The organism is Streptomyces sp. NPDC002701 (genome assembly GCF_042889045.1).
Lineage (GTDB): Bacteria > Actinomycetota > Actinomycetes > Streptomycetales > Streptomycetaceae > Streptomyces.
Window position 1 is genome coordinate 77,967 of sequence record NZ_JBIAQL010000015.1, and the last position, 56,377, is coordinate 134,343.

A 56,377-nucleotide genomic window follows, 5' to 3' on the forward strand; every position below is an offset into this window, starting at 1 on the left:
GGGCGGGGGGGGGGGGGGGGGGTGGCGGCCCCCCCCCCCCCCCCGGGGTGGGGGGGGGGGGGCCCCCCCCGCGGCCAGCCGGAGCGCACCCGCACACGACGACGGCCCCACACCCGCCCGGGGCGTGGGGCCGTCGTCGGCGCGGCGACCGGCAGGGTTACTGCACGTCCACGAAGTCACCCGCGGCCTTGACCGCCGGAGTGGTGCTCGTGCCGGCGAAGTCGTAGCGGAAGTACCCGTCCGTCGCGGCCTTCACCGTGGTCTTCAGGGCGCCGGCGGAACCGGACTTGACCGTCTTGACGTCCGCGTACGTGGACGCGCCCTTCTTCTTGAACTGCAGCTTCACGGACTGCTGGGTGTAGCCCGCGTACTTGTTCGTCTCCCAGTTGGCACGCGTCAGGGACCCGGTGACCGTGATGGTCTTGCCCTTCTTCACCGGCTCGGGGGAGGCGTTGACGGTGAGCCGGGAGTTGCGCTGGACCTTGGTGGTGGCGAGGTCGCCCTGGTCGGCGTAGGAGCCGGTGACGTAGTCGAGCAGCAGCGCGCCACCCTTCCAGCTGCCGGCGTCGCTGTTGAGCAGCTCTCCCTCGCCCGGGAGGATGTCGACGTAGCCGGTGCAGTTGGCGACGGTCGTCGAGGCTTCGATGCAGGTCGCCGCCTCGAAGCCGAAGATGACGTTGTCCGGGGTGGCGAACGAGCCCTTGTAGATGTACGGGCCGGTGGCGAGGTCCAGGGAGCCGAGGTCCACGTCGGCGCCGTGGGTCAGCTTGTAGGTCACCTTGGTGGAGACCTGGTTGGTGGTGCCGACCTTGAGCACCGAGGCGATCTTGAAGTTGGAGAAGGAGGCGTTCAGGTCGCCGTCGACGGGCGTGGCGGCCGCGCTGCGCTGCGCCTTGGCCGCGCCGCTGTGGGCGGCCTCGAAGGCGGCGGCGGCGGTCTCGCGGTACGAGGGGTCGTCGGCCTGCGCGGCCGGGACGGCGAACGCGGAAAGGGCCAGGGCGCCGGTGACGGCGGCCACGGTGGCACGTATGCGCATGTGTTTCCCCTGATGGAGAAAGGGGCCCGACGGTCGTCTTCACGTGGGCCCGAGTGATCTTGGAGCCTGTTGACTCGCATGATCAGATACGCGGCGCAGACCGATGGTTGTACGGCGGGTGAATTTTTTGTGAGCGTGTAACGCAGATCACTTTCCGGCCCGCCGGGGCGCACGGCGTACGGCCGCGCCCCGGCGGGCCGGGCTCAGTCGAACCACCGGTCCCGTGCCAGCTCCTCCGTCCTGGACGGGTCCTCCAGGAGCGCGGCCACCTCGAAGCGGCGGGGCCACTGCCCGGCCGCCCACGCGAGGCCCGCGGCGACGCCCTCCAGCGTGCTGGCGTGCAGCACCCCGTCGCGGGTGCGGCGCCAGTCGAGTTCGGTGCCGTCGACGACGAGTTCCTCGTGCTCGACGTAGGTCGCGGGGGTCGAAGGGCCCAGCAGGACCCGTACGGACTCCGGTACGTCGTGTTCGGCGCCCTCGCTGGTCACCTCACCCGTGACGGACTCGCTCAGCCGCCGGACCTGGAACAGCTCGGCGAGGTCGGCGGCGCGCGAGGGCCGTACCGGGAGCAGGGGCGTGCCGGCGGTGAAGGGCAGCAGGTCGGGCGAGTCCACCACCACGGCGTCGGCCGCGTCCACGACCCGCACCTGCCCGTCGACCACGGCACGCAGTTCGTCCGGCAGGGTCACCTGGTCGGGGTCGAGGTCCGCCAGCGCGCCGTACAGGGCGTGCAGTTGGGAGGGCGACACCTCGCGGTCGGGGTCGGCGAGCCGGTCCAACAGCTCGGCGCCGCCCCCCGGTTCGGCGAGCAGCGCGGCCACGGACGTCCGGACGCCGAGCGCGCGCAGCACCTGCTCGTCGTCGAAGCCGGCCGCGTCGGCGGCGTCGTACAGGCCGTGCAGGAGCGGGTCGCCGCCCTCGGCGCGCAGGCCGGCCGGGCGGCGGCCGTCGAGGACCGGGTGCCCGCGCAGCCACCAGGCGGTGTACGAGCGGATGATCTCGTGCGTGCCGTCCGGCAGCAGAACGCGGACCGGCTGCGTGAGGGCGTCCCGCAGCGGCGGCCGGGAGAGCAGGGCGAGGGCCTCGGGCCAGCGGTCGTCGTCCACGAGGTCGAGGTCGCGCACGGCGACGATCTCCGTGGCGACGGGCGGCACCGGTGACTCCGGCAGCCCGTCCAGGGCGTCCTCGCACCACACGTCGACGGCGTCGAGCAGCCCCGCGTCGTCGGGTTCGGCGAAGTCGCCGTCCCGCGGCTCCAGTTCGTCGGGGTCGAGGACGACGTCCGTGGCGCGTACGAGCTGGAAGTTCGCCAGTACGCCACAGGCTGCGAGCGGCTGCTCGCCCCAGCGGTCGGCCAGTTCGGCGTCCACGGAGGCGAGTTCGTCCTCCCGCATCACCCGCGCGAAAGGGCTGCCGGGCAGGACGAGTTCGCCGGCCGGGACGAGTTCGCCCTCGTCGTCGGGGAGGGCGAGGGCGCCGAGCCAGGGTTCGTCGCCGGGTTCGAGGCCGGCGTCCCGGACGAGCGCGAGGACGGTGTCGGCCAGTTCCTCGGCGTCCGGAGCCGTGTCGTCGTCCCAGGCGCCGCGGTCGTCGTCGAGGGAGCCGGCCACGGCCGCGCGGACCTGCGGGGTGGTCAGCACGGCCCGCGCGGTGGCGGGCAGGGCGCCCAGCTTCTCCAGGAGCGGATGGACGGCGTCCGGATGGGCGACCTTGAGGCCGAGCCGGGCCAGGGCGTCGGGCGCCACCTGGGCGCCGTCCGTGGTGGGCAGCAGGACCTGCCGTGGCCCGATCGTCGTCCGAGCTCCCCCAGAGCCAGAAGCCTGGGAGGTGCCCCCGGCGAGCGGCACGGGCAGCCCGGTCAGCCGGTCCGGGTCGACCCCGGCGAGGCTGTCGTACAGGCGCCGCCACCACTCGGGGTCCTTCTCCAGGCCGGCGAGCCGGTCGACCGCCTCGGTCAGCGGCACGCGCGCGACGCCCAGGGTGCGCAGCTCCGCGCGCCGTTCGAGCCCGGCGGGGAGCAGGCTGGGCAGTACTTCCGCGAGGACCCGTACGGTCTCGGCACCCGCGCCCTCCACCACCTCGGCGTCGCGGGGGCGCAGGGCCTCGGGGAGGTCGGGATCGTCGCCCGGTTCGACCGCGGGCGGCAGGAACGCCGTCCTCGGGAGCAGTTCCAGGATCGCCTGCCGCAGGGTCCCGTCCAGCTCGCCCTTGCCGAGCGGCCCCGGCACCAGTCCGATGATCTCGCTGGTCACGGGCCGCCAGGCGGCGAGCAGTTCGACGTACGCGTCGGCCGCGCGCCGCACCAGGAAGTCGGTGAGGGGGCCGGGGGCGGCGTGGCGGCGGGTGGTGTCGAGCGGGAGCGAGGCGATCAGCAGCGCGGGCACGCCGAGGGGTTCGTCGCTGGGGGTGGGCGCGTGCACGACGGGGCCGGTACGGGGGCGGCCCGGGGTGCCGTCCGCGTCGACCGGGACCGCCCAGGTGACCGACCAGTGGGGGCGCAGCCGCTCCTCGACGGGCCGGTCGGCGAGCAGCGCCGGCTCCAGGACCCCGTGCGCGGAGACGGTGCGCCAGCGGGTCGTGCCGTCGCGGCAGTCCTCGACGACCACGCAGCCGTCGTCGTCGCTGCGCCGCCGCAGGGTCCGTACGCCCCCTTCCCCGTCCCCGGTCTCGACGACCACTTCCTCCAGCCCGGGCAGGGCGAGGAGCAGGGCGTCGTCGATCCCGCCGAGCAGCCGCTCCGCGAGGGCCTCCGCGGCCGGGTCCCGCAGCGGCAGGATCACGACGCTGTCGTACGGGTCCGGGGCGGAGCCCTCGGCCGGGAACGGCAGCCGCAGCAGCGGTACGTGTCCGTCGCGGCGGCGCAGTTCGTCGCCGAGGCCGGGGCTGTGGCGGGCGGTGTCGAACGCGAGGTCGCGGGCCTCGGCGAGGGACCAGCGGACGCCGCCGTGCCGGCCCAGCAGGGCCGGTTCGTCGGTGACGGCGAGGACGGCCGCGAAGCCGACGCCGAAGCGGCCGACGGCGCTGTCGTGGTCGTCCCGCTTCGCGGAGGCGCGCAGGGTGGAGAGGGATTCGACACCGGTGGCGTCCAGGGGGGCGCCGGTGTTCGCGGCGACGAGGACGCCGTCACGGAGGGTGAGCCGCAGGCGTCCGGGGACGCCTGCGCGGGAGGCTGCGTCGGCGGCGTTCTGTGCGAGCTCGACGACGAGGCGGTCCCGGTAGCCGCCGAGGACGAGGTCCTCCTCGGAGTTGGCGTCCTCGCGGAAGCGGGCCGGGCTCGTCGCCCAGGCGTCCAGCACCCCGCGCCGCAGGCGGGCCGTGCCGAACGGATCCGTGCCCTCGGTGGCCGCCCGCACGAAGTTGCTCACGCTGTGTTCTCCCTCTCGTCGTACGCCGGCACGCGCCGCCATCCGCCGCAGAAAGGTACCGCGCGACCGCGCGGTACCCCGCGCCCACTCAAGGGGCGCGGGGAACTGCGCGATCAGTCACACACAACCCGCACATCACAGCCGGCCGGTCACGGCCTAGCTGTGGCCCAGCTCCGCCGAGGACTCGTCCGGTCCCATCGGTACGGACCCCGAGTCCGCCGAGGGCCGGAGCGGAAACGGATCCACCCGCGTCTCGTCGATCACCGGCGGCGCAGGCCGCGGCGGCGCAGGCATGACCGCCGCCTCCGAATGCCCCCCACACCCGTACGACAGCGACACCACCCGACCGTCCGCGGGCGAGAACTCGTTCGCGCACACCCCGAACGCCTGTCCGAGCGACCCACCGACAGGATTCAGGAACCCGCAGCTGACGCACGTCGCCGGCGCTGCCTGCGCCATCGCCGTCTTCGCCCCGTACGACTCCTCCCACCGGTCGGCCGCCACATGCAGCCCGTACCGCGAGAGGACCCGCGCCCGCCGCATGCCGAGCTCCTCGGCCACGGAGGCGATCGACCCGCGGGACGGCACGAGCGGCAGCGTGGCCGGCGTCCCGGCCACCACCTCGGCGTCCTCCGCCTCGGCCAGCTCGGCCATCTCCTCGGAGATCAGCGCGTTCGGAGCGGGCTCGTCCTCCCCCGAGTACCCGGGCTCCAGACGCAGGTCCTCCGCGTCCGTGGGCAGCAGGTCGCCCGGCCCCATGTCCCCGGGCCGCAGCCGCTCGCTCCACGGCACCCACTCGGGCGCGAGCAGGGCGTCGGGCCCGGGCAGCAGCACGGTCTCGTCGAGGGTGACGACCTTCGCCCGCGAGGCCCGGGCCACGGTCACGGCCCACCGCCACCCGCGGTAGCCCATCTCCTTGCACTCGAAGAAGTGCGTGACGACGCGGTCCCCTTCGCTGACCATCCCCGCGTGTTCCCCGACGACGCCGGGAGCGGCGGCCTCCTCGGCGGCTGCCCGGGCGAGGTCCACGGCCTCGGCACACAGACGGTCGGGGGTTCGGCTTCGCGTTGTCGCGCTCACTGGTATCGCTTCTCTCCTACGCCGTCTCACGAGTGCGCCATCCCTCGACGGGGGTGCGGACGGAGCGGACCGGAGGGCCGCGTCGACGTCCGCGCCCGATCGCACTCGGGCGCACCTACGTCATCCATTCTGCGGGATGACCGAGAGGCGCGCGGCCGAGAACAACCGCCGCGGGCGCGCTACGCACGCTACCGTCTCGTCGGCGCTGGGCCTACACCGGCGTTCCTTTCACCGCTCACGGCGTTTCCCCCGCATACCGCTCAGGGCGTTTGCGCGGCTCACAGCCCACGGCGTTTCGCCCGCCGGACGCCGCGGGTGCCCGCCGGGCGTGCCCGGCGACCGATCCGCGGAACCCACTCAGTCGCTATACGGGCGGTAACCGCACTACATCCGCAATATCCGGGGCACTATTGCGGAGTGGCAGCCGCAAGGTCGCCCCAGAGCACCACGCGGGTCGGTGGGGCCGGGGCAGAAGGCAAGAGCGGAGCGGGCCCGGTGCGCGGGGCCGTCCGCTCCGTCGGGCATGCCCTGCACCTGCCGTTCACCGGCACCGCGAGAGGCATCAGAAAGGCGACACACGCGCACGGCGCGGGCGAGTCGGGCCTCGGCAAGCTGATCGAACTGCACGGGGTGAACGGCGCCGGCGACATGATGATCACCGTGGCGCTCGCCTCCACGGTGTTCTTCTCGGTCCCGACGGACGAGGCACGCGGCCGGGTGGCGCTCTACCTGGCGATCACCATGGCCCCGTTCACGCTCCTCGCCCCGGTCATCGGCCCCCTCCTGGACCGCCTCCCGCACGGCCGGCGCGCCGCGATGGCGGGCGCGTTCATGGCCCGCGCGTTCATGGCCCTGCTGCTGTCGGGCGCGGTCGTGACGGGGAGCATCGAGCTGTATCCGGCGGCCCTCGGCGTGCTGGTGGCGTCGAAGGCGTACGGCGTGGTCAGAAGCGCCGTGGTGCCCCGGCTGCTGCCACCCTCGTTCTCCCTGGTGAAGGCGAACTCCCGGGTCACCCTCGGCGGTCTGCTGGCGACCGGCGTGGCGGCCCCGATCGGAGCGGGGCTCCAGGCCCTCGGCCCCCGCTACCCCCTCTACGGCGCCTTCGTGATCTTCGTGGCGGGTACGTTCCTGTCGTTCTCGCTGCCCCACAAGGTCGACTCCGCGAAGGGCGAGGACAAGGCCCTGCTCGCCGCGGACGAGCAGCACCTGCGCGGGCCGCACCGGAAACAGCCCAAGCGCCCGGGCCTGCGTACGGTCGGCACGGGGGTCACGCACGCGCTCGCCGCGAACGCCGCGCTGCGCGGACTCTCCGGATTCCTGATCTTCTTCCTGGCGTTCCTGCTGCGCGAGCACCCCCTCGCGGGCGTCAGCGCGGCGGTCTCGCTGGGCATCGTCGGCGTGTCGGCCGGCGTGGGCAACGCGCTGGGCACGGCGGTCGGGGCGGCGCTGAGATCCCGGGCGCCGGAGCTGATCATCGTCACGGTCGTCGCGGTGGTGCTGGGCGTGGCGATCACGGCGGCGGTGTTCTTCGGGGTGCTCCTGGTGGCCGTGCTCGCCGCGTTCGCCGGGTTCGCGCAGGCGCTGTCCAAGCTGTCGCTGGACGCGCTGATCCAGCGGGACGTGCCGGAGCTGGTGCGGACCTCGGCGTTCGCCCGCTCGGAGACGCTGCTGCAGATGGCCTGGGTGGTCGGCGGCGCGATCGGCATCGCCCTGCCGCTCAACGGCACGCTCGGCATGGCGGTGGCCGCCACGATCATCGCGGCGGGCTGGCTCACCACGGTCCGCGGGCTGCTGGGCGCGGCCCGGCACGGCAGCCGCCAGCACGCGCGCGTGGCGTGACGGCCTCCGGCGCCGGGCCGGGCCAGGACTCGGACCGGGCCCTGACCCGACCCGGCACCCGACCCGATCAGGCCCGCGGCACGCCGCGTAGGCCACCCACATGGCCGGAGCGCCCGACCCGCCCGATAACCTTCGCCCATGAGCTCCCAGCGTCCCCTTGCGCGCCGCCGCCGCGCCGTCGCCGCCGCCGGCGCCGTTTCCGCCGGACTTCTCGTCCTGTCCGCCTGCGACAAGCCGACGCCGATGGCCACCGTCACGGTCGGCAAGAACTCGATCAGCGCCGAGGCCGAGTGCTACGAGGACGGCAAGGACATCGGCAAGGAGGAAGCGACCAAGTGCGCCCTCAAGAAGGCTTCCGACACGATCAGCGTCTCCCAGGGCGAGACCCTGCGGATCGGTGTCGACCCGGAGATCGCCGACGAGGGCTGGGCCCTGTATCTCAACGGGCAGCAGGTCACCGCCCCGTACAAGAAGACGTACTACGCCTTCGAGGGCGTCGACCTCTTCGCCGCGCAGGAGGGCCAGGAGCCCCCGAAGACGATCTACATCAGCGTCGTCAAGCAGAACGAGTCCGGTACGCAGTTCAAGGGCGTCTGGAACTTCAAGCTCAAGAACGCGGACGCCTGAGCCGTGCGCCCGGCATGACCCGCACGGCCCGCACGGCCCGCGTGAACCACGCGGCCCGCACCGTCCGCCGCTCATGCGTGTTCTCGTAACCACCGCGGTCCCCGTCGAACGGGACGCGGTGGCCGCGGCGTACACGGCCCCCGCGCGCGAGCACCCGGTTCCGGGAGCGGCCCTGAGCAGGGTGACCCCGACCGGCCTCTCGGCCGTCTGCGACCTCCTCGCCGGTGGCGTGGGCCCGGCGGCCGCCGCCGCGTCGACCGCCGCCGCACTCACCGCCGCCGCGCTGGCCGGTGCGCCGTACGACCTGGTCGTCTCCACCGGCATCGGCGGCGGGTTCCAGCCCGGCGCGCCCGTCGGCTCCCTCGTCCTGGCGGACGAGATCACCGTCGCGGACCTGGGCGCCGAGACCCCCGACGGATTCACCCCGGTCACCGGACTGGGGTTCGGAGTCGTCACGCACCGGCCACCGGAATCACTCGTACGAGAGATCGCGGACGTCACCGGAGCACGCACCGGGACCGTCCTGACCGTCAGCACCGTCACCGGGAGCGCGGCGCGCGCCGCGGAACTGCGCCGGCGCCACCCCCGGGCGCTCGCCGAGGCCATGGAGGGGTTCGGGGTCGCGGAGGCGGCCGCCGCACACGGCGTACCCGTCCTGGAGATCCGTGCCGTGTCCAACCCCGTGGGCCCCCGGGACCGCGCCGCCTGGCGGATCGGCGACGCCCTGGCGGCACTCACCGGGGCGTTCGGGAAGCTCACGCCCGTACTGGAGAGTTGGAACCCACATGACCCCACACACTGAGCCCGCGCAGAGCGGGCCCCGCCCGACCGAACCGCTGCGGACCGCGTACTCGCCCTGTCCGAACGACACCTTCGTCTTCGACGCCTGGGCCCACGGCCGGCTCCCGGGAGCACCCGCGCTGGACGTGACCTTCGCGGACATCGACATCACCAACGGCATGGCCGAACGCGGCGAGTTCGACGTCCTGAAGGTGTCGTACGCCGTCCTGCCGTACGTCCTGGACGAGTGGGCCCTGCTGCCCTGCGGGGGCGCGCTCGGGCGGGGCTGCGGGCCGCTGGTCCTGACCCGGGAGCCGGGCGTGGACCTCACCGGCCGCACGGTCGCCGTGCCCAGCGAGAGGTCGACCGCGTACCTGCTGTTCCGCCTCTGGGCCGCGGACACCGTCCCGGGCGGGGTCGGCGAGATCGTGGTCATGCCGTTCCACGAGATCATGCCCGCCGTACGGGACGGGAAGGTGGACGCCGGACTGGTCATCCACGAGGCCCGTTTCACGTACCGGAACTACGGGCTGCACAAGCTCGCGGACATGGGTGAGCACTGGGAGCGGACGACGGGCCTGCCGATCCCGCTGGGCGCGATCATCGCGAAGCGCTCGCTGGGCGAGGCCACGCTGCGGCTGCTGGCGGAGTCCGCGCGGGCGTCCGTACGGGCGGCCTGGGACGATCCCGAGGCATCACGGCCCTATGTGCTGGAACACGCGCAGGAGATGGACGCGTCGGTCGCCGACCAGCACATCGGGCTGTATGTCAACGAGTTCACGGCGGACCTCGGGGAGGACGGATACGCGGCGGTCCGCGGCCTCCTCACACGGGCGGCGGCCGAAGGACTCGTACCGGCTCTCGCGCCGGGGGCGCTGTCGTTTCCATGACGAGACCCTTGCCGGTGTCCGCACCCCGAGGGGCGCCCCGCGGGGCGCCCCGGTCAGCGGCTAGACGTCCAACTGGTCGGCCACCGCACGCAGGAGGCCGGCGATTTTCGCGCCGCTCGCCTTGTCGGGGTAGCGGCCTCTCTCGAGCATCGGTGTGATGTTTTCGAGGAGGGTCGTCAAATCCTGCACGATGGACGCGAGTTCGTCCGGCTTACGGCGCTGGGCGGCCGCGACGGAAGGCGCGGGGTCCAGAAGCGTCACCGAAAGTGCCTGGTCACCGCGCTGCCCGGCGACCACACCGAACTCCACACGCTGACCCGGCTTGAGAACATCGACTCCGGCGGGCAGGACCGAGGAATGAACGAAGACGTCGCCGCCGTCGTCGCGGGAGAGAAAGCCGAAGCCTTTCTCACTGTTGAACCACTTGACCTTGCCGGTAGGCACGTCTGTCCTCGTCCTCGTACTCGTCGGGAACTGCGTCGGAAAAACTGCGGCTGAAACTGCTCGGGAAACAGGTCCGTACAGCACTACAGCGGGTCGTCGGACCCGCCGGTACCAAGGCTAATGGTCCGGCGGCTGCTGACAAGACGTCGCCGGATTGTTCCTCCGGGCAGGGAACTACCCTGGTCGAGTGCGTGACAAAACCCAACCGAATTCCGCCGCGGCCGGAGACGGACTGATCCGTGCCGGTGCCATCGTGTTCTTCGTCGGAGCGGTGGCCACCCTGGTCACCGTGGCCCCGCTGCTCCTCGACACGACGCCCTTTCCCACGTACATGTTCGGTCTGAGCATGTTGATGGGCGTCGGATTCCTCATCGCGGGGGCGGGGGTGTTCCAGTCGATCGCCAGTGGTCGTCGACGGGCGCGCGAGGGTTCCTGAGACCGGCCCGGGGGCCCACCCTCAGGGGCGCGCCCCCAGGTGACCGGCCAGCCAGTCCGGGAACTCCGTCAGGTCCTTGAGGACCACGTCGGCGCCGGCCGCGCGCAGTTCGTCGGCGTCGCACGGGCCGGTGGCCACGGCGACGGACAGTGCCCGCGCCGCGCGGGCGCCGCGTACGTCGCCGGTGTGGTCGCCGACGTAGATGCCCGCGCCGTACTCACGCAGGGCCTCCGCCTTCCGCTCGGCCCACAGGTCGCCGACGACCGCGTCGGCCTCGATGCCGAGATGGCTGAGATGGAGCTTGGCGTTCGGCTCGTACTTGGCGGTGACGACGACGGCCCGGCCCCCGGCCGCACGCACCGCGGCCATCGCCTCGCGGGCACCGGCCATCGCGGGTGTCGCGGCGATGGCGTACGCGGGGTACATCTCCCGGTACGTGTCAGCGACGGCCGCGACCTCCTCGGCCGGGAACCAGTGCACCAACTCGTCGGCCAGCGGTGGCCCGAGCCGGCTGACGGCCAGCTCGGCATCGATGAAGACCCCCGTCCGCGCGGACAGCGCCTCATAACAGGCACGGATCCCCGGCCGGGAATCAACAAGAGTCATGTCAAGGTCGAACCCGACGGTCCCCAAGAAAGAGCACATCCCCCCATTCTGACCACCCCCACCCCCACCCCACGGGCCCACCCCTCAGGGACCCTCAGGGCCCCGTCAGGGGCGCGGGGAACGGCGCGCTGAGCCCCCACAAACCCGCACCCGCCCCCAACCCGTCCAACCCCATGGCCCCGGAGCCCCGCCAGGGGCTCTTCAGGGGCGCGGGGAACCGCGCGCTCAGCCACACCCCACCCGCACCCAACTACCTCCTCTGCGACCGCCACACCAAGAACAGCGCAGAAGCAACCGCCGCAGTCCGCAGGACAACCGGCCACGTCTCGGCGACCGCGGCGTTCATCTCCCCCTCCACGATCGGCGCCCCCCACCGCCGCTCCGTACGGCCCCAGAGCCACACGACACCCCCCGCGAGGACCAGACCGGGCACACCGAGCACGGCCCACTTCGACTCGGTGGGACTCAGCCGGCGCGAGAGGTAGGCGATGAGCCAGCCGAGCCCCAGCAGGACGAGGTTCCCGACGACCGCACCGGCGACCAGCAGCGCGGCGGCGAGCAGCAGCAACGGGTTGGCCCAGCCACCCCGCACAGGCCGCAGCCGGGGCACGAAGCGGCGCCGCACCCGCCCACCCGCACCGCCGCCCGCCTCGACGGGCCCGGCAGTCCCGGCGACCCCGGCAGCCCCGGCAGGCACAGCCGGTTCCACAACCGCCCCCGCCTTCGGCTTCGAGGGCTCCCCGTCAAGCGGCGACGGCGGCGGTTCGAACAGCTCGGGAATCTCCACGCCCCCCACGAACCCCGGCACGCTGTCCATGGCCCCGAAGGGCCCGCTGTCCACCCGCCACCAGTCGGGCTGCGTCCCGGAGCCCAGCTCCTCCGTGCTCGCGAGGTGCGGCGGAGAGGGCGCGGTCTCGAACCCCGCGTCGGCCCCGGCATCGGACGCGGTACCGGCCGTCCCGGAAGCCCCCGGCTCCGCGGACCGCGGCCTGGGCACCAGACGCCGCAGCCGCCCGGGCCGCACCTCCGGCTCCTCTGCCCGCTGCGGGGGAACGGCGGCCCTGCCCCCGCCCCCACCCCCGGTGCCACCACCGGCACCCGAACCGGAATCGGACCCGGCACCGGAAGCAGAACCGGAACCGGCGGCCGCGACCACCGACTCGGGCGTCCCGATGCGGTCGAGGATGCGACGGACCGCGGCCGGGCTGTCGAGGACCGCCTTGGCGCGACGCCGGTCGATCTCACTCCGCAGCTCCGACACGAGCCGCATGCGCGTCCCGGACGGCAGCTGTCTCTGCTGGGCCAGGTCGCCCACCCGGCTCAGATAGTCGAATACGAGCTGGTCGCTCTCGATCCCCACGAAGTCCCCTCCGGGGCTCCCGCGTTGCCATGCCCCGCGCGAACGACGGTACCGCGCCCGCCGCCGGCGACGGGCCCCGGCACGGCAGTGGCGCACCGCACCGGGAACGGCGGTGGGGGCCCACCCGCTACCGTGGAGCGGATGAGCGTCCAGGAGCAGTCATCGGAGGAGCCCGGCGGGGCTCACGGCGGGGCTCCCGCCGAGGAGCCCGCCACGGCCGGGGCACACCCTCGTTCGCTCGCGGAGGCCCTGCGGGCCCGCGACGACTCCTCCCTGTCCGCGCTGCTGCGGGCCCGCCCCGACCTCATCACGCCCGTACCGACCGACCTCACGCAGCTGGCCACCCGGGCCGGCACCCGCGCCTCCGTGATCCGTGCCCTGGAGCGCCTGGACCGGTTCGCCCTCCAGACGGCGGAGGCACTGGCCGTGGCCCCGGACCCGGCGCCGTACGGCACACTCCTGCACCTGATGGCGGGCGACGCGGGCGACCCGGTGGTCACCGAGGTCCTCCCCCGTGCCGTGGCCGTCCTGCGCGAGCAGGCGCTGGTCTGGGGCTCCGACGACCGGCTCCGCCTGGTCCGCACGGCCCGTGAACTGCTCGCGCCCTCGCCGCAGCACCCGTCCCCGACGGGCCTCGGGCCGACGGTCGCGGAGGCCATGGCCGGCATGTCGCCGGGCCGGATCCAGGAGCTCCTCAAGGCGGCCGGACTGGCGACGACGCACGACGCGGTGTCCGCGGTGGAGTCGCTGACGGCCCTCTTCACCGACCGCGCCCGGATGTCCGGCCTGCTCGACGCGGCCCCGCCGGAGTCCCTGGAGGTCCTGTCGCGGCTGGTCTGGGGGCCGCCGTACGGTCAGGTGACCGCCGACCCGGCGGCCCGGCTGCGCTGGCTCCTGGACCGCGGACTGCTCCTGCCGACGGCACCCGGCACGGTCGTGCTGCCCCGCGAGGTCGCCCTCCACCTGCGCGCGGGACGGGCACACCGGCGGACGGAACCGCTGCCTCCGCCGGTCGAGCCCACCGCCGTACACCGTCCGCAGGTGGTGGACGCCACGGCGGCCGGCCAGGCGTACACCGCGCTGGCCACCGTCGAGGAGCTGCTGAAGGACTGGGACGAGGGCGGTCCGGCCGTGCTGCGCGCGGGCGGCCTGAGCGTACGGGACCTGAAGCGCACGGCCGTGGCCCTGGACCTGCCGGAGCCGGTCGCCGCCTTCTGGGTCGAACTCGCGTACGCGGCGGGCCTGCTGGCCTCGGACGGCGAGGCCGACGAGCGGTACGCGGCGACGCCCGCCTACGACGAGTGGCTGGACCTTCCGGCGGCCGAGCGCTGGACCCGGCTGGCCACGGCCTGGCTGTCGGCCACCCGTACGGCGGGCGTGATCGGCGGCCGGGACGCCAAGGAGCGCACCCTGTCGGCGCTGGGCCCCGGCCTGGACCGCTCGGCGGCTCCCGAGGTCCGTCTCCGGGTCCTTTCACTCCTCGCGGCACTGCCCGAGGGCGGCACCGCCTCCCCCGACGCCCTCGTCGAACGCCTCCACTGGGAGCGCGCCCTGCGCGGCGCCGCCGCCTCCGACGATCTGCGGGCCCGCCTCGCCCGGTGGACGCTGACCGAGGCGGAGTCGCTGGGGATCACCGGAAGGGGCGCACTGTCCGCGCACGGACGGGCGCTGCTCGGGGCGGCGGCACCGGCCCCGTCCGCCCCCGCCCCGGACCCGTCCGGAGGTCCCGGCGACGCCGACGGTCCCGGTGCCAAGCTCCCCGTCCACCACAGACACCACCACCTCCCGGCGCCCCCGCCCGCACCCCGTTCCCCCGCCGAGGTGGCCTCCGCCGCCGCCCGGGCCGGCGGTCTCCTGGCCCCGCTGCTTCCGGAGCCCCTCGATCACGTCCTCCTCCAGGCGGACCTCACGGCGGTGGCCCCGGGCCCGCTGGAACGGCCCCTGGCCGACGTGCTGAACGTGCTGGCGGACGTCGAGTCGAAGGGCGGGGCGACGGTGTACCGCTTCACGCCGGGTTCGGTACGCCGGGCCCTGGACGCGGGCCGCTCCGCCTCCGACCTCCAGGCGTTCCTCGCCGCCCACTCCCGTACGCCGGTGCCGCAGCCGCTCGCCTACCTGATCGACGACGTGGCGCGCAGACACGGGCACCTGCGGATCGGGGCCGCCTCGGCGTACGTCCGCTGCGACGACGACGCGCTCCTGAACGAGATCGTCGCCGACAAGCGGTCGCAGGGGCTCCGGCTGCGCCGCCTCGCGCCTACGGTCCTGGCCGCCCAGGCCGACCCCGCCACGCTCCTGGAGGGCCTGCGCGCCATGGGGTTCGCACCGGCCGCCGAGTCCGCCGAGGGGGATGTGCTGATCACCCGCGCACTCGCCCACCGCACGCCCCCGCGTACGGCGCCCGAGCCGGTCCCCGACGGTCCGCCGGCCCCCGACACCACCCTGCTGGGCGCCGCGATCCGTGCCATCCGGGCAGGTGACCTGGCCTCCACGACACCGCGCAAGCAGCCCGCCTCGGCACCCGAGCGGGACGGCACGCTCCCCCGCACCACGCCCGCCGAGACCCTCGCCACCATGCAGGCCGCCGTCCTGACCGGCGGCACCCTGTGGATCGGTTACGTCAACGCCGAGGGCTCCGCCAGCCAGCGCGTCATCGCCCCCGTCCGGGTCGAGGGCGGTTTCGTCACGGCGTACGACCACACCGCGGACGAGGTCAGGACCTACCCCCTGCACCGGGTGACGGGCGTGGCGGAGCTGGCGGACGAGCAAGCCTGAGCCCGCTCCCCAGGTGTCCGGCTCACCGGCCCCTCACTCGTCCGGGTGTAGGCGGCGGTTCATGCGCGCCACGCCGGACGCTTCCCACCCATGAGGGACTTCGCGGGTTCCGCCGCATCGCTGCGTGAGCGGCTGGGCAGTCACTCAGCGTTCAACTCATGCGGCATTCCGCTCACTCAGAGCTCTGGTCATCCAGTGTTCCGTCCGGCGGAGTCCTGCTCACGCAATGGAAAGCAACGGAAAGGGAATCCCATGCGCGCTGCCCGTCGTGTCGCCACCGTCCTGATCGGAACCGCCGCCCTGCTCGGCGCACTCGCCTCACAGGCCGCGGCGATCGGCATCGATCTCGGCGGGGGCGTGACGCTCTAGTCGCCTCGTACAGCCCCCGTACACCCCGCGTGCCCCGCGGGCCGGACCCGGCAGTAATCCGGGCCCGGCCCGCCCCCTCCGCGGGCCCCCGGGCCCCGGCTCAGCAGCTCAGCCGCTCCCGAAAGGCTCCGAAGTCGCCATGAGTCCCAGCCACCCGCCCCATCCTGTCCAGGCACCGCAACCCGTCCAGCCCGTCCAGCCCCTCCAACCGGTCCAGCCCGCGCAAGCCGCTCCCACCGGGTCGCCGGTGCACCGCAAGCGCCGCACGCACGCGCGGGCCGCCGCCACGGTCGCCCTCTTCGCCTCGGCCGCGCTCATCGGTGTGCTCGCCCCGCAGGCCGCCGCCGTCCCGTCCCCCGGGCCCGCCCTGCCGCTGCCCCTGCCGGTGGCCGCCGCCGAACCACTGGTGACCGAGGGGGTGAGCATCGAGGGTCCGCTGCTCAACAACCTCACTCTGCCCACGCTGAGGTAGCCCGGCGCATGCGGTAGCTCTCCCCCTCCAGGCGGACGATCTCCGCGTGGTGCGCGAGCCGGTCGACCATCGCGGGAGCGGAGGCGCCGAAGATCTCGTCCCAGCGGCCGAGCGGGCGGTCGGTGGTGACGACCAGGGAGGACCGCTCGTAGCGGTGCGCGACCAGTTGGAAGAAGAGGTGGGCGGTGTCCGTGCCGAAGGGGGTGTAGCCGACCTCGTCGACGATCAGCAGGGGGTGGGCGTCGAGGGCGGCCAGTTCCTCGGCGAGACGGCCGGCCGCCCGGGCCTCGGCCAGCCGCGCGGCCCACTGTGCGGCGGTCCCGAACAGCACCCGCTGTCCGGACTGGCAGGCCCGTACGCCGAGGCCGACGGCGAGATGCGTCTTGCCGGTGCCCGGCGGCCCGACGAACACGACGTTGCGCCGCGCCGCGACGAAGTCCAGTTTGCCGAGCCGTGACACCGCCTCCCGGTCGAAGACCTGGGGGTACTCCTCGTCGAACTCCTCGAGCAGTTTCCGGGCGGGGAACCCGGCGTCCCGGATCCGCGCCTCGGCACCCGCCTCGTAGGAGTCGTAGGCGGAGGAGGCCGCCTGCGCCGGGATCGGCGCGCCGGCCCGCGTGGCGGCGTGGGCGGCGGCGTGGGCGGCGGCGTGGGCGGCGACGGGAAGCGAGAACTCGGCCGGTACGGAGGAGCCGGGAGAGCCGGTGGAGGGGGTGGAGCCAGGGGCGAGGGGGAGGACGGAAGGGAGGGGGGACTCGCCGACGGCGGTGCCTCCTCCCACCCCGGGGCCGGGCTCCTGCCCGTGCCCCCGGTGCGACCGGTCCCCGTGCTCCGCCATCGGCCCCGACATGTACGCCAGGATCGCCGCCGAGGCGATGAACGCCATGTGGATGACCGTCCCCCACAGCAGCGAGTGGTGCGAGGTGTGGTGCACGTCCACGAACATCTGGAGCAGATGGACGGACGAGATCCCGACGATGGCCGTCGCCAGCTTGACCTTCAGCACGTTGGAGTTGACGTGTGAGAGCCATTCCGGCTGGTCGCGGTGGCCCTGGAGGCCGATGCGCGAGACGAACGTCTCGTACCCGCCGACGATCACCATGATGAGCAGGTTGGCGATCATGACGACGTCGACCAGTTTGAGGACCGCGAGCATGACGTACGTCTCGTTCGCCTGCCCGGTCACGCACCGGAGGATTAAATTCCACAGCTCGTTGAAGAATTTGTAGACGTACACGCCCTGCGCGGCGACCAGGCCGAAGTACAGCGGGGCCTGGAGCCAGCGGGTGGCGAAGAGCGCGTACCCGAGCGTCGTGGTCGGCGTGGAGACGGCGGGCAGCGGCGCGGGCGACGGGGCATGGCTGGGACCGGACAACGGTGGCTCTCCCTCGGCGGTGAGCTGGGGCAGTGACCTGCCGGGTCGCCATTCTTGGGGGCAGCGCCGGTAAATAAGAATTCACGCCACTCATTGGAATGAATAGACATCCAGTAGGACAGGACGCGCGACACCGACCGTTCCGGTGTCGGACGACAGAGGGACGACAGCGGGACGGCAGTGGGACTGGAGCCGGACCACAGCTGGAGAGCGGCACGCCCCGGCGATCAGGCACACTGGACGTTTGGCCGTGCACGTCGTACGGCTGTCACGGCTGTGCAGAAGGGGACGCGCGCGTGAATGGTCCACTCATCGTCCAGTCCGACAAGACCCTGCTCCTGGAGGTCGACCACGAGCTGGCGGACGAGTGCCGCCGGGTCATCGCCCCCTTCGCCGAACTGGAGCGCGCGCCCGAGCACATCCACACCTACCGGGTGACGCCGCTCGGGCTGTGGAACGCGCGTGCGGCGGGGCACGACGCCGAGCAGGTCGTGGACGCGCTCGTGCAGTACAGCCGCTATCCGGTGCCGCACGCGCTGCTCGTCGACATCGCGGAGACGATGGGCCGCTACGGCCGCCTCACCTTGAGCAAGCACCCGGCGCACGGGCTCGTCCTGACCACCACCGACCGGCCGGTGCTGGAGGAGATCCTGCGCTCGAAGCGGATCACCCCGCTCGTCGGCAGCCGGCTCGACGCGGACACGGTGGCCGTGCACCCCTCCGAGCGCGGCCAGATCAAGCAGACGCTGCTGAAGCTGGGCTGGCCGGCCGAGGACCTCGCGGGGTACGTGGACGGCGAGGCGCACCCCATCGGGCTCGCCGAGGACGGCTGGTCCCTGCGGCCGTACCAGAAGCAGGCCGTGGAGAACTTCTGGCACGGCGGGTCCGGGGTGGTGGTGCTGCCCTGCGGCGCCGGAAAGACGCTGGTCGGGGCAGGAGCCATGGCCGAGGCGAAGGCCACCACGCTCATCCTCGTCACGAACACCGTCTCGGCCCGGCAGTGGAAGCACGAGCTGGTGAAGCGCACGACGCTGACCGAGGAGGAGATCGGCGAGTACAGCGGTACGCGCAAGGAGATCCGTCCCGTCACCATCGCGACGTACCAGGTGCTGACGACCAGGCGGAAGGGTGTCTACCCGCACCTGGAGCTGTTCGACTCGCGCGACTGGGGCCTGATCGTCTACGACGAGGTGCACCTGCTGCCCGCGCCGGTCTTCAAGTTCACCGCCGACCTCCAGGCGCGCCGCCGGCTCGGTCTGACGGCCACCCTGGTGCGTGAGGACGGCCGCGAGTCGGACGTGTTCTCGCTCATCGGGCCGAAGCGGTTCGACGCGCCCTGGAAGGAGATCGAGGCGCAGGGGTACATCGCGCCGGCCGACTGTGTCGAGGTCAGGGTGAACCTCACGGACTCCGAGCGGCTCGCGTACGCGACCGCGGAGGCGGAGGAGAAGTACCGCTTCTGTGCGACGACGGCGACGAAGCGCAAGGTCACGGAGGCGCTGGTCCGCCGGTTCGCGGGAATGCAGACGCTCGTCATCGGCCAGTACATCGATCAGCTCGACGAACTGGGCGAGCACCTGGACGCGCCGGTCATCAAGGGCGAGACGTCGAACGCCCAGCGCGAGAAGCTGTTCGAGGCGTTCCGGCAGGGGGAGATCAGCGTCCTGGTGGTCTCGAAGGTCGCGAACTTCTCCATCGACCTGCCGGAGGCGACGGTCGCCATCCAGGTCTCGGGCACGTTCGGCTCCCGCCAGGAGGAGGCCCAGCGTCTCGGCCGGGTGCTGCGCCCGAAGGCGGACGGGCACCAGGCCCACTTCTACTCGGTCGTGGCCCGCGACACCATCGACCAGGACTTCGCGGCCCACCGCCAGCGCTTCCTGGCCGAGCAGGGGTACGCGTACCGGATCGTGGACGCGGACGAGCTGCTGGCCGACAACTAGTCGTGCCTACCGGCGGCGTACGCCCGCCTCCTCGCCGTACTCGCCGAGCAGGACCACGCCGAGGGCGGCGCCGGCGAAGACCTTGACGGCGCGCAGGGCGTCGCCGAGCCGGTGGCGGTGACCGCCCGGCAGGGCGGTCGCGCCGGACGGCGGCAGGGGGCGGACGGGGGCCGGGGTGAACGTCGCAGTGCTCATGTATCCATGGTGGAACCCGGCGGCTCCACTTCCATCGGCCTGCGGGCCGAACCTCTGTCGTCTCCGTGTACGACTTCGGGGCGACGTCTACCCCGTAGGTAGGGGGACGGCGTCCCCTAGGGGGATCAGGGGCGCGCGCCGACGGTGCCGACGGGCGTACGGGAAAAAACGGTTGGCCCCGGCCGCCCCCGGTCGCCTAGGATCTCCGCTCTTGCCCGCCTCCCGTCGTGGAGCGCCGCCGCCCGGACGGAAACCGGTCGGCCCACCGCCACTCAGCAGGGCCCGCGCGGCCCCGCAGCTCAGGCCCCGGAGGCAACACCCGTGTCCACCCCGCCCGACTCCGCCATGCCGTCCGCCGTGCCGTCCACCACGTCCGGCCCGGGTCCGTCAGGGGCCGCCCGCCCCGACGACCCGCTCTCCCGCGAGCGAGCCCATCTCGCGGACTCCCGTGCCGCGCTGCGTTCGATGCGGGAGGACGTCCAGTCCCTCGACATCCGGGACGTCACCGCGAACTGGGTCAACGCGGAGGTTCTGACCCGCCAGATCGACGACCGCATCAAGTCCCTCGCCGACCTGTCCCACACCCCGCTGTTCTTCGGCCGCCTCGACTACCTGCACTCCCCCGGTGCCGAGCGGGCGGAGGGCGCGCACGGGGAACGCTTCTACATCGGCCGCCGGCACGTGCACGACGCGAGCGGCGACCCGATGGTGATCGACTGGCGTGCCCCGGTCTCGCAGCCGTTCTACCGGGCCTCCCGGAAGAGCCCGATGGACATCGCGCTGCGCCGCCGCTTCGGTTACACGGGCGGCGACCTCACCGCGTACGAGGACGAGCATCTCTCCGACCCCGCCGAGGCGGCCGCCACCAGCAAGCTCCTCCAGCAGGAGATCGAGCGCCCGCGCGTGGGCCCGATGCGGGACATCGTGGCGACGATCCAGCCGGAGCAGGACGAGATCGTACGGTCCGGTCTGGGCGGCACGGTCTGTGTGCAGGGGGGTCCTGGCACCGGCAAGACGGCGGTCGGTCTGCACCGGGTCGCGTACCTGCTGTACGCCCACCGCGACCGGCTCGCCCGGACCGGCACCCTCGTCATCGGGCCGAACGCGTCCTTCCTGCACTACATCGAGCAGGTGCTGCCCGCGCTGGGCGAGCTGGAGGTCAGGCAGGCCACGGTCGACGACCTGGTCGCGCACGTGGAGGTACGGGGCACGGACGGGGCCCCGGCCGCCGTCATCAAGGGCGACGCGCGGATGGCCGAGGTGCTGCGCCGGGCCGTCCGCGCGCACGTGACGCCGCCTGCCGAGCCCGTGGTGGTGGTGCGCGGCTCGCGGCGCTGGCGCGTACCGGCGTACGAACTGACGGACATCGTGCAGGAGTTGCTGGACCGGGACATCCGGTACGGCGCCGCCCGTGAGGCCCTGCCGCAGCGCATCGCGCACGCCGTGCTGGTGCAGATGGAGCGGTCGGGCGAGGCGCCGGACGACCGGGTGCAGGACGCGGTGGCCCGCAATCCCGCCGTGAAGGCGGCGGTGAAGGCGATCTGGCCGCCGGTGGACCCGGCGAAACTGGTCTTCCGCCTCCTGTCCGACGCGGAGTTCCTGTCCCGGCACGCCGAGGGCGTCCTGACGGAGGAGGAGCAGGACACGATCCGCTGGGCGAAGCCCGTACGGTCCGCGAAGTCCGCCAAGTGGTCGGCGGCGGACGCGGTGTTGATCGACGAGGCGACCGATCTCGTCCAGCGCACGCACTCGCTCGGGCACGTGGTGCTCGACGAGGCGCAGGATCTGTCGCCCATGCAGTACCGGGCGGTGGGGCGGCGCTGCACGACCGGTTCGGCGACGGTGCTCGGTGACCTGGCGCAGGGTACGACGCCGTGGGCGACGCGGAGTTGGGAGGAGGCGCTGGCCCACCTGGGCAAGCCGGAGGCGGTCGTGGAGGAGCTGACGGCGGGCTTCCGCGTCCCGACGGACGTGATCACGTACGCGTCGCGGCTCCTCCCGCACATCGCGCCGGGTCTCGCGCCGGTGGCGTCGGTGCGGGAGAACCCGGGCTTCTTCGAGGTCCGTGCGGCGGGCTCCGCCGGGGAAGTGGTGGCGGCGTGCAGGGAGTTGCTCGCGCACGAGGGGTCGGTGGGGCTGATCGCGGCGGACGCGCGCGTGCCGGTGCTCGCGGCGGCCCTCGCGGAGGCGGGCCTGCCGTACCTCGCCCCGGGCGAGGAGACGACACTCGCGGCGCGGCTCACACTGGTGCCGGCGTCGCTCGCCAAGGGGTTGGAGTACGACTACGTGGTCCTGGACGAACCGGGGGCGGTCGTCTCCGGCGAACCGGACGAGCGGACGGGGCTGCGGCGGCTGTACGTCGCCCTGACCCGGGCGGTCTCGGGCCTGATCGTGACTCACGCGGACGCCTTGCCGGCGCAGCTGACGCAGTAGCCCTGTGGCCCTCGGGCCCCGCTTGACGACGTGCGTCACCTGCGGCCCGGCGGGGGCCAGTCGCGCAGTTCCCCGCGCCCCCAAAAGGGGCTGCGCCCCATCCCACCCCGCCCCAAAGGGGCGCGGGGAACTGCGCGACCAGCCACAACACACCCGCACCCCACGCCAAACCCCGCCACCCCCACCCCCAAGGGGCGCGAGGAACTGCGCAACCAGCCACAACGCACCCGCACCCCACGTCAAACCTCACCCACCACCCCCAAGGGGCGCGGGGAACTGCGCGACCGGCCACGACGCACCCGCACCCGACACCGCACCCCCGCCATCCCAGGGGCGCGGCCGGCGCGGGTGTCGTCAGGGCGCGGGCCGGGAGGGCGCGTCCAGCGCCGCCCGCCACACCCCAACGGCCTCCGCGGAGACCGCCCCCGCCCAACCCCCCGGCCGCGCCGCCCCACCGATGTGAAACGCGTCCACCCCCGCCGCGCACAGAACCGGCACATGGCCGAGGCGCAGACCGCCACCGACCAGCAGCTGCGCCTCGTACCCGGGCTCACCCCGCCGCCCCGCCTCCGCGAGCAGCGTCGGCAACCCCTCGTCCACCCCACCCGCCGCGCCCGCGGTGAGGTACGTGTCCAGACCGGGGAGGTCGGACAGCCGCTTGCGCAGGGCGTCCCGGTCGGCCGCACGGTCGATCGCCCGGTGGAACGTCCAACGGCAGCCGTCCAGTTCGCCGAGCACCGACTCGACCGCGGCCAGATCGGGCTCCCCGGCCTGGTCCAGGAACCCCAGCACGAACTCGTCCGCCCCGGCGGCCCGCAAGTCCCGCGCCGCCCGGACGAGCGCCCGTACGTCCCCGGCCGCGAACCCGTCGGCCAGCCGCAGCATCACGCGCAACGGGATGCCGACGGCGGCCCGGATCCCGGCGAAGACCTCGACCGGCGGGGTCAGCCCGTCGGCGGCCATGTCGGTGACCAGTTCCAGCCGGTCCGCGCCACCGGCCTCGGCGGCGACCGCGTCCTCGACGTCGAGGGCGATCACCTCCAGGACTGCACGCTTGCTCATAGGACCTCTTCCCTCGGGCGGCTACAGATGGGCGGCTATAGGTCTAGTCCAATAGTCAGCCTACGCGCCCCACGACGTAGATCAACGGATATCACCATTCGCGCACGCTCCGTCACCGTGCGCATCTACCCTCGTTCCTGGCGACGTCCGACAACGCCAGCCGCGCGAGAGGGAGTTGTGCCATGCCCCAGCCCAAGCGACTCGACCCTTCCCCGTCCCCCCGCGAGCTGTACGGCGCGGAACTGCGCCACCAGCGCGAGGGGGCGGGCCTGTCCCAGGAGGACCTGGGCGCCCGCATGTTCGTCAGCGGCTCGTTCGTCGGCCAACTGGAGGCCGGCATCCGCCGTATGCAACCGGAGTACGCGCACCTGGCCGACGAGATCCTGCAGACGGACGGGTTCTTCGTACGCAACCTGGCCGGGGCGATGACCTCGCCCTACGAGCACCACTTCGCGGACGTGGTCGAGTTCGAGGGCCTGGCCCGGTCGATCAAGGACTGGGCGCCGGACCTGGTTCCGGGGCTGCTCCAGACCGAGGCGTACACGCGGGCGGTCATCCGGGCGTACGACACGGTCGTGGCGGACGACGTCGTCGAGGGACGGATGGCGTCCCGGCAGGCTCGCGCGCGCATCTTCGACGACCCGGCGAGACCCCGCTACTGGGTGATCCTGGACGAGGTCGTCGTACGACGTCCGGTGGGCGGCCCGCACGCCATGGCCGAGCAGCTCCGCCACATCGCCGGACTGGTCCACCGCCATCGCATCATCGCCCAGGTGCTGCCCCTCTCGGAGGGCGCGCACGCCGGTCTTGACGGCCTCTTCAAGCTGATGACCTTCGAGGACGCCCCGCCCCTCGCGTACGTCCAAGGAGCCGAGACCGGGCGCCTGTTGGACGATCCGGCGGTGGTCACCCGCTGCACGCTCACCTACGATCTGCTCGGGGCCGCGGCCTTGTCGCCCGCCGCGTCCCTGGCTCTCGTCGAGCAGGCGGCCGAGGAGTACGAGCATGCGTACGGTGCCCGATCTGAGGACCGCGACCTGGCGTAGGAGCAGCCACAGCGGCGGAACGGCCAACGAGTGTGTGGAGGTCTGCGCCGGCCTCCCCGGACTCGTCCCCGTCCGCGACAGCAAGAACCCCGCCGGAGGTGTGCTGATGTTCGGCGCCGCCGCCTGGTCGTCCTTCATCGCCTCGGCTGCCGGACGCGACCGCTAGCCAAGAGACGAAGCACGACAGAAGCCGGCCGCCAGGCCGCAGGCCGCAGGCCGCAGGCGGACAATGGTCGGCATGGCCGACCTCGACGCCCTGCGCACCCGTTGGTCCCACGCGCTCCACCGGAGCCGTGGGACGGACACCTCCAGCCCCTCCTCCCCAGGCGCCTCCCCCGACCCCATCCCCTACGCCGACGACCTCCTCGCCCGCTGGTCCGAGCCCCGGCGCCGCTACCACACCCTCGACCACCTCACGGCCGTGCTGGACCACGTCGACGTGCTGGAGGACGCCGCCGACGACCCGGATCTGGTGCGGCTGGCCGCGTGGTTCCACGACGCCGTCTACCTTCCCGACCGCTCCGAGAACGAGGAGCGCTCGGCCCGGCTCGCCGAGCGCGCGCTCCCCGAGGCCGGCCTCTCCGCCGCCGCCACGGCCGAGGTCGCCCGTCTCGTCCGGCTGACGGTCACCCACGCGCCGGCCGACGACGACCCGAACGGGCAGGTCCTGTGCGACGCCGATCTGGCGATCCTCGCCTCGCCCGCCGACGCGTACACCGCCTACACCGCGGCGGTCCGTGAGGAGTACGCCTTCGTACCCCCGGACGCCTTCCGCGCGGGCCGTGCCGCGATCCTCCGTCAGCTCCTGGACCTGCCCCGCCTCTTCCACACCCCGTACGGCACGAAGGAGTGGGAGGACCCGGCCCGCCGCAACCTGACGGACGAGCTGACCCTGTTGACGAGCTGAACCCCGCCGGATGGAATGGCATGTCCCCCGTCAAGGTTGGCACCCGACATGCCCGTCCCCACGCGCAAGAACACCAGCGACAACACCGGCACCGGCATCCGTACCCCTGTCCGTATGCCCCTGGCCGTCTACATCCTCGGGCTCTCCGTCTTCGCGCTGGGCACCAGCGAGTTCATGCTCTCCGGCCTGCTGCCGGCGGTCGCGGACGACATGAACGTGTCCATCCCGCGTGCGGGCCTGCTGATATCCGCCTTCGCGGTCGGCATGGTCGTCGGCGCGCCCCTGCTGGCCGTGGCGACGCTGCGGCTGCCCCGCCGTACCACCCTCGTCGCGCTCATCACGGTCTTCGGACTCGGCCAGATCGCGGGCGCCCTCGCCCCGAACTACGCCGTGCTCTTCGCGTCCCGGGTCGTCAGCGCGCTCGCGTGCGCCGGGTTCTGGGCGGTCGGCGCGGCCGTCGCCGTCGCCATGGTCCCGGTGAACGCCCGCGCCCGCGCGCTCGCCGTGATGATCGGCGGTCTGTCGATCGCGAACGTCCTCGGTGTCCCGGCGGGCGCCTTCCTCGGCGAGAGCCTGGGCTGGCGCTCGGCGTTCTGGGCGGTCGGCGGCGCCTCCGCGATCGCGCTCGCCGGGGTGGCCACGCTCATCCCCCGTATCCCGCTGCCCGACGAGAGGCCACGCCTCAGGAACGAGCTGGGGATCTACCGCGACCGGCAGGTCTGGCTGACCATCTCGCTGATCGCGTTCTCCGCGGGCGGTGTCTTCTGCGCGTTCAGCTACCTCGCCCCGCTGCTCACGGACGTGGCCGGGCTGGACGAGGGCTGGGTACCCGCCGTGCTCGCCCTGTTCGGGATCGGCGCGCTCATCGGGACGGCGATCGGCGGCCGGATCGCGGACGCCCACCTCTTCGGGGTGCTGCTCTCCGGTATCGCGGCCTCGACGGTCCTGCTCGTGACGCTCGCCCTGCTCGCGCAGTACGCCGTCGCGGCAGCCGCCCTCGCCTTCCTCCTCGGCGTCTCCGCCTTCTACACCGCCCCGGCCCTCAACGCCCGGCTGTTCGACGTCGCGGCCGCCGCCCCCACCCTGGCCGCCGCCACGACCACGGCCGCCTTCAACCTCGGCAACACCGGCGGCCCCTGGATCGGTGGCGCCACCATCGACGCGGGACTCGGTTTCGCCTCCCCGGCCTGGGCCGGAGCGGCCCTGACCGTCGGGGCGGGCGTACTGACCGCGGTCTCGCTGCGCCTGCACCGGCGCGGGTCGCCGTCGCGGGTGGTCACCGGAGCCGTGACCGTGACCAAGCCCCCGCCCCGCGCCGCGGAGGACAGAACAGCGGAGGACAGAACAGCGGAGGACAGAACAGCGGAGGACAGAACGGCGGCGGGCAGAACGGCGGAGGACAAAACCATGGGCCGTTCCACGAACTGATCATCTATCCTCACCGGCATGCGAGCCATGGGTGGGGACCAGGTGGAAGAGGCGGTCTCGGGTGCGGTGGCAGTCCTGCGGGGCGCGACCGACCGGGACTGGGGCGTCAGGGCGGGGCGCCTGGAGTGGAGTTGCCGCAGGACCGCCGAGCACATCGCCTCCGACCTCGTCTCGTACGCCGGCCAGTTGGCGGGCCGCCCCACCGACCGCTACGTACCGTTCGACATCAGCTTCGACGAGTGCGAGGGCCCCGAGGACGTCCTGCAGGTCGTCGAGGCGACCGGCGCCCTGCTCGCGGCCGCCGTGCGCACCACCCCGCGAGAGGTCAGGGCCTACCACCCGTACCCCTTCCGCAGCGCCGACCGCGAGGGCTTCGCCGCGATGGGCGTCACGGAGGTACTGGTGCACACACACGACGTGGCCGAGGGCCTCGGCATCGCGTACGAGCCGCCTGCCGCGCTCTGTGCCGACGTGCTGACCCGGATCTTCCCGCACGTCCGCCCGGAACCGGGCCCCGACCACTGGCGGACCCTGCTGTGGGCCACCGGCCGTGGTGAACTGCCCGGCCGCGCACCCCTGACCAGCTGGCAGTGGAACAACAACCTCGTCGTCCCGGCCGAACGCCTCACCCTCCAGGGCGTCACCCCCGCCGCGGCGGCCGACCTGCGCGCGGGTGGCACCGGGGGCTTCGAGTGGATCGCGGGCGGCCCGTTCCAGGGCACCCGGGACGCGGCGGGCATGGTCGTCAAGGCGTACGAGGCCGGGGTGCACCACCCCGAGTGGGGCATGTTCGTCCTGGTCCGGCGCGAGGACGGGCGGGCGGTCGGGGGCATGGGCTTCCACGGCGCCCCGAACGAGGAGGGCCGCGCCGAGGTGGGCTACGACCTGGCGGAGTCGGCCCGCGGCAACGGTTACGCGACCGAGGCCCTGCGTGCCCTGTCGGCCTGGGCCCTGGCGCGCGAGGACCTCACGTACCTGTTCGCGACGGTGGACCGCGCCAACGCCCCGTCCCAGGGCGTGATCTCCCGCGTGGGCTTCACCCGGGTGGGCACGGCGGGCGACGACGGCGAGCAGTACGCGTACGAGCTACGCGGCTGAGCCCGGCCGTCCCTTGGGCCTGCGCAGCCCGGCCGCGTGCAGGATGCGTACGACCTCGCGGCTGCGCACCCGCACGGCGCCGGCCCGCACGGCGTCCTCGTAGCGGTGCGAGGGGATGTCGTAGTGATCGCGCTCGAAGGCACGGGCCGGGGCGCCCAGGCGACGGGCGAACTCATGAAGCTCGTCGTACGACACGTCACTCACCAGGTGGGACCACATGCGGCCGTGCCCGGGCCAGTCGGGCGGATCGATGTAGACGGTCATCCGCCGGACCCGCCCATGGCCGCGTCGAGCGCACCCACCGGGGCGACGCTCACGCCGGCCTTGTGGCACACCCAGTGCGGGTCGGGCCCCAACTCCGGTGCCACGTCGAGGGCGTGCGGCTCGCCGTCACCGCAGACGGGACACAGCGGCCAGCGCCCGTACTTCTCCAGCAGCGCGTCCTGCACGTCCTGCGCGACCAGCCCCGCCACGTACTCGACACCCTCGGGCCACTGCTCCACCCACCATCGCCGCTGTACGACGGACTCCTCGACCATGGAGACGACATCGGCCTCGGCCACCGCCCCCGCGACGAGATCAGCGATCACCAGCGCCCGCGCGGCATGAAGCGCCTGCTCCAGCACACTGACAGGAGGAGGCGAAGAAGCAGAAGAACCAAAAGACGCCATACCCCCATTGTGCGCCACCCCAACCCACCCCCAGAAAGCCCACATCCTCCCAGCCCCACGGCAAACGGCGCAGTCTTCAAAGGGGCGCGGGGAACTGCGCACTCTCTAAGGGTCGCGAGGAACAGCGCAGGCTTCCGGGGGCGCGGGGAACGACGCAGCCTCCTGGGGGGCGCGGGGAACTGCGCAATCTTTAAGGGTCGCGAGGAACGGCGCAGGCTTCCGGGGGCGCGAGGAACGACGCAGCCTCCTGGGGGGCGCGGGGAACAGCGCAATCCTTCAGGGGCGCGAGGAACGACGCAGGCTTCCGGGGGCGCGAGGAACGACGCAGCCTCCTGGGGGCGCGGGGAACGACGCAGGCTTCTAGGGGCGCGGGGAACGGCGCAATCTTTGAGGGGCGCGGGGAACGGCGCGACCAGCCCCCACCAACCCGCACCCCCACCCCACCCCCCAACCCCCTTGACCCTCCCCCCACCCGAAAATATCTTTCAAGACGTGACCCACGAAGTGAAGGAAATTTTCGCGGGCGAAACCCCGCCGGCCCCCGCAGCCCTCGCCGCAAAGGTCCGCACCCTCGCCCCCTCGATGACCCGCTCCATGCAGCGCGTCGCCGAGGCCGTGGCCAACGACCCCGCCGGCTGCGCGGCCCTCACGGTCACCGGCCTCGCGGAGCTGACCGGCACCAGCGAGGCGACAGTCGTCCGCACGGCCCGCCTCCTCGGCTACCCCGGCTACCGGGACCTCCGCCTCGCCCTGGCCGGCCTCGCCGCCCAGCAGCAGTCGGGCCGCGCCCCCGCCGTGACCGCCGACATCGCGGTCGACGACCCGATCGCGGACGTCGTCGCCAAGCTGGCGTACGACGAACAGCAGACGCTCGCCGACACGGCCGCCGCCCTGGACACGGTCCAGCTCGGCACGGCGGTGGGCGCGCTCGCGGCGGCCCGCCGTATCGACGTGTACGGCGTCGGCGCGTCCGGGCTGGTCGCCCAGGACCTCACCCAGAAGCTGCTGCGCATAGGGCTGATAGCGCACGCCCACAACGACCCCCACCTCGCCGTGACCAACGCCGTGCAGTTGCAGGCCAAGGACGTGGCGATCTCGATCACGCACTCCGGGTCGACGGGGGACGTCATCGAGCCGTTGCGGGTCGCGTTCGAGCACGGGGCGACGACGATCGCGATCACGGGACGCCCGGACGGGCCCGTGACGCAGTACGCGGATCACATCCTCACCACCTCCACGGCCCGGGAGAGCGAGCTGCGGCCGGCGGCGATGTCGTCACGGACGAGTCAACTGCTGGTGGTGGACTGCCTGTTCATCGGGGTCGCGCAACGGACGTACGAGACGGCGGCGCCGGCGCTGTCGGCGTCGTACGAGGCACTGGCCCACCGCCACCGGAGCACTCCGCGGTAGCGGTTCGGCCGCGGACCGGTGGGACCGGTCACGCCGGTCCCCCGCGCCCTGAGAACTCCCGCCCTCGTACCTCCCGCCCCCGAGAAGCCCAGAACCCAAGAGCCCAAGAACCCGAGCAGGCACACGCCTCCGCCCCGGACGCTCCGTACGAGAAAGAGCCGCCGTACATGACCTCAAGCGCCGACGCCGCCGACGCCCCCGCGCACACGTCGCCCTCCGCCCCTACCTCGTCCTCCTCGTCCTCAGGCCACCGTGACGTGCGGGCCGAGTTGGAGGGCCTGACCACCGAGGCGTTCCGTCCCGAGCACGCGGACATCGACCGGCTGCCCACGCTGGACATCGCCCGGCTCATGAACGGCGAGGACGCCACGGTGCCCACCGCGGTCGCCGCGCAGCTGCCGAGCATCGCCGCCGCCATCGACGCCATCGCCGAGCGGATGGCGAAGGGCGGGCGGCTCGTCTACGCGGGCGCCGGCACCGCCGGACGGCTCGGCGTGCTGGACGCGTCGGAGTGCCCGCCGACGTTCAACACGGATCCGGCCGAGGTCGTCGGACTGATCGCGGGCGGTCCGCCCGCGATGACGACCTCCGTCGAGGGCGCGGAGGACTCCGCCGAACTGGCCGTCGAGGACCTGTCCGCGCTGGACCTGACGGCGGACGACGTGGTCGTCGGCGTCTCCGCCTCCGGTCGCACCCCGTACGCGATCGGGGCCGTCGAACACGCCCGGGCGCTGGGCGCCCTCACCGTCGGTCTGTCCTGCAACGCGGGCAGCGCGCTGGCGGCCGCGGCGGACCACGGCATCGAGGTCGTGGTGGGCCCCGAACTGCTCACGGGCTCGACCCGCCTCAAGGCGGGCACCGCGCAGAAGCTCGTCCTCAACATGCTGTCGACGATCACGATGATCCGCCTGGGCAAGACCTACGGGAACCTGATGGTCGACGTACGCGCCTCGAACGAGAAACTGCGGGCCCGCTCCCGCCGCATCGTCGCGCTCGCCACGGGCGCCTCCGACGAGGAGATCGAGACGGCCCTGTCCGCGACGGACGGCGAGGTGAAGAACGCGATCCTCACCATCCTCGGCGGCGTGGACGCCCGTGCAGCCGCCCATCTCCTCAAACAGGCCAACGGCCACCTGCGCACAGCCCTGGCGGCGACGCACGGCTGACCAGCGCGCCCCGCACACTGTCAGAGGGACGTGCGAGGCTGGGGCAGTCAAAGGGAAGGGACGCCGAAACCGTGAACCACGCGCAATTGACCGCTCTGGGCAGAGCCCTCCGCGTGCTCGGGGAGCACGGAGACGCCCTGTCCCCCGAGACGCCGGACGCCAAGCTCCACGAGGTGAAGGCCGACCTGAAGCGCGCCCTCGACCTCCTGGAGGAGACCGTCACCACGGCGGCCCCCACCACCCGCTGCGCGGAGCACCCCACGGGGCCGGTCGACAAGGACGCCACCGACCTGTGCCTGCTCTGTGAGACCCGCCGCCGTCTCGCCCGCCGCTCGAAGGTGAACGACTCGTTCCAGGACTCCTTCCCGCAGGGCCGTCCGTCCGCCCCGGACGGCAGCGGGGAGCGTACGACGTCCCGCTACGGCGTCCGCGGCGACCGCCCCACACCTCAGCAGCGCTGGCTCCCCGAGATGTGGACCGGCCAGACCTGGCAGCTCTGCGGCACGCCCCGCCGTGACAAGCAGGAGGCCGAGCTGTATCTCGCCGCGCAGCGCCGCGGCCCGCGCCCGAGCATGGCCTACCGCCTGGTCCACGAGTTCACGGACTACGAGGTGCTGCGCATCTGGGGCACCCCGGTGAAGACCGACATCGAACCAATGGGCAACCTCTAGGCCCTGCCCGACAGGGGCGCGGGGAACTGCGCGGCCAGCCCCCACCGTCCCGCACCCACCCACCGAACCCGCACCGGACCCCACCGCCCCATAACCACCGGCCCCGCACGGGACCCCCACCGGCCCCGCAATCAGCTTCAGCTCAGCGAGCGCAGCGACTCCGCATTGAAGGGGGCCAGTTCGTCGAACCGTCCCGCCAGGACCTTCGTCGCCCACTGCGGGTCCTGGAGCAGCGCGCGGCCGACGGCGATCAGGTCGAACTCCTCGTTCTCCAGGCGGTCGAGCAGGTCGTCGATGCCCTTGACCGGGGCGCCCTCACCGCGGAAACCCTTCAGGAAGTCGCCGTCGAGGCCGACCGACCCGACCGTGATGACGGGCTTCCCGGTGAGCTTCTTCGTCCAGCCGGCCAGGTTCAGGCCGGAGCCGTCGAACTCCGGCAGCCAGTAGCGGCGCGTCGACGCGTGGAAGGCGTCCACGCCGGCCGAGGCGAGAGGCGCCAGCAGGGCCTCCAGCTCCGCCGGGGTCTCCGCCAGGCGCGCCTTGTAGACGTCCTGCTTCCACTGCGAGTAGCGGAAGATGACGGGGAAGGCCGGCGAGACGGCTGCCCGCACCGCGGCCACGATCTCCGCCGCGAACTTCGTACGGGCCACGAGGTCACCGCCGTACGCGTCCGTACGCCGGTTCGTGCCAGCCCACAGGAACTGGTCGAGCAGGTAGCCGTGCGCGCCGTGCAGTTCGACCCCGTCGAAGCCGATGCGCTCGGCGGCGGCCGCGGCCTCGGCGAAGGCCCGGACGACGTCGTCCAGGTCGGCCTGGGTCATCTCCTTGCCCTGGCCCGCGGTGCCGTCGAGGCGCAGCCCGGACGGACCGACCGCGGGCGCGTCGGCGAACGGCGGCTCACCCGCGGAGCGGACCATGCCGATGTGCCAGAGCTGCGGCACGATCGTCCCGCCCGCCGCGTGCACCGCCTCGGCGACCTTCGCCCACCCGGCGAGCTGCTCCTCCCCGTGGAAGCGCGGGATCCGGTCGCTCTGCCCGGCGGACTCGTGGCCCACGTAGGTGCCCTCGGTGACGATCAGACCGACCCCGGCGGCGGCGCGGCGCGCGTAGTACGAGACCACGTCGTCCCCCGGGATGCCGCCCGGCGAGAACGCCCGGGTCATCGGCGCCATGACGATGCGGTTCGGCACGGTCAGTCCGTTGAGGTCGACGGGCCGGGAGAGGAGTTCGGCCGCGCGGGAGGCGGAAGCGGAGACGGAGGTGTCGACAGTCACGTAGAGGCTCCTCGTGGGGTGGAGTGTTCGGTCGGTGAAGCGGTCCAGCCGGTGAAGCGGTCGGTCGGCGGAGCCATGTGCCCGTACGCGCATCCCATTGGGTATGTGCATACGCATGGACCCCACCCGGCAACAACCGCCCCGGCGCCCGACGCATTCCGCCGACCCGCCGCACACCGCAGTGACCCCGGACACGCCGAAGGGCGGCACCCCTGGAACGGGGTACCGCCCTCCTGCACGTACTACGGGTTATGAACTACCGAGCCGGGGCTCAGAAGTCCATGTCACCGCCCGGCATACCGCCACCGGCGCCGGCGCCGGCTGCGGCCTTCTCCGGCTTGTCGGCGATGACGGCCTCGGTGGTGAGGAACAGCGCGGCGATGGAGGCGGCGTTCTGCAGGGCAGAGCGCGTGACCTTCGCCGGGTCGATGATGCCTTCGGCGATCATGTCCACGTACTCACCGGTCGCGGCGTTCAGGCCGTGGCCGACGGGCAGGTTGCGGACCTTCTCGACGATGACGCCACCCTCGAGACCACCGTTGACGGCGATCTGCTTGAGCGGGGCCTCCAGGGCGAGCTTCACGGCGTTGGCGCCGGTCGCCTCGTCACCCGTGAGCTCGAGCTTCTCGAACACCGAGGAAGCCTGGAGCAGAGCCACGCCACCACCGGCGACGATGCCCTCCTCGACGGCCGCCTTCGCGTTGCGAACGGCGTCCTCGATGCGGTGCTTGCGCTCCTTGAGCTCGACCTCGGTGGCGGCACCGGCCTTGATGACGGCCACGCCGCCGGCCAGCTTCGCCAGACGCTCCTGGAGCTTCTCGCGGTCGTAGTCCGAGTCGGAGTTCTCGATCTCGGCACGGATCTGGTTGACGCGACCGGCAACCTGGTCCGCCGAGCCCGAGCCGTCGACGATCGTGGTCTCGTCCTTGGTGATGACGACCTTGCGGGCACGGCCCAGCAGGTCCAGACCCGCGTTCTCCAGCTTGAGGCCGACCTCCTCGGAGATGACCTCGCCGCCCGTGAGGATGGCGATGTCGCCGAGCATGGCCTTGCGGCGGTCACCGAAGCCCGGAGCCTTGACGGCGACGGACTTGAAGGTGCCACGGATCTTGTTGACGACCAGCGTCGACAGCGCCTCGCCCTCGACGTCCTCGGCGATGATCAGCAGCGGCTTGCCGCCCTGCATGACCTTCTCGAGGAGCGGGAGCAGGTCCTTGACGTTGGCGATCTTCGAGTTGGCGATCAGGATGTACGGGTCGTCGAGGACGGCCTCCATACGCTCCATGTCGGTGGCGAAGTACGCCGAGATGTAGCCCTTGTCGAAGCGCATACCCTCGGTGAGTTCCAGCTCCAGACCGAAGGTCTGGGACTCCTCGACGGTGATGACGCCTTCCTTGCCGACCTTGTCCATCGCCTCGGCGATGAGCTCGCCGATCTGGGTGTCGGCGGCGGAGATGGAGGCCGTCGAAGCGATCTGCTCCTTGGTCTCGACATCCTTGGCCTGCTCAAGGAGGGCACCGGAGACGGCCTCGACGGCCTTCTCGATACCGCGCTTGAGAGCCATCGGGTTGGCGCCGGCGGCTACGTTGCGCAGGCCCTCGCGGACCAGCGCCTGGGCGAGAACGGTCGCCGTGGTCGTTCCGTCGCCCGCGACGTCGTCCGTCTTCTTGGCGACTTCCTTGACCAGCTCGGCGCCGATCTTCTCGTACGGGTCCTCGAGCTCGATCTCCTTGGCGATGGAAACACCATCGTTGGTGATCGTGGGGGCGCCCCACTTCTTCTCGAGGACGACGTTGCGACCCTTGGGACCAAGGGTGACCTTGACGGCGTCGGCGAGCTGGTTCATCCCGCGCTCGAGACCGCGCCGTGCCTCCTCGTCGAACGCGATGATCTTGGCCATGTGAAGTGGTCCTCCCGGACTGGGGTGGAATCTCCAGGACCGCGCCTGCGCCCGCGACGGACGGCCTGCCGACCTCGTGGTTCCTTGCCCCACCCGGCCTGCGGGCCTCACCGACCCGGTCCTCGTTGTCACTCTCACCTTCAGAGTGCTAACGCAATGATTAGCACTCGACCCATGAGAGTGCAAGCGCCTCTCGATGATCCCCAGGTGAGAACGGGTGCGACACCCGGGCACCCGGCCACCCAGGGCACCCGGCGACCCCGCGCCTCGCGTCCCGCAGGTCCTGCGCCCCGCCTCCCGCGCCGCGGCATGCCGAAGGGCTCGCACCCCGTGAGGTGCGAGCCCTTCGGAAGAAGAACGTCGCTGCAGTAAGTCGGCGCGTGCTTCAGCCGGTCGCCAGACGGACCATGTCCGCCTGCGGCCCCTTCTGGCCCTGCGAGATCTCAAAATCGACCCGCTGACCCTCTTCCAGGGTGCGGTAGCCGTCCATCTGAATCGCGCTGTAGTGGACGAAAACATCCGCACCACCGTCGACCGCGATGAAGCCGTACCCCTTCTCCGCGTTGAACCACTTGACGGTGCCCTGAGCCATGCCTAACTCCCCTATTACTGGCCCTTGCACAGACCCGCACTTCGCGGATCCGGGTCAGACCTCACCCCCCAACGGTTGGGGGTGTGCGCCGGAACGCGTCGACCGCGGCTGAATGTATCTGTCCAACTGCCGTCTGCAACAGGTCAATCCGACGAGAATTCTGGGCGCGGCCGATCGGCGATATGTGAAGGATTCACGAAGATTCAGGGCAACTCGGGCCCCACGAATGCCATAAACGGCTCAAAAAGGCCGGGCACTTTGGCTGCTTCTGGTCGGGCTCCGGGCGCGATCTCATATGCGCCGGACCGACGGAGTGCAGCAGCTTCCCCAACTGTACCGCGCTCAACCATACAGAATTGCCCCCTCCGCTTCTCTCACGGAGGGGGCAATTCGATGAACTCTGCGTGTCGGGAATTACCGAGGGTAATTCCGGCCGCCGGACCGGTTTCGGCCCCGGTGGCCGGGAGGCGCGGCCGGGGGCCCGCTCAGCCGCCGGCGACCGCCGGGATGATCGAGACCCCGGCGCCGTCCGGCGTCGCGGTCTCGAGCCCCTGCTCGAACCGGACGTCGTCGTCGTTCACGTACACGTTGACGAACCGCCGCAGCTTGCCCTGGTCGTCCAGGACACGGGCCGCGATACCGGTGTGGTTCTTCTCCAGATCGGCGATGACGTCGCCGAGGGTCGCCCCCTCGGCATCCACCTCGGCCTTGCCGCCGGTGTAGGTACGCAGAATGGTCGGGATGCGGACGTTGACACTCATGGGGACCTCCGGTCGGGTGCGGAGCGCCCGATAGGGGCGCGGGGAACTGCGCGGCCGGCCAGCCGGCCCGCAGGTGTCGGACGACGGTCAGGAACCGAGCCCGGCCTCGTGGAAGGAGTCGAGGTTCGGGCGGATGGTCGCGGTGAGTCCCGTGTCGGAGGCCACCGCGTCCAGAGTCTTCAGCCCGTCCCCCGTGTTGAGGACGACGGTCGTCAGGCTGGGATCGAGCAGCCCGCTCTCGATCAGCTTCTTGGCGACCCCCACGGTCACCCCGCCGGCGGTCTCCGCGAAGATCCCCTCGGTCCGCGCCAGCAGCTTGATCGCGTCGACGATCTGCTCGTCGTCCACGTCCTCCACGGCCCCGCCCGTCCGGCGGGCGATGTCGAGCACGTAAGGACCGTCCGCCGGGTTGCCGATCGCCAGCGACTTGGCGATCGTGTCCGGCTTCTGCGGCCGTACGACGTCGTGCCCGGCCTTGAAGGCGACGGACACCGGCGAGCAGCCCTCGGCCTGGGCGCCGAAGATCCGGTACGGCTTGTCCTCGACGAGGCCGAGCTCGATCAGCTCCTTCAGCCCCTTGTCGATCTTCGTGAGCTGGGAGCCGGAGGCGATCGGCACGACCAGCTGGTCCGGCAGCCGCCAGCCGAGCTGTTCGCAGATCTCGTACGCCAGGGTCTTGGACCCCTCCGCGTAGTACGGCCGCAGGTTGACGTTGACGAAGCCCCAGCCCTCGCCGGCCGGGTCGCCGATCAGCTCGGAGCAGAAGCGGTTCACGTCGTCGTAGTTGCCCTCGATGCCGACGAGCTCGCCGCCGTAGACCGCGGCCATGACGACCTTGCCCTGCTCCAGGTCGTGCGGGATGAACACGCACGAGCGGAAGCCGGCCCGCGCGGCGGCGGCACCGACCGCGCCCGCGAGGTTGCCGGTGGAGGAGCAGGAGAGCGTGGTGAAGCCGAACGCGCGCGCGGCCTCCAGCGCCTGGGCGACGACACGGTCCTTGAAGGAGTGCGTCGGGTTGCCGGAGTCGTCCTTGACGAAGAGCTTGCCGGCGTCGACGCCCAGCTCGCGGGCCAGGTTGTCGGCCTGGACGAGCTTGGTCCAGCCGGGGTTGATGTTGGGCTTGCCGGCGACGTCCGCGGGGACGGGCAGCAGCGGCGCGTAGCGCCAGATGTTCGCGGGGCCCGCCTCGATGCGCTTGCGGAGTTCCTCGGTGTCGTAGTCCGAGAAGTCGTACGCGATCTCCAGCGGGCCGAAACACTCCTCGCAGGCGAAGACCGGACCGAGCGGGACGCGGTGGCCGCACTCACGGCAGGACAGCGCGGCGGCCGGGCCGAGGTCGACGGAGTTCGCAGCGGGGGTGGGGTTCGTGGTGCTTGCATTCGTGGTACTTGCAACAGTCTGCGCAGCCATGGAGGCGAGGCCCTTTCTCCTCATCTTCCTCACGGCGCACTTCGCCGTGAGACGGATTTGGCACCTTCCCTAGCCGGGAGCCTCGCTGCGCTGATCGACGATGATCAGGACGAGACCGGCTGGAGGGTTGCCGGGGCTTCAACGGGCCGTATCCCTCTGCCCCTCTGGATGAGCGGTATTCGATTGTGGTGTTTCGCGTGCTGTGTCGCCGTGCTTTTGGTTGTCCACGCAACGACCCCCGACATGCGATGGTCATCAGCGTTGCTCAAGACTGTAACCGAAGGGCTGGATGGTGGAGAGAGCCGTCCGAACCGCGAGATGACCGTCACACCGGTCCTCCGTCTCGGCGGACCCCCGCATCCCGATGAACGCAAGGGAGAGCCGCACGTGCTGGAAGACGTCGAGCGCTGGCTGAGCACGCGCTCCTGGTCCGTCGAGGACCGTCCGCTCAAGAAGATCCTCGCCGCGAAGCGGGCCACCGGCTCGACGGTGAGTGTCGTACTGCCCGCGCTCGACGAGGAGGAGACCGTCGGCGAGATCGTCACCGTGATCCGCCGTGAGCTGATGAGCGCCAGGGTGCCGCTGGTCGACGAGGTGGTGGTGATCGACTCGGGGTCGACGGACCGTACCTCCGAGGTCGCCGCCGCCGCGGGGGCCCGTGTCGTGCACCGGGACCGGATACTGCCGCGCATCCCGGCCGTGCCCGGCAAGGGCGAGGTGCTGTGGCGTTCGCTGCTCGTCACCCGCGGGGACATCGTGGCCTTCGTCGACGCGGACCTGAAGGAGTTCTCGGCGGACTTCGTCTCCGGGATCGTCGGACCGCTGCTCACCGATCCCGGCGTGCACCTGGTGAAGGCGATGTACGACCGCCCGCTGGGCTCTGCCGCGGGGCAGGGCGGCCGGGTCACGGAACTGATGGCGCGCCCGCTGCTCAACATGCACTGGCCGCGGCTGGCGGGCTTCGTCCAGCCGCTGGGCGGGGAGTACGCGGCGCGCCGCTCGCTCCTGGAGCGGCTTCCGTTCCCCGTCGGGTACGGGGTGGAGCTGGGCATGCTGGTCGACGCGCTGCACCTGGTCGGCCTGGACGCTCTCGCGCAGGTCGACGTCGGCGTCCGCAGGCACCGCCACCAGGACGGGCAGGCGCTCGGGCGGATGTCCGCGGCGATCTACCGCACGGCGCAGGTGCGGCTCGCCCGCGGGCACATGATCCGACCCGAGCTGACCCAGTTCGAACGCGGCCCACACGGCTTCGAACCGCGCACACACTCGGTGGACATGGAGGAACGCCCCCCGATGACGGACATAACGGAATACCACACCCGCCATGCAGCCTGACCCCCACCACCGCGCAACCTTCAAGGGGCGCGGGGAACGGCGCAGTCTTTGAGGGGCGCGGGGAACGGCGCAGGTTTTCAGGGGCGCGGGGAACTGCGCAGTCTTTTGGGGGCGCGGGTAACGGCGCGATCAACCCCCACCGGCCGGCAGGCACCCCCACCCACGGCGAGTGGAACGTTTGAGCGGATAGCCCTGCGGCTAGATTTCGAGTCATGGCTTCCACGCACGGCACCCACCCCGTCCTCGTCGCGTCCAACCGCGGCCCGGTCTCGTACACGAAGGACGAGTCCGGAGAGCTCACGGCCAAGCGCGGCGGCGGCGGTCTCGTATCGGGGCTCTCCGCCATCGGCCCCGACGCCGGCGCCCTCTGGGTCTGCTCGGCCCTAGGCGACGGCGACCGCGAAGCCGTACGGCGCGGCGTCGGCGAGGACGGCGTCCGGATGCTCGACATCGACGCGGACACCCACGCGGCCGCCTACAACGGCATCGCGAACTCCGCCCTGTGGTTCGTCCACCACATGCTCTACCAGACCCCCCTGGAGCCCGTCTTCGACGCGGAGTTCCGGCGCCAGTGGGCGGCCTACGAGACGTACAACCACGCCTTCGCCGAGGCACTGGCCGAGGAGGCGGCGGACGGCGCCGCGGTCCTCGTCCAGGACTACCACCTGACGCTCGTGCCGCGGATGCTCCGCGAACTCCGCCCCGACCTGCGGATCAGCCACTTCTCGCACACGCCGTGGGCCCCGGTGGACTACTTCCGGCTGCTCCCGGACGACATCGCGGCGAAGGTCCTCGACGGGATCCTCGGCGCCGACCGGGCCGCGTTCCTGACCCAGCGGTGGGCGGACGCGTTCACCGCCTGCTGCGAGACCGTCCTCGGCCCCGACGCCCTGGCGGACACCCGGATCGGCGTGCACGGCCTCGGCGCGGACGCCGACTTCCTGCGCGAGCGCGCGCACCGGCCGGACGTCGACGAGCGGATGGCCGCGCTGCGGGAGCAGATCGGCACCGCGCCCGACGGCACCGCCCGCAGGACGGTCGTGCGGGTGGACCGGACCGAGCTGTCCAAGAACATCGTCCGCGGACTCCTCTCCTACCGGCAGTTGCTGGAGGACCGGCCCGAGTGGCGCGAGCGGGTCGTGCACGTGGCGTTCGCCTACCCCTCGCGCCAGGACCTGGCGGTCTACTGCGACTACACGGCCGAGGTGCAGCGGGTCGCCGACGAGATCAACTCCCGGTACGGAACGCCCGGCTGGACGCCGGTCGTGCTGCACGTGAAGGACGACTTCGCGCGCTCCCTCGCGGCGTACCGGCTGGCCGACGTGGCGCTCGTGAACCCGATCCGCGACGGCATGAACCTCGTCGCGAAGGAGGTCCCGGTCGTGTCGGACGACGGATGTGTGCTGGTGCTGTCGCGGGAGGCGGGGGCGTACGAGGAGCTGGGCGAGGACGCGGTCGTGGTCAACCCGTACGACGTCGTCGGCACGGCGGAGGCGCTGCACGAAGCCCTGACGGTGCCGCCGGGCGAGCGGGCGGAGAGGACCAAGCGACTGGCCGCGGCCGCCACCGCGCTGCCTCCGGCGCGGTGGTTCCTGGACCAGCTGGACGCGCTGCGCTCCGCGTAGCGGAACGGTGGAACGGGGGCGCGGGGTTGTTCGTCGGGTGCCGGCCCGGTGGGGGCTGGTCGCGCGGTTCCCCGCGCCCCTTACGGGGCGCGCCCCTAGCGGGGCGCCAGGTGGGCGGCCAGGGTCGTGAGGAACTGGGTCACTCCCTCGGGGCCCGCCACCACCAGGTCCGCGCGGTCCGTGAGTTCGGTGACCTCCGTGCTGCCGCTGCAGACCAGCAGGCCCGGGACGCCGTCGGAGCGCAGCTTCTCCACGGCGGCGAAGGCGGGGAGGTCGCCGAGGTCGTCGCCGCAGTACATGACCGACTCGGCGCCCACCTCACGTACGTACTCGCCGAGGGCCACGCCCTTGTCCATGCCGGGCGGGCGCAACTCCAGCACCATCCTCCCCGGTTCGACGATCAGGCCGTGCCGCTGCGCGAGCAGGGCGAGCGGCTCGCGCAGTGCCTCGAAGGCGGCCTGGGGGTCCTGGGCGCGCCGGGTGTGGACCGCGACGGCCCGGCCCTTCTCCTCGATCCAGCTGCCCTGCCAGGCGCCGATGCCGTCGAGGAAGCCGGGCAGTTCGGCGCGGGCGGCCGCTACGCCGGGGTGCGGGGCGGGGGCCCGGACGGTGCCGGTGACGGCGTCCCAGCGCTCCGCCCCGTAGTGGCCGAGCACGACGAGGTGGTCGAGGCCCGGGACTCCGGCGAAGCCGCCGTACCGCACGGCGACGCCCGCCGGCCTGCCGGTGACGACGGCCACCGACGCCACCGCCGGGGCCAGCGCCGCCAGCGCGGGCACGGCGTCCGGGTGGGCGCGGGCCTGTTCGGGATCCGGGACGATCGGGGCGAGCGTGCCGTCGAAGTCGAAGGCGAGGACGGCCTTGTCGGGCCGCGCGAGGATGGCGTCGAGACCGTCTCGGCCCGCCGTGGTCAGGGGGTTCGGAAGCGACGATGGGTCGGGATGACTGGCCATGCTTCGACCCTATCCGCCGAGGTGGGGACTTACGCCTCCCGCTCGGTCCTGCGTACCTCCCGGACCCGCCGCAGCCGGTTGACCGTCACGGGGTCGTGGGCCAGCGCCCGCTCCGTGTCCAGCAGGGCGTTCAGCAACTGGTAGTACCGGACCGGGGCGAGCCCCAGCTCCTCCCGGATGGCCCGCTCCTTGGCCCCGGGAGCCCCCCACCCCCGCCCCTCCAGAGCAAGCACACCCCGCTCCAACGCACTGAGCCCCACATCACCCATCCCCCCAACCTAACCCCCACCAACGACAAAGCCCCCGCCCCTCAGACACACAGACACCGACGCACCCCGCAAGGGGCACGGGAAACGGCGCATTCTTCAGGGGCGCGGGCAACACCGCAGCTTTCGCCTCCCAGGGACGCGCGGAACGGCGCAGTTTTTCAGGGGCGCGGGGAACGGCGCAGTCCTTTAGGGGCACGGGGAACGGCGCAATCTTCTAGGGGCGCGGGGAACTGCGCGACCAGCCCCCACCGACCCCGCACCCACCCCACAAACCCCCAGCCACCCCACCCCCGCCAACCAGCGGAGCTAAGACGCGTTCTGGGCAGTCACAGCCCCCCGCTGCAACCGCCCAAGCACCTGCGCCGGACTCCCCCGGTCCCCCACCGCCGCCCCGATCTCCCGCTTGATGTCCGCGCTGACCCCGGCCCACGACGTCTGCCCCACGGGATACAGCTCGGCGTTCGGCAACTCGTCGAGGAAGCCGACGAGATCCGCGTCACCGGCGTCCGCCGCCATCGCCTCGGACGCCGAGGTCGTCACCGGCAGCAGGTCGTACTCGTGCGAGAACTCCAGCACGTTCTTCTCGCTGTACACGTAGTCAAGGAAGTCCCCGATCTGCTCCCGGTGCCCGTTCTTCTTGAACGCCATCATCCAGTCGGCGACACCCATCGTGGACTTGGACCGCCCGGCGGCGCCGGGCATCGGCACCATGCCGAACTTCACACCCTTCGCCGCGGCGGCCTTCATCAGCGTGGGGTGGCCGTTCAGCATGCCGACCTCGCCGCGCGTGAACGCCGCGAAGGCTTGCGCGCGGTTGAGCTCCCCGGGCGCGACCGGCCCGGTGAGGCCCTTGCCGACGAGCTTGTCCTTGAGCCAGGTGAAGGTGTCCACGTTCTGCTGCGAGTCGAGCGCGTAGGAGCCGACCGTGTCGGTGTACCCACCGTCACCGCTGAGCAGCCACATCATGGTCTCGGCCTGTGCCTCCTCCGGCCCGAGAGGCAGCGCGTACGGGTACTTCACGCCCTCCGCCTTGAGGGCCGCGGCGGCGGACGCGAGCTCGCTCCAGCTCTTCGGCGGAGTGAGGCCGGCGTCGGCGAAGAGCTTCTTGTTGTAGAAGAGCAGCCGCGTGGAGGAGGCGAAGGGCATCCCGTACTGCGTCCGGTTGATCTCCCCGGCGGCGGACAGCCGTGTCACGAAGTCGGACTGGGTGTCTATGGAGAGCACGTCGTCGGCCCGGTAGAGCTGCCCGGCGTCGGCGTAGTCTGCGTACGCGCCGATCTGGGCCAGGTCGGGCGGATCGCCGTCGGCGACCATGTTCTTGACCTTGGCGTCCACGTCGTTCCAGGAGTGGACACTCACCTCGACGTCGACGTCCGGGTGCTCCGCCTCGTACGCATCGGTCAGCTTGTCCCAGTACTTCTGCGAGCTGTTCGCCTGGGAGTCGCCGTAGTCCGCCGCCACCAGTCTCAGCGTGACGCTCCCGGACCCGGTGGAGCTGCCGCAGCCTCCGAGGGCCGCCGTCACACCCAGTGCGGACACCACCGCGATCAGACCTGTCACTCGCCGCTGCACTGCTGCCGTCCTCAACCCTGTCGAGCCTGCTCTCGCGCCCGCGCGTCCGCGTGCCCGCGGATTCGCTGGTGCGATCGCATCTTTCGATTAGCAATTTTCGCTCTAAGGTCTACACCACGTAAGTGGACTAGACCTCTCACGGGGTAAGGGGCGACACTGTGCGTGTGAGACACGTCATCGCCCTGGATGTGGGCGGCACCGGGATGAAGGCCGCCCTCGTGGGGGCGGACGGCGAGCTGCTGCACGAGGCCCGCCGCACGACGGGCCGGGAGCGCGGCCCGGACGCCGTCGTCGAGTCGATCCTCGCCTTCGCGGCCGACCTCCGCGCGTACGGGGAGAGCCACTTCGGCGGCCCCGCGGCGGCCGCCGGTGTCGCCGTCCCCGGCATCGTGGACGCCGACCGCGGCATCGCCGTCTACGCCGCCAACCTCGGCTGGCGCGACGTACCCCTGCGGGACCTGCTCAGCGGACGGCTGCACGGGGTGCCGGTCGCCCTCGGCCACGACGTACGCACCGGTGGCCTCGCCGAGGGCCGGATCGGCGCCGGTCGCGGCACGGACCGCTTCCTCTTCGTACCGCTGGGCACGGGCATCGCGGGTGCGATCGGTATCGACGGCCGGGTGGAGGCGGGCGCGCACGGCTTCGCGGGCGAGATCGGTCACATCGTCGTACGCCCCGGGGGCGCCCCCTGCCCGTGTGGGCAGCGCGGCTGTCTGGAGCGGTTCGCGTCCGCGGCCGCGGTCAGCGAGGCATGGGCCGCGGCGACCGGCGACCCGGACGCGGACGCGGCGGACTGCGCGAAGGCCGTCGACGCCGGGGACACCCGGGCGCGGGCGGTCTGGCAGGAGGCGGTGGACGCGCTCGCCGACGGGCTGGTCACCGCGCTCACCCTGCTGGACCCGCGCACCCTGATCATCGGTGGCGGTCTCGCCGAGGCGGGGGAAACCTTGTTCACACCACTGCGCGCCGCGGTCGAGCGGCGCGTCACCTTCCAGAAACTGCCGTCCATCGTCCCCGCGGCCCTGGGGGACACGGCCGGCTGCCTCGGCGCGGGCCTCCTCGCCTGGGACCTGCTGGCCACCCCGTCCACCCCCGCCCCGGAGGTATCCGCCCGATGACCACTGAGCGAACGTCTCCGGCCCGGATCCACGAAGGCGCCCCGCAAGGGGCGCGGGGAACGGCGCGACAAGCCCCCACCGACCGGCGGCCGACGATCCTCACCGGAGCCGACGTCGTGCTCCCCACCGGAACGGTGCACGGCGGACGAGTGATCGTCGAGGGCACCCGGATCGTTGGGAGCGCTCCCGACGACGCCCCCCGCACCGACCTCTCGGGGCACTACCTGGTGCCCGGCTTCGTGGACATGCACAACCACGGCGGCGGCGGAGCCTCCTTCACCTCGGGGCCGGTCAAGGACATCCTCAAGGGCATCCACACCCACCGTCTGCACGGCACCACGACCCTCGTCGCCTCCACCGTCACCGGCGACATGGACGGCCTCGCCCAGCGGGCCGGCCTCCTCTCCGAACTGGCCGAGCAGGGTGACCTCGCGGGCATCCACTTCGAGGGCCCGTTCATCTCCCCGTGCCGCAAGGGAGCGCACTCCGAGGAACTGCTGCGCGATCCCGACCCGGCGGAGGTCCGCAAGCTGATCGACGCGGCACGCGGCCAGGCCCGCATGGTCACCCTCGCCACCGAACTGCCGGGCGGCATCGACTCCGTACGCCTCCTCGTCGAACACGGTGTCATCGCGGCGATCGGGCACACGGACGCGACGTACGAGCAGACGGCGGAGGCGATCGACGCGGGCGCGACCGTGGCGACGCACCTGTTCAACGCGATGCCCACGCTCGGCCACCGCGCCCCGGGACCGATCGCGGCGCTGCTGGAGGACGAGCGGATCACCGTCGAGCTGATCAACGACGGCGTCCATCTCCACCCGGCCTCCCTCCAGTTGGCGTTCCATCACGCGGGCCGCGGGCGGGTGGCGTTCATCACGGACGCGATGGACGCGGCGGGCTTCGGCGACGGCCGGTACATGCTCGGCCCGCTGGAGGTGGAGGTCGCGGACGGCGTGGCACGCCTCGTGGAAGGCGGTTCGATCGCCGGCTCGACGCTCACCCTGGACCGGGCCTTCAAGCGGGCGGTGACCGTGGACCGGCTGCCCGTCGAGGACGTGGTGTCGGCCATCTCCGCCAATCCGGCACGGCAGTTGGGCCTGTACGACCGGGTGGGCTCGCTGGAGCCGGGCAAGGACGCCGACCTGGTGGTGCTGGATGCCGGCTTCGAGGTCGTCGGCGTGATGCGGCGGGGCGAATGGCTGGTCGAACCCCTGACCGGCCCGGCCGATCGGGCGTCCCGGGGGCTGGGCCGGCCGCCGTTGCTTTGACATGATCGAGCCTTCGGACAGGCACGGCGCGCTCGGGGGAGGTCGGCCCAGGTGATCCTCACGGTCACGCTGAACACCGCTCTCGACATCACGTACCGCGTACGGGAGTTGCGGCCGCGCGCGTCCCACCGGGTCGACGAGCTGACCGAGCGGCCCGGCGGGAAGGGCCTGAACGTGGCCCGGGTCCTCGCGGCCCTCGGCCACGAGGTGACCGCGACCGGATTCGCGGGCGGCGCCACCGGGCGGGCCCTGCGGGACCAGCTCGCGCACACGCCGGACGTCGTCGACGCGCTGGTCCCGGTGAGCGGCTCGACCCGCCGCACGATCGCGGTGGTCGACACGACGGCCGGTGACACGACTCAGCTCAACGAACCAGGACCGGAGATCACTCCCGCCGAGTGGTCCGCCTTCCAGGAGGCGTACGAGGTGCTGCTGCGCTCCTGTTCGGCGGTGGCCCTGTGCGGCAGTCTGCCTCCCGGGGTGCCGGTCGGGGCGTATGCCCGACTCGTGCGCGCCGCCCGGGCGTCGGCGGTTCCCGTGCTGCTCGACACGAGCGGGGAGCCGTTGCGGCGGGGGATCGCCGCGCGGCCCGACATCGTGAAGCCGAACGCGGACGAACTGGCCGAGCTGACCGGCTCGCACGACCCTTCGCAGGCCTCCCGGGACGCCCGTCGGCGCGGGGCGCACTCGGTCGTGGCGTCGCTGGGTGCGCAGGGGCTGCTGGCCCGTACGCCGGACGGGGACTGGCGGGCCGCTCCGCCGCGGGCCGTGCGCGGCAATCCCACGGGCGCGGGCGACTCCGTGGTGGCGGGGCTGCTGTCGGGGCTGGTGGAACGGTTGCCCTGGCCGGAGCGGCTCTCCCGGGCGGTCGCCCTGTCCGCGGCGAGCGTGCTGGCGCCGGTCGCGGGGGAGTTCGACCGGCCGGCGTACGAGGAACTGGTGCACCACGTCACCGTCGACGTCTGCCCACATCAGGTCGAGGCGTGGTGAAGGGCGGATGCCCGCGCCGCCCCGTTAATCACTCGTGCAACTGTGCGCCCCGAGTTAGCATCACGAAGACCGTTGATCAAGAAAAAGGGGCTTCGCATGAGCATACTCAGGAAGAGTCTGACGCTGACCGCCTTGGCCGGCGCGCTGCTGGGCGGCACGTTCGTCTCACCGGCCGCGGCGGCCGATCCCAACACCTGCCCCAAGGGATACGCCTGCGGCTGGACGGGAGCGAACAGGACCGGCGAGAGGGCCGTCAACTCCCTGACACCCGGCTGCTATCCCCTCAACAGGATCAACCGGTCCGTCTCGAACCAGACGTCCTACCGCGTGGAACTGTGGCACGTCACCAGCGGCTGCGGCACCGGCACCAAGCTGGCCACTCTGAAGCCGGGCACCTACGCGGACAACCCCGGCGCCGTCAACGGGATCGCGGTCTACAAGATCTAGTGCCGCGGCCTTCCTGACGAAGGCCGGACCCGGGGGACGTCGAAGGTGCTTCGCCCGCGACGGGCGGAGCATCGCGCTCTACTTCCAGCCGCTTTCGAGCCACAGCTGGTCCAGGTTGACGTCACACTGGTTTCCCGTCTCGCAGGACAGCTTGACGACGTTGGTGCCCTTGCTCAACTGGATGTTGGCCCACGTCTGCGTCCAGCCCTTTTCGTAGGCGCCCTCGGCGGCCTCGGCGAAATTGGCCAGGTTGAGCGGCCGGTTCTGCGCCTCGCCGTTGATCGTGAGTGTGGCGTTCGCGTCCTTGCCGGGCACACCGTAGTTGACGTACAGCGTGTACTTGCCGCTCTTGGGGATGTCGTTCACCGTCCAGCTGACGGACGCGCCGACCTGGTTGAAGCCGGCCACATACACGCCCCCGGCGCCCTTCGCGCCCTTGACGTCCGAGGCGGCCGTCACACCGGCGCCGAGCTTCAGGGCCTTCGCGTCGATCTTGGGCAGCTCGACCGCGTCCTCGGCCTTCTTGGTGGACGTCTCGCTCGGTTCGGCGCTCTGGCCGGCGGAGGCGGTCGGCCCCGCGGCGTCGCCGGTGTTCTTGTCGTCGTCCGAGTCGCCGCCGAGCATCGCGATCCCGATACCGATCACCACGGCCGCGACCACGGCGACGGCGCCGATCAGCAGACCCCTGGTGTTCGGCCCGCGGCCCCGGCCGCCGCCCCTGCCGCCGTGCTGCGCGTGCTGGTGCGGGGTGGACACGCCGCCGGAGAAGTTCTCGGACGTGACGTGGTTCGCGGCCGGCCGGCCGTACGTGGCCTGCTGCTGCGGCACCTGCCCGTACTGCGCGGTGGGGGCGCTCTGCGCGGCGGACTGTCCGTACTGGCGCTCACCCACCGGACGCACCCGGTTCACCGAGCCGGGGTAGCCGTAGCCACCACCGCCGCTCGGCGGCTGGGCTCCGGCGGCCTGCCCGTCGGCGTACAGATAGCCGAACGGGTCGTCGTCCTCGGGCGTGCTCGCGCCGTTGTTGCCGGGCGTCATCCCTTGGTCTCCTAGCGGGTGCGGTTCAGATGCGGTACGGGGGATCGAAAGGCGAGCCTACCCGCTTCCCGTGCCCCAAACGGGTGACTCAGCTCGCACGGCACCCCTGACCTGCGGATCAGCCCGCACGCCTGTGCGCTTTGGGACGAGACCGTTTCTCTACGTACATCCGCTCGTCAGCGGACTGCAAGACCTCGTCCGCCGACATGCCGCACTGTGCCCACCCGATGCCGAAGCTGGCGCCGACCCGCATGGCACGCCCGTCGACCCTGATGGGCTGGATTATCTCGTTGCGCAGCCGCACCGCGAGGTCCTGCGCGTCGGCCCGCCCGAGCCCGTCGGCGAGCACCACGAACTCGTCACCGCCGAGCCGGGCGACCGTGTCCCCGTCCCGCACGGCACCGCTCAGCCTGCGGGCCACCTCGATCAGGACGGCGTCACCGGCGTTGTGCCCGAAGCGGTCGTTGATCGACTTGAAGCCGTCGAGGTCGCAGAAGAGGACCGCGAGCCCCTTCGTGCCGTCGTCGCGCTCCCCCTCGGGTGTGACGGTGTGGACATGGTGGTCGTACGCGTCGAACGCGTCCGGGACCGGCCGGTAGTCGAAGCCGTGCCCGCTCACGTCGTACCGGCCGTTCGCGTCGTACTGGCTGTTCGCGTTGCGCGCGGCGACCACCTGCCCGTACGCCGCGTCGATCGTGTCGACCACGCCGGGCTCCGTCGCCGTGGGGCGCGCGCACAGCCGGGCGGCGAGCCGGGAGCGCAGCTCCGCGGAGTTCGGCAGTCCGGTGAGCGAGTCGTGCGAGGCGCGATGGGCGAGCTGCAGCTCGCGGCGCTTGCGCTCCTCTATGTCCTCGACGTGGGTGAGCAGGAAGCGCGGCCCGTCGGCGGCGTCCGCGACCACGCTGTTGCGCAGCGACACCCACACGTACGTGCCGTCGCGGCGACAGAGTCTCAGCTCGGCGCGCCCGCCCTCGGCGGAGGTCCTGAGCAGGGTCCCGATGTCCTCGGGGTGGACGAGGTCGGAGAAGGAGTAGCGGCGCATCGAGGAGGCGGGGCGGCCGAGCAGCCGGCACAGCGCGTCGTTCGTCCGCAGGATCCGGCCGTGCTGGTCGCCGCCCATCTCGGCGATGGCCATGCCGGAGGGGGCGTACTCGAACGCCTGCCGGAAGCTTTCCTCACTGGCTCGCAGCGCCTGCTGCTCGCGCTCCAGGCGGACGAGCGCGCGCTGCATGTTGCCCCGCAGCCGCGCGTTGCTGATGGCTATGGCGGCCTGGAAGGCGTACATCTGCAGGGCCTCGCGGCCCCACGCGCCGGGATGACGTCCGTTGCGCGGACGGTCCACGGACAGGACGCCGATCAGTTCGCCGCAGGAGACACCCGGGACGCCCGGGGTGTACATGGGGGCGAAGAGCCGGTCGGCGGGGTGCCACTCGTCCTCGAACCGCGGTTCGGGCCCGTCGGTGTACCACTGCGGGACGTCGTCGTCGTCGAGGACCCAGCCCTCGGTGTGCGGTATGAAGCGCAGGTCGCCCCACGCCTCGCCCATGGTGAGCCGGCGGTCCCAGGAGGTACGGGAGCCCACGCGGCCGGTGATGAGCGCTTCGGCGGCGCTGTTCCCGGCCAGGGCGGCGACCACCAGATCGCCGTCGGGCTGGACGAGGTTGACGCAGGCCAGTTCGTAGCCGAGGCCGTTGACGACTCCGTCGGCGACGGTCTGCAATGTGTCGGCCAGACTGCGGGCCGTGTTCATGTCCGCCATGACCTGGTGCAGTTGCCGCAGTGTCGCAAGGCGGACGTACGGCTCCGACTCGGTCTCCATTCGCCCTCCCCTCGAGACCTCGACAGCAACTCCAGGGGTCTCTCCCGGCCTACGCCTGCCAGCTTCCCCGCCACTGAATCACAGCGCGCTGCTCACTCGGTACACAGGGTCAACAAAATATGGCACCTGTGACTCAAGTCACAGGGGAAGATGAACAATTGAGTAGAGTTTCTGTGTTTTCGCGGTGTGTTTACTGAACGCAAATTTGTGGAAGATGTGGGCGCCCCTGGTGGGAGATCCGCGTCGCACTCCCTCTTCAGTCCTAGGACCCGGTTCGGGCGTTGGTCGGATGTGTCGAACGTTGGCGGAGAATAGCGTCTTCCCGTGCTGAACACTCCCTATGCAGCTCCTTCCACCCCGTCCGTGCATGCTGAGGGGGTGAGCAACGACGACTTCCGCGCCGCCATGTCCCGGCTGGCCGCCGGCGTGGTCCTGGTGACCGCGCACGAGCCGCAGTCCGACCCGGACGGCCCGAGCGGCGAGGACGTCGGCATGACGGCGACCTCCTTCATGTCGGTGTCCCTGGACCCGCCCCTCGTGCTCATCGGCCTGCGCGAGGGCTCCCGGATGGACGACCTGCTCGACGAGCAGCCCCTGTGGGCGGTCTCCTTCCTCTCCGAGGGACAGAGCTCCGTCGCGAGCCGCTTCGCCATGAAGAACCGCATCTCCGACCGCCTCCTCTTCGCGGACGTGCCGCACGTCCACGGGCGGTTGTCCGGGGCGCCGCTGGTGGAGGGCGCCCTGGCGACCCTGGAGTGCCGCACCGAACAGCGGGTGACGGCGGGCGACCACACCCTGGTGATCGGCCGGGTCCTGACGTCCTCGCTGCCGGGTGCGGACGGCGGCCCGCTCACGTACTTCCGCGCCCGCTACCGGCAGCTCGGCTGAGGGCCCTCCCCGCACTCCCGGCCGGGCGTCCGACGCCGGACACGACCGTGTACGACTGTGAAGCCGGACGTGCCCGCCGGGTGGTACCCCCGGAGTGCGGTCGGCCGGGCCCGCCGATCCCTGGCGGGCGGCGCCCCACGGACGCCCACGCCCCTTACGCCCGCGCCGCTTTCCGCATGAGGAAAATCACATACAGGAGAAACTGTCCCGGGCGTGTTCCGTCGCGCGTTCCGGCGCACTTTCCTCCGGCCTTTTCTTCCGCCGTCAGAAAACCCGTTCCCACCGGTACGACGCCTCGTGCGGGCGGCTGACGAAAGGCGGGGAAAGCAAAGAGCGGCAGGCCCGGCCCGCCGCTTCTCTCCCCCGTCCCCGGCTCATCCCCAATCGCGCCCGGAGCGGCCGCGCTTGGTGTCCCCGCGCTGTTTCTTCTCGCGAAGCCGGCGCTCGTTGATCCCCCGGGGAATACGGGTGGCCCGGCGCGGCCTGGGGGGCGGGGCGCTGGCCTCGGCGAGCAGAGAGGCGAGCCGCACGGCCGCCGTCTCCCGGTTGCGCCACTGGGACCGGTGTTCGGAGGCGCGCACCGCGACGACCCCGTCGACCAGCCGGTCGGCGAGCCTGGCGAGCGCCCGCTCCTTCCACACCGGCGGCAGCGACTCGGTCTTCGCGAGGTCGAAGCGCAGCTCCACCTGCGTGTCGGTCGTGTTGACGTGCTGGCCACCCGGCCCGGAGGAACGCGAGAAACGCCACATGAGCTCGGCCTCGGGCAGGGAGACGGAGCCGCGGATGACGTAGGGACCGGACATGCCCCCATGGTCCCCCGCCTGTCCGGTCCCCGTCACCCGCTTTTCGGCACCGGACCCGCGTGTGGCCTGCCCTCGCGCCGCTCAGGTAAAGAAAGTAAAGAGGAGCGGAACCCTGGGGACCCCCCTCGGCGTTCTTAGGGTTGGCGGTAGCTTCGTCCCGTACGAAGCCCGACGCGCAGCACCGCACGACCCGTACGTACATAAACGAGGGAAGGACTCCCAACAATGGCTGTAAGCCTGTCCAAGGGTGGCAACGTCTCGCTCACCAAGGAGGCTCCGGGCCTGACCGCCGTCACCGTGGGCCTCGGCTGGGACGTCCGCTCCACCACGGGTACCGACTTCGACCTGGACGCCTCGGCCATCGCGGTCAACACCGAGGGCAAGGTCTACTCGGACGCCCACTTCATCTTCTTCAACAACAAGCAGACCCCGGACCAGACGATCGTCCACACGGGCGACAACCGTACGGGTGAAGGCGCCGGCGACGACGAAGCGATCAACGTCAACCTCGCCGGTCTCCCGGCCGACATCGACAAGATCGTCTTCCCGGTCTCGATCTACGACGCGGAGACCCGCTCGCAGAACTTCGGCCAGGTCCGCAACGCGTACATCCGCATCGTGAACCAGGCCGGCGGCGCCGAGATCGCCCGCTACGACCTCTCGGAGGACGCGGCCACCGAGACGGCCATGGTCTTCGGCGAGCTGTACCGCAACGGCGCGGAGTGGAAGTTCCGCGCGGTCGGCCAGGGCTACGCGTCCGGCCTCGTCGGCATCGCCAAGGACTTCGGCGTCAACGTCTGATCCAGGACGCGCACGCATCCGAGGGCCCTGGCCCGGCCACGGCCGGACCAGGGCCCTCGTCCTTCGCCGAGCGCTCCCTCCACCGGCTCCCGGCTGCCGGCTGCCGGGGTGCCCTAGCCTGCCCGCGTGATCCTCGAACCCCTGGCCCTCACCCCCGACCACGACCTGCCGGGTCCCCTCCTCACGGAACTCACCGCGCTCTACGCCTCGAACCACGCGTTCTACGCCCTCAGCGGTGACTTCCCCGACCCGCACGACATCCGGCCGGAGCAGGTGGCCAGGGCGCTGGCGGACGAACTGGCGAACCCGGACGTGGAGGTCCTGGGGGCCCGCAGCGCCGGACGGCTCGTCGCGGTCGCGATCACCCTCGCGCACCACCCGGACCCGGCCGACCCGGACCCCTGGATCGGTCTGCTGCTGGTCGACGCGGCCGAGCAGGGCAAGGGGCACGGACGCCGCCTTGCGGCACACGTCGAGGACCGCTTCCGGGCGGCGGGCCGGGAAGCCCTACGGCTCGCGGCGCTGGACAACAACCCGGCGGCGCTCGCATTCTGGACGGCCATCGGATACGAGACCATCGGCCACCGTAAGGACCGCCAACTGGGCCGGCCCTGCGCGGTACTGCGCAAGATCCTGCGCTAAGGCGTTTCTTTCTCGGCCGGGACCGCGGCGGGCCGGCCCTCCCCGTACAGCCAGTCCGCCCAGATCCGCGAGAAGTCCACGCCCGGCGCCTTCCTCTCCACGTAGGCGGTGAAGTCGTCCGTGTCGGCGTTGCCGTGCCGGTGGACCGCGGCCCACCCGCGGAGGATCCCCCGGAACACCTCGTCACCGGTCTCCTCGCGGATCCTGTGCAGAACCATGGCGCCCCGCTCGTACACCGGACTGCCGGAGATCCTGGCGGCATTCGGCGGCCTGCCGGGCGGAAAGGCCCAGACGGCGTCACCGTCCGCCTTCTTCTCGAAGTAGTCGCCCGCGTACAGCAGGTCGAAGACCTCCTGGGCCGAGTCCCCGCCGTGCTCCTCGGCCCACAGCCACTCGGCGTACGTGGCGAAGCCCTCGTTCAGCCACATGTCACGCCACGACTCGGGGGTGACGGAGTTCCCGAACCACTGGTGGGCCACCTCGTGGACGAGGAGCTCCAGACCGGGGGCGCCGGGGAACACGGGCCGGTTCTGCGTCTCCAGGGCGTACTCGGCGTCCCCCTCCCCCACCACGATCGCCCCGGCCGACGAGAACGGATACGGCCCGAAGGTGCGCTCGCCCCACGCCACGACCTCGGGGATGCGCCCGAGCACCTCAGCACTCGCCGCGATCTGACCGGGATCCACGGCCACGTACACGGGCAGCCCGTCCCCGGTCCGCGAACGGCGCACCGCGAACTTCCCCACGGCGACGGTCGCCACGTACGACGCCATGGGCTCCCCGACGTGCCAGCGGAAGACGTCCCGCCCGCCCTCCCTCGTCCTCCCCCGCAACTCCCCGTTGGAGACGGCCTGCAACCCCGCCGGCACGGCGACGGTGATGTCGTACGCCGCCTTGTCACCCGGGTGGTGATTGCCGGGGAACCACGCCCTGGCCCCGACCGGCTCACCGAGCGCGAGGGCGCCGTCCTCGGTGACCAGCCACCCCTCCTCGGAACCGTCCGGATCACGCACGACCTCCGGCAGCCCGGAGTAGCGCACCACGACGGTGAAGCCGGCGCCCTTCCGCACGGCGGCACGCGGACGCACCACCAGCTCATGGCCGCCTCCGCCTTCGCGGTGGAACCGTGCGGCCCGCCCCGCCACCTCCACCGACCCGACCCTCATCCCCTGGAGATCGAGAGAAAAGGCGCTCAGGTCCTGCTCCGCCCGCGCCTCGATCTCAGCCTCCCCCACCAGCCGCCGGACCCCGGGCTCGTAGCCGAGCGTGAGCCTGTAGTGGAGGACGTCGTATCCCCCGTTCCCGGCCGCGGGGAAGTACGGATCGCCCGCCCCCGTGGCGCCGGCCGAGCGGCGCGCCCCCGCATCACCGGCGGCAAGCGCGCACACCAGCAGAACGGCAACGGGAAAAAGGGCGGCGGACCGGGGCATGACGGCGATCCTAGGGCGCTTCTTTTGGATCAGCCCGGGTCCGCGGGGCGCCCGGCGCCTGATCCGACCTGATCCAAAAGAAACGCCCTGGGCCGGCGTGACACCATCACCCACGTGCTCGACATCGGCTACGCCCTCTCGTCCCGGTTCCCGGACCCCCCGCAGACCGACTACCGCCGCGCGGACGTCCACGCCCTGCGCCACGACCTGTTCTGCGGGGACGTCTACCTCGCCGACACCAAGGCGGACCGGGAGCTGTCCACAGCCTGGGGATGGGTGCCGGTGCTGGACTTCGCGTGGGCGCTGTGCGACATCGTCGAGCAACTCGACCAGGATCCCCTGGGCAGCAGGGCCTCCCGCCCCCAGCGCGCCGAACTGGACTTCACCGAGTCCACCGACCGCATGCTCTTCGAGCGCCGCTTCGGCTGGGTCGACATCGAGTCCGACTGGATGCCCGGTGACGAGCCCCCGCTCACCTTCTCCCACGCCGAACTGCGCCGCGAGGCCCGCGACTTCCTCCACGACCTCCTGGCCGACCTGACGGACCTCCACGAGACGCTCCGCGAGAACCCGGCGATCTGGACCCTGGAAGCCCGCTTCCCCCGGCTCCCCTGACAGACCCACAGCGGAACGGGCGGGACCGGCCGGCCCGCACCCGGCGATCCGCGCGGGAGCGGGCCGTGCCGGTGCGTCGAGAGTTCGCCGCGTAGGGCTCCTCCAGGAAACGGTTCGCCGGTGGAGCCACAGTCGTACACCCGGGGGCGGCGAACTCGACGCACCGGCACGGCCCCGACCCCACCGGCCCACCGGTCCGCCACCCCCATCAGCCCGCCACCCCGCCAGGACACCGGCCCACCAGCCCGCCGCCCACCCGTCGAAACGGGACCGTCACACGTCCACCCCCACCACCCGGACCCCCACCTCCGCGGCGAACACCCCCGCCAGATCCAGCAACTGCGCCGGACTGATCACCGCCCCCGCCAACCGGTCGACCCCGCGCGCGAACCCCACCTCCGCAGCCCGCCGCAGATCCACATCCGTCAGCGACACCCCGCTGAAGTCCGCCTCCTTCAGCACACAGTCCACGAACTCCACCCGCTCCAGCCGCGCGCCCCCGAAGTCCGGCTCGACGAGCACGCACCCCTCGAACACCACGTCCCGGATCCGCGCCTCCCGGAGATTCAGGTAGTCGATCTTCCCGCCACGGAAGACCACCCGCTCCAGCACGGCCCCGTGCAACTGCACCCCGCCCAGCCGCGCGTCGACGACCTCCACGTCCCGGAAGGTCGCCGAACCGAGGTCCGTCCCCACCCCTCGCAGCCCGGTGAGCACGGAGTCCAGCACCCGCGCATGGTGCAGCCGCGTCTCGTCGACCGCACATCCCGTCAGCGCGCAGTCCATGAACCGCGCACCCCCACCGTCCTGCGCCACGAGATCCAGATCGGTGAACCGCAGGCCGTCGTAGTCCCCGTCGGGCTCCAGCGGCCCGCCCCCGTACGGTTCGAGCTCCGGCAGCCGCACCTCCGGCCTCCGCGCCCCCTTGACCCCGGCCCCCTTGCCGCCTGCGCCTCGGCCCCCCGCGCCCGCCTTCACCGCTCTGCTCGCCATCACCCCATCCTGCACCCACCCACTGACAACACCTCTCACCAGCGGCGACTCCCCTGATGTCACATCCCGGCCCCCCGGACGAGTCCTAAGGAGCAACCACCAGAAAGCACCCCGCCGAAAGGGAACGCCCACCCCATGCACCCCACACCCCGAACACCCCCCACGCCCCACACACCTCGCAGGCCGCACACACCCCACATCACCATCATCGGCGGCGGCCTGGCCGGCCTCACCGCCGCCATCTCCGCGGCGGAAGCAGGCGCCAAGGCCACCGTGTACGAGGCCCACCACACCCTCGGCGGCCGAGCCCGCACCGCCGACGACCCGTACAGGACGAACGAGGGCCCCCA

52 protein-coding genes and 1 riboswitch (1 of these 53 running past the window's edge) are annotated in these 56,377 nt (G+C 72.1%); of the genes, 28 read left to right on the forward strand and 24 right to left on the reverse strand.

The genetic code is table 11. The features are described from left to right. Positions 1–157: 157 nt before the first annotated feature. The 3 genes from ACFYXC_RS30145 to ACFYXC_RS30155 all read right to left on the reverse strand — a co-directional run bounded on the left by ACFYXC_RS30145 (position 158) and on the right by ACFYXC_RS30155 (position 5,481). Positions 158–1,036, reverse strand: coding sequence for a hypothetical protein (locus ACFYXC_RS30145; RefSeq protein WP_389555145.1), 879 nt, complete (start codon positions 1,034–1,036; stop codon positions 158–160). A gap of 203 nt (positions 1,037–1,239) precedes the next feature. Beyond that, positions 1,240–4,401 carry a sacsin N-terminal ATP-binding-like domain-containing protein gene (locus tag ACFYXC_RS30150; RefSeq protein ID WP_389555146.1) on the reverse strand — a complete coding sequence of 1,054 codons (3,162 nt, stop codon included), beginning with the start codon at positions 4,399–4,401 and terminating at the stop codon, positions 1,240–1,242. A gap of 156 nt (positions 4,402–4,557) precedes the next feature. Then, a complete protein-coding gene (locus tag ACFYXC_RS30155; protein WP_389555148.1) occupies positions 4,558–5,481 on the reverse strand; it encodes a DUF3027 domain-containing protein in 924 nt (307 codons plus the stop codon). Between the two features lie 417 nt (positions 5,482–5,898). On the opposite strand from ACFYXC_RS30155, the gene ACFYXC_RS30160 reads away from it, so the two are divergent. From ACFYXC_RS30160 to ACFYXC_RS30175, 4 genes are all read left to right on the forward strand, one after another. Next, positions 5,899–7,320 (forward strand): MFS transporter, encoded by a 1,422-nt coding sequence (locus ACFYXC_RS30160; protein WP_389555149.1) that lies wholly within the window; start codon positions 5,899–5,901, stop codon positions 7,318–7,320. Positions 7,321–7,458: 138 nt separating this feature from the next. Beyond that, positions 7,459–7,947, forward strand: coding sequence for a hypothetical protein (locus tag ACFYXC_RS30165; protein WP_388913129.1), 489 nt, complete (start codon positions 7,459–7,461; stop codon positions 7,945–7,947). A 73-nt stretch (positions 7,948–8,020) separates the two neighbouring features. Continuing rightward, positions 8,021–8,749 carry a futalosine hydrolase gene (locus tag ACFYXC_RS30170; protein ID WP_389555150.1) on the forward strand — a complete coding sequence of 243 codons (729 nt, stop codon included), beginning with the start codon at positions 8,021–8,023 and terminating at the stop codon, positions 8,747–8,749. Further along, a complete protein-coding gene (locus ACFYXC_RS30175; RefSeq protein ID WP_389555152.1) occupies positions 8,733–9,617 on the forward strand; it encodes a 1,4-dihydroxy-6-naphthoate synthase in 885 nt (294 codons plus the stop codon). The genes ACFYXC_RS30170 and ACFYXC_RS30175 overlap by 17 nt, the downstream gene beginning before the upstream one ends. 60 nt (positions 9,618–9,677) lie before the next feature. Here ACFYXC_RS30175 and ACFYXC_RS30180 read toward each other — a convergent pair whose 3' ends face one another. Further along, on the reverse strand, positions 9,678–10,061 hold the full coding sequence (locus tag ACFYXC_RS30180) for a cold-shock protein (protein ID WP_388913120.1): 384 nt from the start codon (positions 10,059–10,061) through the stop codon (positions 9,678–9,680). 187 nt (positions 10,062–10,248) lie between these two features. On the opposite strand from ACFYXC_RS30180, the gene ACFYXC_RS30185 reads away from it, so the two are divergent. Beyond that, the gene (locus tag ACFYXC_RS30185; protein ID WP_388913116.1) at positions 10,249–10,497 is read left to right on the forward strand and encodes a hypothetical protein; all 249 of its coding nucleotides are present in this window, start codon (positions 10,249–10,251) and stop codon (positions 10,495–10,497) included. A gap of 21 nt (positions 10,498–10,518) precedes the next feature. Here the strand turns inward: ACFYXC_RS30185 and ACFYXC_RS30190 are convergent, their stop codons facing one another. After that, on the reverse strand, positions 10,519–11,142 hold the full coding sequence (locus ACFYXC_RS30190; RefSeq protein ID WP_388913113.1) for an HAD family hydrolase: 624 nt from the start codon (positions 11,140–11,142) through the stop codon (positions 10,519–10,521). 211 nt (positions 11,143–11,353) lie between these two features. Continuing rightward, complete coding sequence (locus ACFYXC_RS30195) at positions 11,354–12,463, reverse strand: hypothetical protein (protein WP_389555153.1); 1,110 nt, start codon at positions 12,461–12,463, stop codon at positions 11,354–11,356. Between the two features lie 141 nt (positions 12,464–12,604). Between ACFYXC_RS30195 and ACFYXC_RS30200 the strand changes: the two genes are divergently transcribed. Both ACFYXC_RS30200 and ACFYXC_RS30205 read left to right on the forward strand, forming a co-directional pair. Then, complete coding sequence (locus tag ACFYXC_RS30200) at positions 12,605–15,238, forward strand: helicase-associated domain-containing protein (protein ID WP_389555154.1); 2,634 nt, start codon at positions 12,605–12,607, stop codon at positions 15,236–15,238. 508 nt (positions 15,239–15,746) lie between these two features. Then, entirely contained in the window at positions 15,747–16,079 is a 333-nt protein-coding gene (locus ACFYXC_RS30205; protein WP_389555155.1) for a hypothetical protein, read from the forward strand. On the opposite strand, the gene istB is transcribed toward ACFYXC_RS30205, so the two are convergent. After that, positions 16,057–17,454 carry an IS21-like element helper ATPase IstB gene (istB, locus tag ACFYXC_RS30210; protein WP_389555156.1) on the reverse strand — a complete coding sequence of 466 codons (1,398 nt, stop codon included), beginning with the start codon at positions 17,452–17,454 and terminating at the stop codon, positions 16,057–16,059. The two genes, ACFYXC_RS30205 and istB, sit on opposite strands and share 23 nt — an antisense overlap. Before the next feature lie 296 nt (positions 17,455–17,750). On the opposite strand from istB, the gene ACFYXC_RS30215 reads away from it, so the two are divergent. After that, positions 17,751–19,394 carry a DNA repair helicase XPB gene (locus ACFYXC_RS30215; RefSeq protein ID WP_388913096.1) on the forward strand — a complete coding sequence of 548 codons (1,644 nt, stop codon included), beginning with the start codon at positions 17,751–17,753 and terminating at the stop codon, positions 19,392–19,394. Between the two features lie 6 nt (positions 19,395–19,400). Here the strand turns inward: ACFYXC_RS30215 and ACFYXC_RS30220 are convergent, their stop codons facing one another. Continuing rightward, positions 19,401–19,589: a hypothetical protein gene (locus ACFYXC_RS30220; protein WP_388913093.1), complete on the reverse strand. Its 189-nt coding sequence runs from the start codon at positions 19,587–19,589 to the stop codon at positions 19,401–19,403. Between the two features lie 345 nt (positions 19,590–19,934). On the opposite strand from ACFYXC_RS30220, the gene ACFYXC_RS30225 reads away from it, so the two are divergent. After that, complete coding sequence (locus ACFYXC_RS30225; protein ID WP_389555273.1) at positions 19,935–22,022, forward strand: HelD family protein; 2,088 nt, start codon at positions 19,935–19,937, stop codon at positions 22,020–22,022. A 354-nt stretch (positions 22,023–22,376) separates the two neighbouring features. Here the strand turns inward: ACFYXC_RS30225 and ACFYXC_RS30230 are convergent, their stop codons facing one another. Beyond that, positions 22,377–23,084, reverse strand: coding sequence for a copper homeostasis protein CutC (locus ACFYXC_RS30230; RefSeq protein WP_389555158.1), 708 nt, complete (start codon positions 23,082–23,084; stop codon positions 22,377–22,379). Between the two features lie 182 nt (positions 23,085–23,266). Here ACFYXC_RS30230 and ACFYXC_RS30235 point away from each other — a divergent pair, with 182 nt between their 5' ends. The 5 genes from ACFYXC_RS30235 (at position 23,267) to ACFYXC_RS30255 (ending at position 27,563) form a co-directional block, all read left to right on the forward strand. Further along, positions 23,267–24,130, forward strand: coding sequence for a helix-turn-helix domain-containing protein (locus ACFYXC_RS30235; RefSeq protein WP_389555160.1), 864 nt, complete (start codon positions 23,267–23,269; stop codon positions 24,128–24,130). Beyond that, entirely contained in the window at positions 24,090–24,296 is a 207-nt protein-coding gene (locus ACFYXC_RS30240; protein ID WP_389555162.1) for a DUF397 domain-containing protein, read from the forward strand. The genes ACFYXC_RS30235 and ACFYXC_RS30240 overlap by 41 nt, the downstream gene beginning before the upstream one ends. A 72-nt stretch (positions 24,297–24,368) precedes the next feature. Continuing rightward, a complete protein-coding gene (locus ACFYXC_RS30245) occupies positions 24,369–25,037 on the forward strand; it encodes a hypothetical protein (RefSeq protein WP_389555164.1) in 669 nt (222 codons plus the stop codon). Between the two features lie 114 nt (positions 25,038–25,151). Then, positions 25,152–26,465: a Cmx/CmrA family chloramphenicol efflux MFS transporter gene (locus ACFYXC_RS30250; RefSeq protein ID WP_389555275.1), complete on the forward strand. Its 1,314-nt coding sequence runs from the start codon at positions 25,152–25,154 to the stop codon at positions 26,463–26,465. 18 nt (positions 26,466–26,483) lie between these two features. Continuing rightward, positions 26,484–27,563, forward strand: a complete 1,080-nt coding sequence (locus ACFYXC_RS30255) for a GNAT family N-acetyltransferase (protein ID WP_389555165.1) — start codon at positions 26,484–26,486, stop codon at positions 27,561–27,563. Here ACFYXC_RS30255 and ACFYXC_RS30260 read toward each other — a convergent pair. Then, a complete protein-coding gene (locus tag ACFYXC_RS30260; RefSeq protein WP_388913076.1) occupies positions 27,552–27,827 on the reverse strand; it encodes a DUF4031 domain-containing protein in 276 nt (91 codons plus the stop codon). The genes ACFYXC_RS30255 and ACFYXC_RS30260 overlap by 12 nt on opposite strands. Continuing rightward, positions 27,824–28,234, reverse strand: a complete 411-nt coding sequence (locus tag ACFYXC_RS30265) for a hypothetical protein (protein WP_388913073.1) — start codon at positions 28,232–28,234, stop codon at positions 27,824–27,826. Before ACFYXC_RS30265 ends, ACFYXC_RS30260 begins: the two co-directional genes overlap by 4 nt. A 492-nt stretch (positions 28,235–28,726) precedes the next feature. On the opposite strand from ACFYXC_RS30265, the gene ACFYXC_RS30270 reads away from it, so the two are divergent. The 3 genes from ACFYXC_RS30270 (at position 28,727) to ACFYXC_RS30280 (ending at position 31,481) form a co-directional block, all read left to right on the forward strand. Beyond that, complete coding sequence (locus ACFYXC_RS30270) at positions 28,727–29,644, forward strand: MurR/RpiR family transcriptional regulator (protein ID WP_389555167.1); 918 nt, start codon at positions 28,727–28,729, stop codon at positions 29,642–29,644. Between the two features lie 167 nt (positions 29,645–29,811). Further along, the gene (gene murQ / locus ACFYXC_RS30275) at positions 29,812–30,810 is read left to right on the forward strand and encodes an N-acetylmuramic acid 6-phosphate etherase (protein WP_389555168.1); all 999 of its coding nucleotides are present in this window, start codon (positions 29,812–29,814) and stop codon (positions 30,808–30,810) included. Between the two features lie 71 nt (positions 30,811–30,881). After that, positions 30,882–31,481, forward strand: coding sequence for a hypothetical protein (locus tag ACFYXC_RS30280; RefSeq protein WP_389555169.1), 600 nt, complete (start codon positions 30,882–30,884; stop codon positions 31,479–31,481). Between the two features lie 137 nt (positions 31,482–31,618). Here ACFYXC_RS30280 and ACFYXC_RS30285 read toward each other — a convergent pair whose 3' ends face one another. The 5 genes from ACFYXC_RS30285 to thrC all read right to left on the reverse strand — a co-directional run bounded on the left by ACFYXC_RS30285 (position 31,619) and on the right by thrC (position 37,418). Continuing rightward, on the reverse strand, positions 31,619–32,755 hold the full coding sequence (locus tag ACFYXC_RS30285) for an NADH:flavin oxidoreductase (protein ID WP_388913061.1): 1,137 nt from the start codon (positions 32,753–32,755) through the stop codon (positions 31,619–31,621). A gap of 271 nt (positions 32,756–33,026) precedes the next feature. Continuing rightward, entirely contained in the window at positions 33,027–34,655 is a 1,629-nt protein-coding gene (gene groL, locus ACFYXC_RS30290; RefSeq protein WP_388913058.1) for a chaperonin GroEL, read from the reverse strand. A 385-nt stretch (positions 34,656–35,040) separates the two neighbouring features. Further along, positions 35,041–35,247 (reverse strand): cold-shock protein, encoded by a 207-nt coding sequence (locus ACFYXC_RS30295; RefSeq protein WP_007493268.1) that lies wholly within the window; start codon positions 35,245–35,247, stop codon positions 35,041–35,043. Between the two features lie 485 nt (positions 35,248–35,732). Next, entirely contained in the window at positions 35,733–36,008 is a 276-nt protein-coding gene (locus ACFYXC_RS30300) for a ubiquitin-like small modifier protein 1 (RefSeq protein WP_388913055.1), read from the reverse strand. Positions 36,009–36,095: 87 nt separating this feature from the next. Continuing rightward, positions 36,096–37,418, reverse strand: coding sequence for a threonine synthase (thrC, locus tag ACFYXC_RS30305; RefSeq protein WP_389555172.1), 1,323 nt, complete (start codon positions 37,416–37,418; stop codon positions 36,096–36,098). A 17-nt stretch (positions 37,419–37,435) separates the two neighbouring features. Next, positions 37,436–37,593, reverse strand: a riboswitch (SAM riboswitch). Positions 37,594–37,805: 212 nt separating this feature from the next. Here thrC and ACFYXC_RS30310 point away from each other — a divergent pair. Next, complete coding sequence (locus ACFYXC_RS30310; protein WP_389555173.1) at positions 37,806–38,753, forward strand: glucosyl-3-phosphoglycerate synthase; 948 nt, start codon at positions 37,806–37,808, stop codon at positions 38,751–38,753. 212 nt (positions 38,754–38,965) lie between these two features. Next, positions 38,966–40,378: a trehalose-6-phosphate synthase gene (locus ACFYXC_RS30315; RefSeq protein ID WP_389555174.1), complete on the forward strand. Its 1,413-nt coding sequence runs from the start codon at positions 38,966–38,968 to the stop codon at positions 40,376–40,378. A 95-nt stretch (positions 40,379–40,473) separates the two neighbouring features. On the opposite strand, the gene otsB is transcribed toward ACFYXC_RS30315, so the two are convergent. The 3 genes from otsB to ACFYXC_RS30330 form a co-directional block, all read right to left on the reverse strand. After that, complete coding sequence (gene otsB / locus ACFYXC_RS30320; protein WP_388913043.1) at positions 40,474–41,331, reverse strand: trehalose-phosphatase; 858 nt, start codon at positions 41,329–41,331, stop codon at positions 40,474–40,476. Between the two features lie 29 nt (positions 41,332–41,360). Further along, a complete protein-coding gene (locus ACFYXC_RS30325) occupies positions 41,361–41,600 on the reverse strand; it encodes a DUF3263 domain-containing protein (protein WP_388913040.1) in 240 nt (79 codons plus the stop codon). A 306-nt stretch (positions 41,601–41,906) separates the two neighbouring features. Beyond that, on the reverse strand, positions 41,907–43,172 hold the full coding sequence (locus ACFYXC_RS30330; RefSeq protein WP_389555176.1) for an extracellular solute-binding protein: 1,266 nt from the start codon (positions 43,170–43,172) through the stop codon (positions 41,907–41,909). Positions 43,173–43,336: 164 nt separating this feature from the next. Here ACFYXC_RS30330 and ACFYXC_RS30335 point away from each other — a divergent pair, with 164 nt between their 5' ends. From ACFYXC_RS30335 to ACFYXC_RS30350, 4 genes are all read left to right on the forward strand, one after another. Further along, the gene (locus tag ACFYXC_RS30335; protein WP_388913036.1) at positions 43,337–44,290 is read left to right on the forward strand and encodes an ROK family protein; all 954 of its coding nucleotides are present in this window, start codon (positions 43,337–43,339) and stop codon (positions 44,288–44,290) included. A gap of 95 nt (positions 44,291–44,385) precedes the next feature. Next, positions 44,386–45,561, forward strand: a complete 1,176-nt coding sequence (gene nagA / locus ACFYXC_RS30340; RefSeq protein ID WP_389555276.1) for an N-acetylglucosamine-6-phosphate deacetylase — start codon at positions 44,386–44,388, stop codon at positions 45,559–45,561. Between the two features lie 51 nt (positions 45,562–45,612). After that, the gene (locus tag ACFYXC_RS30345) at positions 45,613–46,551 is read left to right on the forward strand and encodes a 1-phosphofructokinase family hexose kinase (protein WP_389555177.1); all 939 of its coding nucleotides are present in this window, start codon (positions 45,613–45,615) and stop codon (positions 46,549–46,551) included. A 96-nt stretch (positions 46,552–46,647) separates the two neighbouring features. Further along, the gene (locus ACFYXC_RS30350; protein ID WP_389555179.1) at positions 46,648–46,998 is read left to right on the forward strand and encodes a peptidase inhibitor family I36 protein; all 351 of its coding nucleotides are present in this window, start codon (positions 46,648–46,650) and stop codon (positions 46,996–46,998) included. A 78-nt stretch (positions 46,999–47,076) separates the two neighbouring features. Here ACFYXC_RS30350 and ACFYXC_RS30355 read toward each other — a convergent pair whose 3' ends face one another. Both ACFYXC_RS30355 and cdgB read right to left on the reverse strand, forming a co-directional pair. Continuing rightward, positions 47,077–48,036: a carbohydrate-binding protein gene (locus tag ACFYXC_RS30355; RefSeq protein WP_389555181.1), complete on the reverse strand. Its 960-nt coding sequence runs from the start codon at positions 48,034–48,036 to the stop codon at positions 47,077–47,079. 118 nt (positions 48,037–48,154) lie between these two features. Next, on the reverse strand, positions 48,155–49,855 hold the full coding sequence (cdgB, locus tag ACFYXC_RS30360) for a diguanylate cyclase CdgB (RefSeq protein ID WP_388913025.1): 1,701 nt from the start codon (positions 49,853–49,855) through the stop codon (positions 48,155–48,157). A gap of 324 nt (positions 49,856–50,179) precedes the next feature. Between cdgB and ACFYXC_RS30365 the strand changes: the two genes are divergently transcribed. Next, positions 50,180–50,743: a flavin reductase family protein gene (locus tag ACFYXC_RS30365; RefSeq protein WP_388913022.1), complete on the forward strand. Its 564-nt coding sequence runs from the start codon at positions 50,180–50,182 to the stop codon at positions 50,741–50,743. 374 nt (positions 50,744–51,117) lie between these two features. Here the strand turns inward: ACFYXC_RS30365 and arfB are convergent, their stop codons facing one another. Next, positions 51,118–51,546, reverse strand: a complete 429-nt coding sequence (gene arfB, locus ACFYXC_RS30370; protein ID WP_388913019.1) for an alternative ribosome rescue aminoacyl-tRNA hydrolase ArfB — start codon at positions 51,544–51,546, stop codon at positions 51,118–51,120. A 225-nt stretch (positions 51,547–51,771) separates the two neighbouring features. On the opposite strand from arfB, the gene ACFYXC_RS30375 reads away from it, so the two are divergent. Beyond that, positions 51,772–52,347 carry a TerD family protein gene (locus ACFYXC_RS30375; protein WP_388913016.1) on the forward strand — a complete coding sequence of 192 codons (576 nt, stop codon included), beginning with the start codon at positions 51,772–51,774 and terminating at the stop codon, positions 52,345–52,347. A 126-nt stretch (positions 52,348–52,473) separates the two neighbouring features. Continuing rightward, on the forward strand, positions 52,474–52,989 hold the full coding sequence (locus ACFYXC_RS30380; protein ID WP_389555184.1) for a GNAT family N-acetyltransferase: 516 nt from the start codon (positions 52,474–52,476) through the stop codon (positions 52,987–52,989). On the opposite strand, the gene ACFYXC_RS30385 is transcribed toward ACFYXC_RS30380, so the two are convergent. After that, positions 52,986–54,419: a M1 family metallopeptidase gene (locus ACFYXC_RS30385; protein ID WP_389555185.1), complete on the reverse strand. Its 1,434-nt coding sequence runs from the start codon at positions 54,417–54,419 to the stop codon at positions 52,986–52,988. The genes ACFYXC_RS30380 and ACFYXC_RS30385 overlap by 4 nt on opposite strands. 114 nt (positions 54,420–54,533) lie before the next feature. Here ACFYXC_RS30385 and ACFYXC_RS30390 point away from each other — a divergent pair, with 114 nt between their 5' ends. After that, positions 54,534–55,034: a hypothetical protein gene (locus tag ACFYXC_RS30390; protein WP_388913007.1), complete on the forward strand. Its 501-nt coding sequence runs from the start codon at positions 54,534–54,536 to the stop codon at positions 55,032–55,034. 273 nt (positions 55,035–55,307) lie between these two features. Here ACFYXC_RS30390 and ACFYXC_RS30395 read toward each other — a convergent pair whose 3' ends face one another. Next, positions 55,308–56,027: a pentapeptide repeat-containing protein gene (locus tag ACFYXC_RS30395; protein ID WP_389555187.1), complete on the reverse strand. Its 720-nt coding sequence runs from the start codon at positions 56,025–56,027 to the stop codon at positions 55,308–55,310. 135 nt (positions 56,028–56,162) lie between these two features. Here ACFYXC_RS30395 and ACFYXC_RS30400 point away from each other — a divergent pair, with 135 nt between their 5' ends. Beyond that, on the forward strand, positions 56,163–56,377 hold the 5' portion of the coding sequence (locus ACFYXC_RS30400; RefSeq protein ID WP_389555189.1) for an NAD(P)-binding protein. 1,021 nt of this gene lie beyond the right edge of the window; 215 of the gene's 1,236 nt are visible here — the first part of the coding sequence; it begins with the start codon at positions 56,163–56,165; its stop codon lies beyond the right edge, outside the window.

Coding starts and splice junctions, on each gene's coding strand:
- ACFYXC_RS30255 (WP_389555165.1), top strand. CDS start 26,484: ATGCGAGCCATGGGTGGGGACCAGGTGGAAGAGGCGGTCTCGGGTGCG.
- ACFYXC_RS30250 (WP_389555275.1), top strand. CDS start 25,152: ATGCCCCTGGCCGTCTACATCCTCGGGCTCTCCGTCTTCGCGCTGGGC.
- ACFYXC_RS30225 (WP_389555273.1), top strand. CDS start 19,935: ATGCCGTCCGCCGTGCCGTCCACCACGTCCGGCCCGGGTCCGTCAGGG.
- ACFYXC_RS30325 (WP_388913040.1), bottom strand. CDS start 41,600: ATGGGTGATGTGGGGCTCAGTGCGTTGGAGCGGGGTGTGCTTGCTCTG.
- arfB (WP_388913019.1), bottom strand. CDS start 51,546: ATGTCCGGTCCCTACGTCATCCGCGGCTCCGTCTCCCTGCCCGAGGCC.
- ACFYXC_RS30230 (WP_389555158.1), bottom strand. CDS start 23,084: ATGAGCAAGCGTGCAGTCCTGGAGGTGATCGCCCTCGACGTCGAGGAC.
- ACFYXC_RS30170 (WP_389555150.1), top strand. CDS start 8,021: ATGCGTGTTCTCGTAACCACCGCGGTCCCCGTCGAACGGGACGCGGTG.
- ACFYXC_RS30240 (WP_389555162.1), top strand. CDS start 24,090: ATGCGTACGGTGCCCGATCTGAGGACCGCGACCTGGCGTAGGAGCAGC.
- ACFYXC_RS30175 (WP_389555152.1), top strand. CDS start 8,733: ATGACCCCACACACTGAGCCCGCGCAGAGCGGGCCCCGCCCGACCGAA.
- ACFYXC_RS30145 (WP_389555145.1), bottom strand. CDS start 1,036: ATGCGCATACGTGCCACCGTGGCCGCCGTCACCGGCGCCCTGGCCCTT.
- ACFYXC_RS30350 (WP_389555179.1), top strand. CDS start 46,648: ATGAGCATACTCAGGAAGAGTCTGACGCTGACCGCCTTGGCCGGCGCG.
- ACFYXC_RS30205 (WP_389555155.1), top strand. CDS start 15,747: ATGAGTCCCAGCCACCCGCCCCATCCTGTCCAGGCACCGCAACCCGTC.
- ACFYXC_RS30315 (WP_389555174.1), top strand. CDS start 38,966: ATGGCTTCCACGCACGGCACCCACCCCGTCCTCGTCGCGTCCAACCGC.
- ACFYXC_RS30235 (WP_389555160.1), top strand. CDS start 23,267: ATGCCCCAGCCCAAGCGACTCGACCCTTCCCCGTCCCCCCGCGAGCTG.
- ACFYXC_RS30245 (WP_389555164.1), top strand. CDS start 24,369: ATGGCCGACCTCGACGCCCTGCGCACCCGTTGGTCCCACGCGCTCCAC.
- ACFYXC_RS30265 (WP_388913073.1), bottom strand. CDS start 28,234: ATGGCGTCTTTTGGTTCTTCTGCTTCTTCGCCTCCTCCTGTCAGTGTG.
- ACFYXC_RS30300 (WP_388913055.1), bottom strand. CDS start 36,008: ATGAGTGTCAACGTCCGCATCCCGACCATTCTGCGTACCTACACCGGC.
- otsB (WP_388913043.1), bottom strand. CDS start 41,331: ATGGCCAGTCATCCCGACCCATCGTCGCTTCCGAACCCCCTGACCACG.
- ACFYXC_RS30375 (WP_388913016.1), top strand. CDS start 51,772: ATGGCTGTAAGCCTGTCCAAGGGTGGCAACGTCTCGCTCACCAAGGAG.
- thrC (WP_389555172.1), bottom strand. CDS start 37,418: ATGGCTGCGCAGACTGTTGCAAGTACCACGAATGCAAGCACCACGAAC.
- groL (WP_388913058.1), bottom strand. CDS start 34,655: ATGGCCAAGATCATCGCGTTCGACGAGGAGGCACGGCGCGGTCTCGAG.
- cdgB (WP_388913025.1), bottom strand. CDS start 49,855: ATGGAGACCGAGTCGGAGCCGTACGTCCGCCTTGCGACACTGCGGCAA.
- ACFYXC_RS30355 (WP_389555181.1), bottom strand. CDS start 48,036: ATGACGCCCGGCAACAACGGCGCGAGCACGCCCGAGGACGACGACCCG.
- ACFYXC_RS30385 (WP_389555185.1), bottom strand. CDS start 54,419: ATGCCCCGGTCCGCCGCCCTTTTTCCCGTTGCCGTTCTGCTGGTGTGC.
- ACFYXC_RS30260 (WP_388913076.1), bottom strand. CDS start 27,827: ATGACCGTCTACATCGATCCGCCCGACTGGCCCGGGCACGGCCGCATG.
- ACFYXC_RS30200 (WP_389555154.1), top strand. CDS start 12,605: ATGAGCGTCCAGGAGCAGTCATCGGAGGAGCCCGGCGGGGCTCACGGC.
- ACFYXC_RS30220 (WP_388913093.1), bottom strand. CDS start 19,589: ATGAGCACTGCGACGTTCACCCCGGCCCCCGTCCGCCCCCTGCCGCCG.
- murQ (WP_389555168.1), top strand. CDS start 29,812: ATGACCTCAAGCGCCGACGCCGCCGACGCCCCCGCGCACACGTCGCCC.
- ACFYXC_RS30295 (WP_007493268.1), bottom strand. CDS start 35,247: ATGGCTCAGGGCACCGTCAAGTGGTTCAACGCGGAGAAGGGGTACGGC.
- ACFYXC_RS30395 (WP_389555187.1), bottom strand. CDS start 56,027: ATGGCGAGCAGAGCGGTGAAGGCGGGCGCGGGGGGCCGAGGCGCAGGC.
- ACFYXC_RS30165 (WP_388913129.1), top strand. CDS start 7,459: ATGAGCTCCCAGCGTCCCCTTGCGCGCCGCCGCCGCGCCGTCGCCGCC.
- ACFYXC_RS30190 (WP_388913113.1), bottom strand. CDS start 11,142: ATGTGCTCTTTCTTGGGGACCGTCGGGTTCGACCTTGACATGACTCTT.